At 69.9% G+C, this 55,566-nt stretch carries 56 protein-coding genes and 2 pseudogenes (2 of these 58 cut by a window edge); 27 read left to right on the top strand and 31 right to left on the bottom strand.

Features of this window, described 5'->3' with window-relative positions; genetic code table 11:
* The 5 genes and pseudogenes from FV242_RS03720 to FV242_RS03700 form a co-directional block, all read right to left on the bottom strand.
* Positions 1-35 carry the start of a DUF2147 domain-containing protein gene (locus FV242_RS03720; RefSeq protein ID WP_147937977.1) on the bottom strand. It extends 580 nt beyond the left edge of the window, so the window shows 35 of its 615 coding nt (coding positions 1-35); it begins with the start codon at positions 33-35; its stop codon lies beyond the left edge, outside the window.
* A 212-nt stretch (positions 36-247) separates the two neighbouring features.
* A complete protein-coding gene (locus FV242_RS03715; protein WP_147937976.1) occupies positions 248-778 on the bottom strand; it encodes a GNAT family N-acetyltransferase in 531 nt (176 codons plus the stop codon).
* Between the two features lie 157 nt (positions 779-935).
* Positions 936-1,145 (bottom strand): annotated as a pseudogene (locus FV242_RS35335) (hypothetical protein).
* A gap of 272 nt (positions 1,146-1,417) precedes the next feature.
* Entirely contained in the window at positions 1,418-1,618 is a 201-nt protein-coding gene (locus tag FV242_RS03705) for a hypothetical protein (protein ID WP_147937975.1), read from the bottom strand.
* A gap of 73 nt (positions 1,619-1,691) precedes the next feature.
* Positions 1,692-2,828, bottom strand: coding sequence for a helix-turn-helix transcriptional regulator (locus FV242_RS03700; RefSeq protein WP_246692002.1), 1,137 nt, complete (start codon positions 2,826-2,828; stop codon positions 1,692-1,694).
* A gap of 686 nt (positions 2,829-3,514) precedes the next feature.
* On the opposite strand from FV242_RS03700, the gene FV242_RS03695 reads away from it, so the two are divergent.
* From FV242_RS03695 to FV242_RS03675, 5 genes are read left to right on the top strand one after another with little or no spacing between them, the layout of a single operon-like run.
* Entirely contained in the window at positions 3,515-4,555 is a 1,041-nt protein-coding gene (locus tag FV242_RS03695) for a polysaccharide biosynthesis/export family protein (protein ID WP_246692003.1), read from the top strand.
* Positions 4,552-6,126 carry a Wzz/FepE/Etk N-terminal domain-containing protein gene (locus tag FV242_RS03690; protein WP_246692587.1) on the top strand — a complete coding sequence of 525 codons (1,575 nt, stop codon included), beginning with the start codon at positions 4,552-4,554 and terminating at the stop codon, positions 6,124-6,126. Before FV242_RS03695 ends, FV242_RS03690 begins: the two co-directional genes overlap by 4 nt.
* Positions 6,123-6,761 (top strand): CpsD/CapB family tyrosine-protein kinase, encoded by a 639-nt coding sequence (locus FV242_RS03685; protein WP_147906227.1) that lies wholly within the window; start codon positions 6,123-6,125, stop codon positions 6,759-6,761. Before FV242_RS03690 ends, FV242_RS03685 begins: the two co-directional genes overlap by 4 nt.
* On the top strand, positions 6,758-8,371 hold the full coding sequence (locus tag FV242_RS03680) for an O-antigen ligase (protein WP_246692005.1): 1,614 nt from the start codon (positions 6,758-6,760) through the stop codon (positions 8,369-8,371). Before FV242_RS03685 ends, FV242_RS03680 begins: the two co-directional genes overlap by 4 nt.
* Positions 8,368-9,300, top strand: a complete 933-nt coding sequence (locus FV242_RS03675; protein WP_147906228.1) for a glycosyltransferase family 2 protein — start codon at positions 8,368-8,370, stop codon at positions 9,298-9,300. Before FV242_RS03680 ends, FV242_RS03675 begins: the two co-directional genes overlap by 4 nt.
* Before the next feature lie 13 nt (positions 9,301-9,313).
* Here FV242_RS03675 and FV242_RS03670 read toward each other — a convergent pair whose 3' ends face one another.
* Entirely contained in the window at positions 9,314-10,051 is a 738-nt protein-coding gene (locus FV242_RS03670) for a bifunctional 2-polyprenyl-6-hydroxyphenol methylase/3-demethylubiquinol 3-O-methyltransferase UbiG (RefSeq protein WP_147937973.1), read from the bottom strand.
* 36 nt (positions 10,052-10,087) lie between these two features.
* Between FV242_RS03670 and FV242_RS03665 the strand changes: the two genes are divergently transcribed.
* The gene (locus tag FV242_RS03665) at positions 10,088-11,269 is read left to right on the top strand and encodes a DUF1972 domain-containing protein (protein ID WP_246692586.1); all 1,182 of its coding nucleotides are present in this window, start codon (positions 10,088-10,090) and stop codon (positions 11,267-11,269) included.
* 28 nt (positions 11,270-11,297) lie between these two features.
* On the opposite strand, the gene FV242_RS03660 is transcribed toward FV242_RS03665, so the two are convergent.
* Both FV242_RS03660 and FV242_RS03655 read right to left on the bottom strand, forming a co-directional pair.
* Complete coding sequence (locus FV242_RS03660; RefSeq protein ID WP_147937972.1) at positions 11,298-11,915, bottom strand: serine O-acetyltransferase; 618 nt, start codon at positions 11,913-11,915, stop codon at positions 11,298-11,300.
* On the bottom strand, positions 11,912-12,433 hold the full coding sequence (locus FV242_RS03655) for a serine acetyltransferase (protein ID WP_246692007.1): 522 nt from the start codon (positions 12,431-12,433) through the stop codon (positions 11,912-11,914). Before FV242_RS03655 ends, FV242_RS03660 begins: the two co-directional genes overlap by 4 nt.
* Positions 12,434-12,753: 320 nt before the next feature.
* Here FV242_RS03655 and FV242_RS03650 point away from each other — a divergent pair, with 320 nt between their 5' ends.
* From FV242_RS03650 to FV242_RS03635, 4 genes are read left to right on the top strand one after another with little or no spacing between them, the layout of a single operon-like run.
* Entirely contained in the window at positions 12,754-14,136 is a 1,383-nt protein-coding gene (locus tag FV242_RS03650) for a lipopolysaccharide biosynthesis protein (protein WP_246692585.1), read from the top strand.
* Complete coding sequence (locus FV242_RS03645; protein ID WP_147906233.1) at positions 14,133-15,074, top strand: glycosyltransferase family 2 protein; 942 nt, start codon at positions 14,133-14,135, stop codon at positions 15,072-15,074. The genes FV242_RS03650 and FV242_RS03645 overlap by 4 nt, the downstream gene beginning before the upstream one ends.
* A gap of 11 nt (positions 15,075-15,085) precedes the next feature.
* Positions 15,086-16,453 (top strand): right-handed parallel beta-helix repeat-containing protein, encoded by a 1,368-nt coding sequence (locus tag FV242_RS03640; protein WP_147937970.1) that lies wholly within the window; start codon positions 15,086-15,088, stop codon positions 16,451-16,453.
* A 1-nt stretch (position 16,454) separates the two neighbouring features.
* Entirely contained in the window at positions 16,455-17,582 is a 1,128-nt protein-coding gene (locus FV242_RS03635; protein WP_147937969.1) for a glycosyltransferase family 1 protein, read from the top strand.
* 7 nt (positions 17,583-17,589) lie between these two features.
* Here FV242_RS03635 and FV242_RS03630 read toward each other — a convergent pair whose 3' ends face one another.
* Complete coding sequence (locus FV242_RS03630) at positions 17,590-18,879, bottom strand: MFS transporter (protein WP_246692584.1); 1,290 nt, start codon at positions 18,877-18,879, stop codon at positions 17,590-17,592.
* A 221-nt stretch (positions 18,880-19,100) separates the two neighbouring features.
* On the opposite strand from FV242_RS03630, the gene FV242_RS03625 reads away from it, so the two are divergent.
* Positions 19,101-20,252 carry a dimethylmenaquinone methyltransferase gene (locus FV242_RS03625; protein WP_147937967.1) on the top strand — a complete coding sequence of 384 codons (1,152 nt, stop codon included), beginning with the start codon at positions 19,101-19,103 and terminating at the stop codon, positions 20,250-20,252.
* A 65-nt stretch (positions 20,253-20,317) separates the two neighbouring features.
* On the opposite strand, the gene lptB is transcribed toward FV242_RS03625, so the two are convergent.
* The 9 genes from lptB to FV242_RS03580 form a co-directional block, all read right to left on the bottom strand.
* On the bottom strand, positions 20,318-21,178 hold the full coding sequence (gene lptB, locus FV242_RS03620; RefSeq protein WP_147937966.1) for an LPS export ABC transporter ATP-binding protein: 861 nt from the start codon (positions 21,176-21,178) through the stop codon (positions 20,318-20,320).
* Positions 21,175-21,852, bottom strand: a complete 678-nt coding sequence (locus tag FV242_RS03615) for an LptA/OstA family protein (RefSeq protein WP_147906239.1) — start codon at positions 21,850-21,852, stop codon at positions 21,175-21,177. The genes lptB and FV242_RS03615 overlap by 4 nt, the downstream gene beginning before the upstream one ends.
* Complete coding sequence (gene lptC, locus FV242_RS03610) at positions 21,849-22,568, bottom strand: LPS export ABC transporter periplasmic protein LptC (RefSeq protein ID WP_147906240.1); 720 nt, start codon at positions 22,566-22,568, stop codon at positions 21,849-21,851. Before lptC ends, FV242_RS03615 begins: the two co-directional genes overlap by 4 nt.
* A gap of 260 nt (positions 22,569-22,828) precedes the next feature.
* A complete protein-coding gene (gene htpG / locus FV242_RS03605) occupies positions 22,829-24,667 on the bottom strand; it encodes a molecular chaperone HtpG (RefSeq protein WP_147937965.1) in 1,839 nt (612 codons plus the stop codon).
* Between the two features lie 99 nt (positions 24,668-24,766).
* A complete protein-coding gene (locus FV242_RS03600) occupies positions 24,767-26,647 on the bottom strand; it encodes a potassium transporter Kup (RefSeq protein WP_246692583.1) in 1,881 nt (626 codons plus the stop codon).
* Positions 26,648-26,928: 281 nt separating this feature from the next.
* Positions 26,929-27,801, bottom strand: coding sequence for a carboxylating nicotinate-nucleotide diphosphorylase (gene nadC / locus FV242_RS03595; protein WP_147937963.1), 873 nt, complete (start codon positions 27,799-27,801; stop codon positions 26,929-26,931).
* Complete coding sequence (locus tag FV242_RS03590; protein WP_147937962.1) at positions 27,798-29,321, bottom strand: L-aspartate oxidase; 1,524 nt, start codon at positions 29,319-29,321, stop codon at positions 27,798-27,800. Before FV242_RS03590 ends, nadC begins: the two co-directional genes overlap by 4 nt.
* Positions 29,322-29,323: 2 nt before the next feature.
* The gene (gene nadA / locus FV242_RS03585) at positions 29,324-30,334 is read right to left on the bottom strand and encodes a quinolinate synthase NadA (protein WP_147906245.1); all 1,011 of its coding nucleotides are present in this window, start codon (positions 30,332-30,334) and stop codon (positions 29,324-29,326) included.
* A 139-nt stretch (positions 30,335-30,473) separates the two neighbouring features.
* Positions 30,474-31,304 (bottom strand): aldo/keto reductase, encoded by an 831-nt coding sequence (locus FV242_RS03580; protein ID WP_147906246.1) that lies wholly within the window; start codon positions 31,302-31,304, stop codon positions 30,474-30,476.
* A 204-nt stretch (positions 31,305-31,508) separates the two neighbouring features.
* On the opposite strand from FV242_RS03580, the gene paoA reads away from it, so the two are divergent.
* The 4 genes from paoA (at position 31,509) to FV242_RS03560 (ending at position 37,032) form a co-directional block, all read left to right on the top strand.
* Positions 31,509-32,162 carry an aldehyde dehydrogenase iron-sulfur subunit PaoA gene (gene paoA / locus FV242_RS03575; protein ID WP_147938027.1) on the top strand — a complete coding sequence of 218 codons (654 nt, stop codon included), beginning with the start codon at positions 31,509-31,511 and terminating at the stop codon, positions 32,160-32,162.
* Between the two features lie 10 nt (positions 32,163-32,172).
* A complete protein-coding gene (locus FV242_RS03570; protein WP_147937961.1) occupies positions 32,173-33,147 on the top strand; it encodes a xanthine dehydrogenase family protein subunit M in 975 nt (324 codons plus the stop codon).
* A 23-nt stretch (positions 33,148-33,170) separates the two neighbouring features.
* Positions 33,171-35,393 carry a xanthine dehydrogenase family protein molybdopterin-binding subunit gene (locus FV242_RS03565; RefSeq protein ID WP_147937960.1) on the top strand — a complete coding sequence of 741 codons (2,223 nt, stop codon included), beginning with the start codon at positions 33,171-33,173 and terminating at the stop codon, positions 35,391-35,393.
* Positions 35,394-35,487: 94 nt separating this feature from the next.
* Entirely contained in the window at positions 35,488-37,032 is a 1,545-nt protein-coding gene (locus tag FV242_RS03560; RefSeq protein ID WP_147937959.1) for an acyl-CoA synthetase, read from the top strand.
* A 107-nt stretch (positions 37,033-37,139) separates the two neighbouring features.
* Here the strand turns inward: FV242_RS03560 and mgtE are convergent, their stop codons facing one another.
* Entirely contained in the window at positions 37,140-38,510 is a 1,371-nt protein-coding gene (gene mgtE / locus FV242_RS03555) for a magnesium transporter (protein WP_147906251.1), read from the bottom strand.
* Between the two features lie 433 nt (positions 38,511-38,943).
* Between mgtE and pqqA (FV242_RS03550) the strand changes: the two genes are divergently transcribed.
* Both pqqA (FV242_RS03550) and pqqA (FV242_RS03545) read left to right on the top strand, forming a co-directional pair.
* Positions 38,944-39,033, top strand: a complete 90-nt coding sequence (gene pqqA, locus FV242_RS03550) for a pyrroloquinoline quinone precursor peptide PqqA (protein WP_007559223.1) — start codon at positions 38,944-38,946, stop codon at positions 39,031-39,033.
* A gap of 81 nt (positions 39,034-39,114) precedes the next feature.
* Positions 39,115-39,204, top strand: a complete 90-nt coding sequence (pqqA, locus tag FV242_RS03545) for a pyrroloquinoline quinone precursor peptide PqqA (RefSeq protein WP_007559223.1) — start codon at positions 39,115-39,117, stop codon at positions 39,202-39,204.
* 497 nt (positions 39,205-39,701) lie between these two features.
* Here the strand turns inward: pqqA (FV242_RS03545) and FV242_RS34305 are convergent, their stop codons facing one another.
* From FV242_RS34305 to FV242_RS03530, 4 genes are all read right to left on the bottom strand, one after another.
* Positions 39,702-39,842, bottom strand: a complete 141-nt coding sequence (locus tag FV242_RS34305; RefSeq protein ID WP_187193395.1) for a hypothetical protein — start codon at positions 39,840-39,842, stop codon at positions 39,702-39,704.
* Between the two features lie 88 nt (positions 39,843-39,930).
* A complete protein-coding gene (locus FV242_RS03540) occupies positions 39,931-40,245 on the bottom strand; it encodes a hypothetical protein (protein ID WP_147906298.1) in 315 nt (104 codons plus the stop codon).
* A 170-nt stretch (positions 40,246-40,415) separates the two neighbouring features.
* Positions 40,416-40,925, bottom strand: coding sequence for a metallophosphoesterase (locus tag FV242_RS03535; protein ID WP_147906252.1), 510 nt, complete (start codon positions 40,923-40,925; stop codon positions 40,416-40,418).
* A 133-nt stretch (positions 40,926-41,058) separates the two neighbouring features.
* Entirely contained in the window at positions 41,059-41,637 is a 579-nt protein-coding gene (locus FV242_RS03530) for a type 1 glutamine amidotransferase domain-containing protein (protein WP_147906253.1), read from the bottom strand.
* 144 nt (positions 41,638-41,781) lie between these two features.
* On the opposite strand from FV242_RS03530, the gene FV242_RS03525 reads away from it, so the two are divergent.
* Positions 41,782-41,985 (top strand): hypothetical protein, encoded by a 204-nt coding sequence (locus tag FV242_RS03525; RefSeq protein WP_147937958.1) that lies wholly within the window; start codon positions 41,782-41,784, stop codon positions 41,983-41,985.
* Between the two features lie 15 nt (positions 41,986-42,000).
* Here FV242_RS03525 and FV242_RS03520 read toward each other — a convergent pair whose 3' ends face one another.
* Positions 42,001-42,390 carry a hypothetical protein gene (locus FV242_RS03520; protein ID WP_147854655.1) on the bottom strand — a complete coding sequence of 130 codons (390 nt, stop codon included), beginning with the start codon at positions 42,388-42,390 and terminating at the stop codon, positions 42,001-42,003.
* 316 nt (positions 42,391-42,706) lie between these two features.
* On the opposite strand from FV242_RS03520, the gene FV242_RS03515 reads away from it, so the two are divergent.
* Both FV242_RS03515 and FV242_RS03510 read left to right on the top strand, forming a co-directional pair.
* Positions 42,707-42,916 carry a cold-shock protein gene (locus FV242_RS03515; protein WP_007565868.1) on the top strand — a complete coding sequence of 70 codons (210 nt, stop codon included), beginning with the start codon at positions 42,707-42,709 and terminating at the stop codon, positions 42,914-42,916.
* Between the two features lie 156 nt (positions 42,917-43,072).
* Positions 43,073-43,309 (top strand): AsnC family transcriptional regulator, encoded by a 237-nt coding sequence (locus tag FV242_RS03510; RefSeq protein WP_147906254.1) that lies wholly within the window; start codon positions 43,073-43,075, stop codon positions 43,307-43,309.
* A gap of 231 nt (positions 43,310-43,540) precedes the next feature.
* On the opposite strand, the gene FV242_RS03505 is transcribed toward FV242_RS03510, so the two are convergent.
* Entirely contained in the window at positions 43,541-44,356 is an 816-nt protein-coding gene (locus tag FV242_RS03505) for a 3'(2'),5'-bisphosphate nucleotidase CysQ (protein WP_147937957.1), read from the bottom strand.
* Between the two features lie 422 nt (positions 44,357-44,778).
* Between FV242_RS03505 and FV242_RS03500 the strand changes: the two genes are divergently transcribed.
* Complete coding sequence (locus tag FV242_RS03500) at positions 44,779-45,246, top strand: DUF6101 family protein (RefSeq protein ID WP_147906256.1); 468 nt, start codon at positions 44,779-44,781, stop codon at positions 45,244-45,246.
* A gap of 15 nt (positions 45,247-45,261) precedes the next feature.
* Here FV242_RS03500 and ubiA read toward each other — a convergent pair whose 3' ends face one another.
* Positions 45,262-46,209, bottom strand: coding sequence for a 4-hydroxybenzoate octaprenyltransferase (gene ubiA, locus FV242_RS03495; RefSeq protein WP_147937956.1), 948 nt, complete (start codon positions 46,207-46,209; stop codon positions 45,262-45,264).
* A gap of 81 nt (positions 46,210-46,290) precedes the next feature.
* The gene (locus FV242_RS03490) at positions 46,291-46,761 is read right to left on the bottom strand and encodes a hypothetical protein (RefSeq protein WP_147854650.1); all 471 of its coding nucleotides are present in this window, start codon (positions 46,759-46,761) and stop codon (positions 46,291-46,293) included.
* A gap of 230 nt (positions 46,762-46,991) precedes the next feature.
* On the opposite strand from FV242_RS03490, the gene FV242_RS03485 reads away from it, so the two are divergent.
* The 6 genes and pseudogenes from FV242_RS03485 (at position 46,992) to FV242_RS03460 (ending at position 51,369) form a co-directional block, all read left to right on the top strand.
* Positions 46,992-47,744 (top strand): 16S rRNA (uracil(1498)-N(3))-methyltransferase, encoded by a 753-nt coding sequence (locus tag FV242_RS03485; RefSeq protein ID WP_147937955.1) that lies wholly within the window; start codon positions 46,992-46,994, stop codon positions 47,742-47,744.
* A gap of 304 nt (positions 47,745-48,048) precedes the next feature.
* Positions 48,049-49,416 (top strand): glutamate--cysteine ligase, encoded by a 1,368-nt coding sequence (locus FV242_RS03480; RefSeq protein WP_147906260.1) that lies wholly within the window; start codon positions 48,049-48,051, stop codon positions 49,414-49,416.
* Positions 49,417-49,519: 103 nt separating this feature from the next.
* A pseudogene (locus tag FV242_RS03475) lies at positions 49,520-49,913 on the top strand (hypothetical protein).
* Between the two features lie 214 nt (positions 49,914-50,127).
* On the top strand, positions 50,128-50,460 hold the full coding sequence (locus tag FV242_RS03470) for a hypothetical protein (protein WP_147906262.1): 333 nt from the start codon (positions 50,128-50,130) through the stop codon (positions 50,458-50,460).
* Between the two features lie 46 nt (positions 50,461-50,506).
* On the top strand, positions 50,507-50,764 hold the full coding sequence (locus FV242_RS03465) for a sulfurtransferase TusA family protein (RefSeq protein ID WP_246692582.1): 258 nt from the start codon (positions 50,507-50,509) through the stop codon (positions 50,762-50,764).
* Between the two features lie 38 nt (positions 50,765-50,802).
* Positions 50,803-51,369: an NUDIX domain-containing protein gene (locus FV242_RS03460; RefSeq protein ID WP_147855938.1), complete on the top strand. Its 567-nt coding sequence runs from the start codon at positions 50,803-50,805 to the stop codon at positions 51,367-51,369.
* A gap of 155 nt (positions 51,370-51,524) precedes the next feature.
* On the opposite strand, the gene FV242_RS03455 is transcribed toward FV242_RS03460, so the two are convergent.
* The 4 genes from FV242_RS03455 to FV242_RS03440 form a co-directional block, all read right to left on the bottom strand.
* On the bottom strand, positions 51,525-52,349 hold the full coding sequence (locus FV242_RS03455; RefSeq protein ID WP_147937953.1) for a WecB/TagA/CpsF family glycosyltransferase: 825 nt from the start codon (positions 52,347-52,349) through the stop codon (positions 51,525-51,527).
* Positions 52,342-53,817: a GumC family protein gene (locus FV242_RS03450; RefSeq protein WP_147906265.1), complete on the bottom strand. Its 1,476-nt coding sequence runs from the start codon at positions 53,815-53,817 to the stop codon at positions 52,342-52,344. Before FV242_RS03450 ends, FV242_RS03455 begins: the two co-directional genes overlap by 8 nt.
* A 282-nt stretch (positions 53,818-54,099) precedes the next feature.
* Positions 54,100-55,194: a glycosyltransferase gene (locus tag FV242_RS03445; protein WP_147937952.1), complete on the bottom strand. Its 1,095-nt coding sequence runs from the start codon at positions 55,192-55,194 to the stop codon at positions 54,100-54,102.
* Positions 55,191-55,566 carry the 3' end of a glycosyltransferase gene (locus FV242_RS03440; RefSeq protein ID WP_147937951.1) on the bottom strand. 1,610 nt of this gene lie beyond the right edge of the window, so only the last 376 of its 1,986 coding nucleotides appear in the window; the start codon falls outside the window, past its right edge; the stop codon is at positions 55,191-55,193. Before FV242_RS03440 ends, FV242_RS03445 begins: the two co-directional genes overlap by 4 nt.

Here is a 55,566-nt window from a genome sequence, read left to right as displayed (position 1 = left end):
GGCGCAACCCGCCGACCGATCGAAGACATCATCATACCCGAACTCCCCTGCCTCGCGCGCCCCGAAGGAACAAGACCACCCACTTTGCGGACGGCCCCCGCGCTCGCGTCATCGCGCTCTCGCCGGGCCGAGCACCGGGCGGCTTGCGCGTCCTGCCCGCCGTCTCTCGCGCGAAGTTGTCCGCATCATGACGGTGCAGTCTTGGGCTGAGTCGCGATGACCAGTCTTCGTGCCGATAGCCGGCCGGTCAGGTGCGGGACGGCGGGGCGCTCCGGCCGGGTCCGAGCGGTCGCTGCATCAAGGTCACGTCGAGCCAGCGATCGTGCTTGTAGCCCACGCCCGCGAGGGTGCCGACCGGCGTGAAACCGAAGGCGGCGTGGAGCGCCACGGAGGCGGGAGAGTCGCTCTCGGCGATGACCGCGACCATCGTCCGGCCGCCGATCCGTTCGGCTTCGACGATCAATGCGCCGAGCAAGGCGCGTCCGACGCCGGTACCCCGGGCGGAGCGAGCGACGTAGATCGAATCCTCGAGGGTCGAACGATAGGCCGCGCGCTGGTGATAGGGACCGGCATAGGCGTAGCCGGAGACCGCACCGCCGCTGATAGCCACGAGGTAGGGGAACCCGCCGTCGTTCAGGACGGCGAAACGGCGCCCCATCTCCACGGCGTCCGGCGGCTCCAGCTCGAAGCTCGCCGTGCCGGTCCGGACGGCATCGCCGTAGATGGCCGCAATCGCCGGGATGTCGTCCTGGGTCGCAGGGCGGATCGCGTGGCTCATGGCCCGACCATACGGCTGCCGGAGCCAGAACGGCAATGCGCGACCACCCCGTGGGGCCGGGTGATCGCGCGCGGGTCGTCACGGGTGGATCGCGGTGCAGGACGGCGCGGGGATGGACGCCCACCCGGCCCCGCGATCGCGGGGCCGCGCGCTCCAATTACTCGGCGGCGGACATCTCGGCGGTGAAGTGGCCGCACCAATCCTTGGAGGCCACCACCGGCCACAGGCCCTTGGACTGGGGAGCCGGCTGGCTGACCGGCGGATTGAAGCGGCAGAGGCCCTCGTCGCCCTGAGCCTAGGCGCCGTTGAGCTTGTGGTCGTCGAAGAAGCGGCAGCTCTCGCAAGCGGCGTTCGCGGTACCGGTCATCGTCTCTCTCCGTCGTCGCAATGTCTTGCGGCAGGGACCGGTAGCTGGCCACCCGCCTACAGTTCTTAATTAGAACAACTCCAAACAGTGGTCAAGGGTTCTCCATCGTCGGGTGGCGCCGCGGATCGGGCGCCGGGCCGTCAGGCCCAACCCTGGCATCCGAAACGCGTGAAGCCGGATCCCCGGTTGGGGATCCGGCTTCACAAGGCCGCGCCGCATGTGCAGGTCACCGCCGCCCCCATCGCGGGGCGCCGGTAATCGCGGGGATGCGATCAGCCCTGCTTGTCCTTCTTGTTGGCCCGGTGGTGACCGATCGCGCAGCCGGCGGCGGCGCCCATCTTGCCGTGCCCGGCCATATGGCCGGCGACGCCGCCGACCACCGCCCCCTTGAGACACCCCTTCGCCTCGGCGGGGGCGCCGATCGCGAGAGCTCCGATCGTCAGCGCGGAGGCCAGTGCGATCCGATACGTCATGGTGTTGTCTCCTGTCGTGTTGGTTGAAACGGCCTCGCGAGGCGACCCGTTCCGCAACCCGTCAGACGGCGAACTACCGCGCCAAGCCCATCACGAGCCGGAGCAGATCCGATTGCCGGGTCACGCCGGTCTTGGCGAAGATCGCCTTCAGCTGCGAGCGCGCGGTGGCGGCGGTGATCGCGAAGCGGCTCGCCGCCTCCGCCAGGGGAATCCCATCGGACAAGGCTTGAGCGAGGCGCGCCTCCGCGGGGGTCAACCGGTAGGCGGATTGAAGAACGAAGGCGGCGGGCGCCGTCATGGTCCCGGGAATGCTGGCCATCAGCAGCGTGCTCCCGCCCGCGAACAGGCCGCGGCTCGGACCGACCAGCGGGACCACGTGGAGCACGATCGGCGAAGCGTCCCGGCGGGACACCACGATCGCGGAGATCGGCGCCCGCCCGGACGGCCGCGACAGCGCCTCCAACTGGCGTGCCGCCTCACCTTCCTCGACGGCCAGGCGCCCACCTGCGAGCCTCAGGTCGCGGCCGAGGAGTGCCCCGAACGCCGTGTTCCAGTGCACGGCCCGCCCCTCGGAATCGAGGATCATGGCCGCTCGCTCGATGATGTCGAAGGCCTGCGTCAGGCCGGCCAAACGCGCCTTCTCGACCATCGCGGTGAGGAGGCCCGCGCGCCGGAGCAGCGGCGACAGGGTAGCCAGGCGCGCCTGCTCGTGCGGCTCGTACAGGCCCTGCGCCACCGTCCGCTGCAGGGCCAAACACCAGAGCCGGCCCTTCACCTCGAAGCCGATCCCGGCGAACCAGCGCAGCCCGCTGGAGGCCAGCAGATCCTGATAGAACGGCAGCCGCTGGATCTCTTCGGGGGTGGTGAAGTCCTGATCGACCGCGATGCCGCGGGCGCGGATCATCGGCATGCCGCGGAAGCGGTGATCCTCCCGATGCCAGCCCTCCTCGAAGTAGCGCTTCGAGGATTCGGCGAGCGAGGCCGTGGTGAGCGCATCCAGGGCCGTCCGGTCGGTGCGCAGGAGCAGCGCGCCCTCGCTCCCGGACGCCAGCGACACGCGCTCGATCAGATCGGGCCAGCGCGCCGGATCGACCACCGCCTCCTCCAGGTCCTCCTGAAAGGACGCCTCGAGGTCGTCGCTGAGGCGTGCGAACAGCGCGGGGTTCAGGCCGGGCATGGCGCTCGACTCCGGGCCGGTGAATGCCGGCATTCAGGACCGCGCCGCCCCAGCCTCGTCTTAATATCCAAGGCGATTCGATCAAGTTATTGTTAACCGATCGCTCAAGCTTGGGCAAGAGACTTAGGAGATACACTTTTCGATCGAACCTTTAGATCGATCGACAGTCATCGCGCCGACTGCGTTCGGATCGGACACCGCATCTGATTGGATCCGGCTCAGCGCGCCGTCACCGCATGCCTAAGACGGACCGTTGCACGATCCCGGGCGGCAAGGATCCTGAAATCCGAGCGTGACCGTTCCTTAAGATCCATCTGCAAGCAGGGTCGTTCCGTTGGCCGGCACCGCCACCACGCAAGCGCCGCCTACGACGAGCCGATGCGTCCGGCGCGCAGCTCTCGCGGCCTGTCCTCCTGCGCGGGCTCCGCAGTTTGCCACAGGCCGGCTTTCACAACTTCTGATAGAGTTGAGCGGGGCGAGCTTCAAGCCTCGTTAACCAAACCCGTCGATTGTATCGCTCTGCGCGGTTCGATCACGAGTTGTCATCGGACGGGCGCAGTCGAGCATGGTGCGGCTGAAGGTCGATGGCGTTTTCCCTGTCTGCGTTCCTCGGCGCGACGACCCGGCGCGCCCCCCGGGCATCCCGCGTCGCGGATCATCCGCGATGCCGCGCCGCCGCGCTGGCGGTGCTCGCTTGCGCACCGCTGTTGAGCGGTTGCATGTCCTCCGGCAAACCCCGCTCGGCTGGGCGGTCCGGCCCGGACGTGACCCAGACCGGCTCGATCGCCGATGCCGTGCCGCCCTCTGTCGTCGCCGCCGCCGAGGAGGAGGTCGGGCGCACCATGCGCCTGGGTCTCGCCAATTACCGGTTGAACGTCGGCGACAACCTCGAAGTCTCGTTCCTGATCGACTCCAGCGTAGTCCAGCCGACCTACCGGCTCAACCCGAGCGACGAGTTCGACGTCGATTTCCGTACCCACCCGGAATACAACCGTACGGTGATCGTCCGACCGGATGGCCGGATCTCGTTGCCGGGCAAGAACGGCATCAAGGTCGCCGGTCTGTCGCCCGAGTCCGCCGCCACGCTGATCAAGAGCACCTACGACGACGTACTGATCGACCCGGTCGTCACGATCATGCTGCGCAAATTCAGAACCGTGACCGATGATTTCCGCGATCTCACCCAGCGGGCCGATATGGGCCGCGTGAAGGTCCTGGCGATCGAGCCCGACGGCAAGATCAACCTGCCGATGGTCCCGCCGGTCCAGGCCGCCGGCCGGACCGTGGCCGAGGTCGCCAGCAACCTCACCGCCGCCTATCACCGCCAGCTCGCCACGGTGAGCACGAGCGTGCGGCTGGCGAGCCTGGTGCCGGCCAACACGATGGTGTTCGGCGAGGTCCGGGCCCCCGGGCCGGTCACCCTGCAGGGTGCCCGCACGCTGGCGCAGGTGCTCGGCTCGGCCGGCGGCATCCTGCCGACCGCCGCGGGCGATGCCGTCCGCATCATCCGGTTCGATGGCGGGGCCGCGGGCAGCGTCCGCATCGTCGACATCGGCGAGCCTGGGCTGGCCGACTCGATCATCGTGCCCCCGAACGCCACGGTCTACGTGCCGCCCTCGCTGCTGGCGAAGACCGCCCGCGCCGTCGACCTCGTGGTCCGCCAGATCCTGCTCTTCAACGGCACCGGCTTCGGCGTGAACTACATCACCGGCCCGTCCGCCAACACCTCCACCAGCGCCACCGTGAGGTCCGGGACGTGACGAAGTCCGACATGTCCCGGCCCGACCGGGCCGCCCCCGAGGACGTCGACGGCCCCGCCTTCGATCTCCGCGACGCCCTGGCGGCCCTGTTCCGGCACATCCGGCCGGCCCTGCTGATCCTGGCCGCCGCGATCCTGGGCGCCGGCATCTACCTGCTGCTGACGCCCGCCGAGTACACCGCCGACGCCAAGCTGATCATCCGCCTCGGCCGCGAGAAGGCGGCGGCCCCGGTCCAGGGCGGCGCCAACCAGAACTACATGTTCTCCGAGCGTGCGCAGAACGTGAACAACGAGGTCGAGATCCTGCGGGACCCGAGCATCGTGCGCGACGAGTTCGCGGCGCTGAAGGCGATCACCCCGACGGGCGACCTCGGCCCGCCCCCCGCGGACTGGATGGATTGGCTGGTCTACCAGGGTCGGGTCGCCATGCGCGGCGCCAAGGCGGTCAAGACCTGGGTCGTGGACACGGCCCGCGTCCCGTTCGAGGCGCTGGGCCTGCTGCGCCACCTCAGTCCCGACGAGAAACTCTACGAGGCCTATCTCGCCTCCTTCAAGGTCGTGTTCGTCAAGGAAACGGACGTGATCCTGACCGGCTTCACCTGGACGGACCCGAACTTCGCCGCCCAGGCGCTGAACCGGCTGCTCGATGCCTATAAGCGGCGCCACGTCGAGGTCTACGCCGACGAGACGCCGGCCACGTTCTACCAGGGCAAACTGGAGCGGGCGCGCGCCGACCTCGCCGCCATCGACGCGCAGCTGGCGACCTCCCTGAAGGGCAACAACACCGCCAGCTTCGAGATCGAGCAGCAGAACGACCTCGGCACGCTCTCCGACCTCGCCAGGCAGAAGTCGGCCGCCCAGATCGAGCGCGAAGGCGTCGAGTCCCGGCTCAAGCGCACCCGCGAGACCGGCCCCGACCGCTGGCAGCCGACGCCGCCCGACGCCGACCCGACGGTGGCGGCCTTCGACACGCGCTGGGCCGATCTCAGGACCAAGCGGGCGGAGATCGCCGTCCGGTTCAGGCCGACCGCACCCGAATTCATCAGCCTCGACCGGGACCTCATTGCCCTGACGCGGCAGAAGTACCAGGCGCTGATCGCCGCCGACACGGCGCGGCTCGCGGTGCTCGCGGAGAAGATCCAGACCATCACGGGGATCGAAGCGAGCCGCCGCAAAGCCGCCATCGGCCAGAGCGACGCGGCTCTGGCCTACGGCCGGCTCGCGCAGCAGAAGTCCCTGCTCAGCGACGAGATCACCGACACCCAGAAGCGGATCGACGCGCTGCGCACGGGCACCGGGCTCGACGCGCAATCCGTGACCTCCTCCGCGTTGGTGGCGCGTGCCGTGCCGCCGCGGCTGCCCTCCGGCCCGAACCGGCCGCTGATCCTCGGCCTCGCGGCCGGGCTCGGGCTGCTCGCCGCCCTGGCCTACGTCGCGCTGGCGGAGATCCTCGCCCAGACCTACCGCAGCGCCGCCGAGGTCGCCCGCTCCCTGCGCGTGCCTGTCCTTGCCGCCGTCCCGCTGCGCTCCGGCGCCGAGCGGCGGCCGCGCTTCGGTGGAGCCGCCGCATGATCGCCGCCTACGCCCCGATGATCGACCCCGCCGTGCTCGAGCCGGCCCTGGTCCAGCTCAGCCGTTACGAGACCCGGCTGCGACGGGTCGGGATCACCGCGGTCCAACCCGGCGAGGGGGTGAGCACGCTCGCGCGCGAACTCGCCGGCGCCTATGCCCGCCGCGGCCGCACCGCCGCATTGATCGAGACCAACTGGTCCCGGCCGTCCCTGGCCGCGGCTTACGGGCTCGAGGGCCGGCCAGGCTTCGCCGATATCGTCGCCGGGGACGTGGCGCCGAGCCTCGGGGTCCACCCGGTCGCCGACGGCCTGAGCGTCGTGCCGGCCGGCAGCGCCGGGGCGATCCGGAAGGCGACCCTTGACGACGGCCGCGTCGAGGACTTCCTGGCACTGGTCGACGACCGCTTCGACCTCGCCATCCTGGATTGCGAACCGATCACCGAGATCGGCGACGCGGCGGCGCTCTCGCCCTTCGTGGATGGGTTCGTCGTGGTGATCGGCGCCGAGCGGACGCGCCGGGCCGTGGCCCAGCGGGCGCTTGCCGACCTCAAGGCCGCGGGCGGCGCACCGCTCGGCATCGTCCTCAACGGGACCCGGCGGCCGATCCCGAAATGGCTGTACCGGTGGCTCGGATGAGCGGCGCCCCGGTTCGCGCACTCCGCGCACTGCCGGTGGCCGGCCTCGGCCTCGCGGCGGCGGCCGGTGCCGTGGCGCTGAGCGCTGCACCGCTGAAGTTCGCCGTGGTCGGGTTGGCCGCGGCCTTCGGCGGGGTCGGCGCCCTGATCGCCGGGCAGCGCTACCGCCTGACGCCCCTGCTGCTGGTCGCCCTCGCGGTCGGGCTGACCGTGAAGCTGGATGTCAGCTTCTTCCAGCATTTCGAAGCCGTCGGCCAATACCTGCCGAGCATCGGCGGCGGTGCCGGACTGACCGTGAGCGTGGCGCTCCTGGTGGCGCTGACGCTGATCCTCTCGAAGGTCACAGGCATCGGGGAGCGGGTCTCGGGGCTGCGCCTCGACCGGCCGCTCGTGCTCACGCAGCTCGCCTTCCTGACCGCCGGCCTGCTCTCGCTGGCCAACGCCACCGACACCGCCTACCTGTGGTTCGATGCGTGGCGGTTCCTCGGACTGCTCCTCGTCTCGGTGGCCGTCTCGAACCTGTCCGGCGCCGATATCCGCACCCTCGCGCTGGCGATCTGCGCGTTGTGCCTGGTGCAGACTGCGGTGGCGGGGCTACAATACGTCTCCGGGTCCGAACTCGGCCTTTCCGTGCTCGGCGAGGAGCAGATCGTCGAGGAGAACATCAACTTCTCCGCGCAGCGCCGCGCCGGCGGTCTGAAGGTCCACCCGAATATTCTTGGGTACTATTACGAGTTCGTTTGGCCGCTGGCACTGGCGCTAGCCCTCTCTCGTGGCCCGAAACTCCTGCGCCTCGTCGGCGCCGCCGGGGCCGGTTCGGCCGTCGTCGGCGTGGTGCTGACCCTGTCGCGCGCCTCCTGGCTGACCTATCCGCTCTCGGCGACCCTGGTGATCCTGCTGGTCTACCGGGACCGGCTGTTCACCCGGGCGAGCCTGATCGTGTTCGCCCTTCTGGTCGTCGCGGCCGGGATCGGGGCGATCTATGCCGGGCCGCTGGTCTGGGAACGCCTGACCGCGGATGACGGCGGCTCCGCGGCGCAACGTGGACCGCTCAACGCGGCCGCCCTGGCGCTGTTCGCGCAATTCCCGATCTTCGGCGTCGGGCTGAACAATTTCGGCAACCAGTTCGCGGTGCTCGATCAGACCGGCCTGTCCCGCCTCGCCGGCCTGTTCGACCGCTCGAACCACGTCGTGCACAACCTGCACATCCTGATCCTCACCGAGGTCGGGATCGTCGGCTACACCGCCTTCGCGCTGGTCTTTTCGGTCGGGATTTTCCGCGGGTTCCGGGCGGCGTGGCGCGCACCGGTGGGCGATCCGCTGGCGGCCATCGCGGCCGCCTGCGCGGTCGGCCTCATCGCCCACCTGCTGCACGGGCTCGTCGACCCGGGCTTCCGCCTGAACCTCGGCATCGCCGAACTGCTCTACACCGGCCTCGGGCTGATCGCGGGCGTGCGGGCGGCGCAGCGCCGTGCCGCTGCGGAGATCGGCAGCGCGACGCGCTCCCTCTCGGCGCAGGAGCAAGGAGCCGCGACCGCGTTGGGTATCCGTCCGAGACCGTCCGCTGCCCATAACCGCCCAGCCGTCAGAGCGCGGAGAGATCGACAATGAGCGGCATCGGCCTCAGCGTCCTGATCGTCACCTACAACACTGGCGCCGACATCGAGACCTGCCTGCGCCTGCTGGCGGCCAGCCGGATCGACCGATCCTACGAGGTGATCGTCGTCGACAACGCCTCGTCGGACGGGACGCCGGAGCGGATCGCCGGTACCTTCCCGTGGGTACGGCTCATCGCAGAGCGGACCAATCACGGCTTCGCTGGGGGAAATGCCGTCGCGCTGGCTGCGGCGCGGGGCGACACGATCCTGCTTCTGAACCCCGACGCGTTCCTGCGCGACCCGGAGGCGCTGGCCGGAACGCTTACCCATCTCGACGCGCACCCCGATGTCGGCGCAGTCGGTCCGCGCCTGATCTTCCCGGACGGCCGCCATCAGGTCGGCGATGCCGGCTACGAGCCGCGCCCGCTCTCGACCCTGGTCCATGCCGCCGGTCTGTCCGGGCGCTTCGGCCTGCGCGGCCTCTACCTCGCGAGCCGGCAGGCCCGGGGGCGCGAGGCCCTGGACGTGGACTGGGTCTGCGGCGCGTTCATCCTGATGCGTCGGAAGGCGATCGAGGCGATCGGTGGCCTGGAAAGCGCGCTGTTCCTCTACGGCGAGGACGTCGATTGGGGCTGCCGCCTGCGCGATGCCGGCTGGCGGGTCGCCTACCTGCCGGGGATCGCGGTCGTCCACCTCCAAGGCGGCTCGGCCGGCACGCGCTCGGCCCGCTGGCTCGACGGTCTGGCGGGGATCTACCGCCTGCGCAACGCCGGCCGGCTCCTGTCCTCTCCGGCCTTCTTCGTAGCCCCGCTGCGCCTCGGCTTCACGCTGCGGGCGCTGGCCTACGGCCTCGCCGGCCGCCTGAAACGGCAGCCGGAACTCGCCCGCAAAGCCGAGGACATGCGCAGGTTTTCCAACCACCTGCGCAGTCTTCGAATTTGATCCCGTCAAATGCTCACGGCTTCTTGCGGATGAAAACCATGTGGTAGCCTTTCAACGGACCCGGCGTGAGCCGGAACAGCAGCTCCCAGAACTTGCCCAGGACGATGTTCTCGCCATGATAGAACGGCTGCCCGTCAAAACTGTAGGTGAAGTGCTCGAACCGATCAGTTGGGAAAAGCCGCTTCCGCGCCGCCTCCGTGTTCATCGTGTAGAGCGGCACGAACGAGTCGATCTCGACCCGCCGCGGCTCGACCCAGCGCAGGACCTGTGCGTGCAGGCGCTTCGGGATGAGCCGCGCGCCGACCCCGACATAGCCCCAGCGGTTGGGAGTCCAGGCGCAGAGCCAGCCCCCCGGAGCGAGGACCCGGCCGAGCTCGGCCGCGGTGACATCGGCATGCTCGATATGTTCGAGGACCGAGAACGCCGAGATCAGGTCGAAGCTCCCATCCGGGAATGGAAGGATCCCGTCGTGGCCGATCAGACGGACCTCGTCGGCCGACTTGTTCTCGAGGACCGCCTCGTCCACGTCGCAGGCCATGACGTGGGCGCAGCGCCCGCGGAAGTCGCCGAGGTGCCGGCGCAGTGGAACCGGGTCATCGGTCCACTTGCCGCGCCCGGCCCCGAACTCCATCACCCGCATATCCGGCCGGAGCAGCGCGTTGACGCGCACGATGTACTCCATCCGGTGGTCCTGCCGGGAGTAACCCCCGGCCCCCATCTCCCGGAACAGGCGCTGTTCGACGGTGACCATACTTCAGGCTCCTCTGAGGACGCGACGCGCGCCGGAGTGGTGAATTGGGATGGGCCGGACGGGCGCCCGGCGGTGGCGATCCTCGGCACCCGCGGGGTGCCGGCCGCGCATGGAGGCTTCGAGACTCTGGCCGAGCGTCTGGCGCTGGATCTCGTCGAGCGGGGCTGGCGGGTCGAGGTCTATTGCCAGGTGAGCACGCCGACCCTGCCGAGCGTCTGGCGCGGCGTTGCGCTGATCCCGGTCGCGGTGCGGGGCGACGGCGCCTTCGCCACGATCGTGTTTGACCTCAAATGCACCCTGCGGGCGGCGTTCCGGCCGGCCCTGCCGCTGGTGCTCGGCTACAACACGGCCCTGTTCTCGATCCTGTACCGCCTCACGGGCAAGCGCAGCGTGATGAACATGGACGGGATCGAGTGGAAGCGCGACCGCTGGTCGAAGCCCGCAAAGGCGTGGTTCTGGCTGAACGAGCGCCTCGGCAGCCTGTTCTCCACGCATCTGGTCGCGGACCATCCGGAGATCGCGAAGCACCTCGCCCGCAACACCGCGGCGAAGCGGATCACCACGATCGCGTACGGCGCCGACCCGGTGCTGGAGGCGCCGACGACGCCGCTGTCCGCGTTCGGCGTACGCCCCCGCGACTACGGGCTGCTGATCGCCCGGGTCGTGCCCGAAAACCTGGTGCTCCAGATCGTCCGCGCCTGGAGCGAGATCCGCCCCGGCCTGCCCCTCGTCGTACTCGGCAAGCTGATGGACTCGGATTCCTACCACCGTGCCGTGAAGGCCGCGGGCGGGCCGGACGTGATCTTCGCGGGCGCGATCTACGAGGCCGACCGGGTGTCCGCCCTCCGTTTCCACGCCCGCTTCCACATCCACGGCCACACGGTTGGCGGCACCAACCCGTCCCTGGTCGAGGCCCTCGGCGCCGGCTCGCCGATCCTGGCCCACGACAATCCGTTCAACCGTTGGGTGGCGGGCGACGGCGCCGTGTTCTTCGGCGACGAGACCGAGTTGCGCCGGGGCATCCTGAACCTTGTGCGCGCTGCGCCGAGCCGGCTCGACGCGATGTCGGCGGCCTCTCGCGACCGGCACGCGGACGCGTTCGGCTGGCGCGGCATCGTCGATGCCTACGAGGGTGTGCTCCGCCGTCAGCTCCCGTCCCGGCGCGCCGCCCGGGGAGGCCGGGAAGCCATCCGCCGACACGAGCACGGGCCGGCCTGACCGGCGGGCCGACGTTGGAGGGTGGGCGCTAAACTGCATCGCCGCCCTCCGGAACATCGGAGCGGCTGCGGATCTGCCGCTGCGCCACCATCGTGACGGTGCCGGCGGGGACGTCCCGCAGGCTGCACACGCCGATCCCGATCGTGGCTCCGGCCCCGACCGTGACGGCACCCTGGACGGCCGCGTGGGCCCCGACCACGGCATTGTCCCCGAGGCGCGGCGCGTCCGCGGGGAATGGCGCGCCGGGGAAAACCCAATCCCGCGGCCCTACGAGCGTCCCGGGAAGCAGCACCAGGTCGATCCCCGCGCTGCCGCAGAAAACGATGCGGGCCGGGTGGGGCACGAACAGGCCCGGCCCGATCGGCGATCCGGGATGCAGGCTCGCGCCGGTCAACCGCAGCGACAGGTTCGAGACGGCGGCTGCGCATCGCCGCCAGCCGTGTCCGTGCAGCAGATGCGCCACGCGGTGGAAGATCGCGACCTGCATGGCGGGGAGCGTCAGGTGCATCAGGCGTCGCAGCCGGGAGGTCGGCTTGCCGCCCGTGGTCTGGCGCAGGACGCGGGCGAAGTCGGCCGAGAGCAGCCGGCGCACCTCCGCGTAGCCGGTCGGACCGTGCGGATCGGTGTTCACGACGGCGCCGGTCATGCCGCGGCTCCCCGGCCCGGGAGGGCACGCCAGGGCTGGGGCATCACCGTCTCGCCGGGCTCGACGTCCTTGAGGATGGTGGTGCGGGGGCCGAGCCGGGCCCGATCGCCGATCCGCACCGCACCGAGCACGATCGCGCCGGCCTCCAGCACCACGCCGTCGCCCAGCAGCGGCAGGCCGGGGCCCCCGCCGATATCCTGATCGGGCTCCTTCAACAGGCCGCCGATCGAGGCCTGCACGCCGAAGGCCGCGTCACGCCCGACGGCGCCCGCGATGACCGCGCCGAACGGATACGGGAGGAACAATCCCCCGGCGATCCGGCTCGAGGGGGGGATATCGGAGCCGGTCCACCAGCCGTTGAACAGCCACAGCAGCCAGGCCGCCATGCGCCAGCCGCGCTCGTGGCTGTAGCGCGAGAGCCGATAGAGCCAGACCGCGTGATAGCCTCGGTACAGTCGCGCCGAACCGTGGCCCCGGCGATGCCAGTGGGCACGGTCGGCCGCGAGCGCAATGCGCATCTGTGCCCAGCATTGTCGCCGCCCGTCTGCGAATTTCGATGCGCCCGCGAGGGGGATCCCTCGGGCGGCGTCAGTCTCTGCGCGCTCGGACATACGCAGTCCTCCGGTTTCCTCAGACGCTTTATCTCTGCAACCATAAATTGAAGATACGGTTGCAAGCCATACGCACCCTGCCACGATGCAATCGTAGGTCGCGGTTTTCAGTAAGGCTCCACCGAGAGATGGTCCGCTTGGTAAATCGATTGCGCGGACGTGGCCGCCCGGGCGGCATGCGGTACGGCGCCAATCTGCTTGGACAGGCCGCGGGCCGCGGGGTTTACTTGGCCGCCGGCTTCGCCGCCTTCGTGATGGTCGGGCACGGCGTCGGCCCGGCGGCGCTCGGCCGCTACGGCCTGGCCCTCGCGGTGCTGGCGGTGGCGCTCATCGCGGCCGATTTTGGTACCACGCTGACCTTCGGGTCACGCCTCGGCGCCGGCGCGCCGGAGATGCGGGCGGCGGAATTCGGCCGCATGATATCGGCCCGGCTGCTCCTCGGCGGCGGCACCGGATTGCTGCTGCTCGGCGCCCTGCCGCTGCTGCCCGGGGAGATCCGGCCGGCGCTGGCCCTCGCCGCCGTGCTGATGCCGCTCGCGGCCGCGCGCTTCCAGGATTCCCTGTTCCAGGTCTGCGGGAGGCCGGGCTGGTCGGTCTGGCCGTCCCTGGCCAACGCCGTGGTCCTGGTCGGCGGCACGGCACTCGCGCTCTGGTTGCAGCTCCCCGAGGCGGCCCTGAGCATCGTCGCGGTGGCCTCGGGCATCGTCTACGGCGTGGTCGGGCTGATCCTGGCCGCCAAGCTTCTGCCTCTGCGTCCCGCTTCCCTGTCGCAGGGCTGGGCGACGATCCGGGCCGCGGCCGGCGTCGGGATCTCGAACGCCCTCGGCTCACTCAACGGCCGCATCAGCTTGATCATGCTGGCGGCGCTGGCGGGTGCGGCGGAGCTCGGCCAGTTCACCGCGGGCTTCCGGTTCTTCGAGCTCGGCGCCGCGGTGGCGATCACCCTGTGCGCGCCGCTCGTGCCCGTGTTCGGCCGGGCAGTCGGCGCCATCGATGCCGGCCCGACACGTTCCGGCACCGATCGGCTGCGCGCCAGCGTGCGCCCCGCACTGATCGTGATCCTGGCGGCCGCGGTGGCCGGAACCGTGGCGGCCTGCGCGGTCGCCGATCCTCTGGTGCGTGTGATCTTCGGGCCGGATTTCGCTGCGGCCGCGCCGGTCCTGCGCATCGCAGCCGCGATGAGCGCCCTGCTGATCACCGCCACGGTGCTGTTCGCCGGTCTGGTTCCCCTCGGTCGGACCGGCTTCGCGGTGCGCGGCAGTGCGGCCGCCTGCGCCACGAATCTGGCCGCTTGCGCGGTGCTGATCCCCCTGGATCCGCTGCTCGGCGCGGCCTGGGCCGCCCTCCTGGCCGAGGTCGCGATGCTGGCGGTGGTCGCCCACGCCTTCTGGCGCGAAGCCGGCGCACCACTGGCGCCCGGCGATGCCCCGACTGTGCTGGGCCCCGGCCTCGTCACCGCCCTCGCCTGGGCCGCCGGCCCGGCGACGCTCGCGCCGATCACGGTGCCTTTCGCCGCCGTCCTCTCCGCTGCGGTGGCGGCTTGGCTGTGCCTGCGCGGCCGCTCCACCGCCGCTCCCCTCCCCCTCTCGATCCCGGAAGCTTCGTCATGAGCGACGTCCCCGTGCTCTCGGTCATCATCCCGACCTACAACCGCGCCGACACGCTGCGCCTGTGCCTGCGGGCCTTCGACCGACAGACGACCGACCGGCCGTTCGAGATCGTCGTCTGCGACGACGGCTCCGCCGACGCCACCGGCACGGTGATCAGCCACGCGGTCGCCACCGGCCGCATACCGGTCGTGCACCTGCGCCAGGAGAATGCCGGCGCCAACGCGGCCAGGAACCGGGCGATCGCGTCGGCCCGGGGCGCGCGGCTCCTGATCGTCAACGACGACACGATCCCGGCCCCCAGCCTCGTCGATGCGCATCTCGCCGCCCATGCCAGGCGGGGCGGACGCGAGACCGCGATCCTCGGGCGCATGACCATCGACCCGGCTCTGCCGTTCTCGCCGTTCTCCGCCCTGCACCACGACGCGTCGTACGACGCGCTCGCGGGCCGGGTGGAAGTGGGCTGGGACGCCTTCCTGACCTGCAACGTCAGCGTCGATCGCCGCCTGCTCGAAGAGGCGGGCGGCTTCGATCCGCGCCTGACCTGGCATGAGGACATCGAACTCGGCGAGCGGCTGGCCCGGCGCGGCATGCACCTGTTCTATGAGCCGGAGGCGCTGGCCTATCACCACCACCTCCTGGACGAGACGGCCTACCTGCGCATCGCCGAGCGCGAGGGGGCGGCGCTGGTGCTGTGGTACCGGAAGCGCCCGGACCTCGCGCCCGATCTCACCCGGCTCGGCCTCGTCGGCCCGCCGCCGCTGGCCGCCGCCCCGCGCCACCGCGTCGCCGACCTGGCGATGCCCACGGCGCTGCTGCCCGGCTGGCAGATGGCGGCACGTGTCCTCACTCGGATCAGTCCCGAGGCCGGCCGCACGGTCTGGCGCCGCCTGTTCCAGCGCCAGAAGCGCCTCGCCATCGCCCGGGCGCTGGCGGCGTGAGCGGCTCCCGGATGCACGCTCAGAACCTTTTCGCCGCCCTGCTGCTACCGGCGCTTGCCGCCTGCGGCGCGGCCGATGCGCAATCACAGCAGCGCATCCTGGTCGATCCCGCAGGCGGCGCGATGGAAAACTACCGCACGGTGGCCCGGCTCGCAGACGTCCCGTTCGCGAGCCTCGGGCCCGGATCGAGCGTGCTGATCCGCGGCGGCAGCTACGGCGACGTGGCGGTGATCGGCGCCCGCGGCAGCGCCGAGGCACCGGTCACCGTGGCGGCCGTCGCCGGGACCAGGCCGGTCCTGTCGAACTCGGTGGTGTTCGAGAACGCCGCCTACGTCACGGTGACCGGCCTGACCGTGCAGGGCGCGGTCAATTCCGGCTTCATCATCCGCCGCGGCTCGCACCACGTGACGGTGGCGGACTCCACGGTTTCGAGATCCGGTCTCGGCATCTGGATCGGCGACGGCGCCGGGGCCGGCCACCGCATCACCGGCAACACGCTCTCCGACAACAAGACCCATGGCGTCGCCATCGACGTGATCAACGTGCCGCCGGAGGATCCGAGCTACATCCTGGCCAACACGGTGACCGGCAACGGCATCCACGGGATGGAGATCAACGGCTCCGGCTACGTGGTCGAGGGCAACCGGGTCTCGGGCAACGGCGTCGGCATGTCGGGCACCTCCGGCATCCACGTCTACGCCAAGGATGCAGCCCAGGACGCGGGCGACCGCAATACCATCCGGTACAACATCGTCACCGGCCAGAAGGAAACCACCGGCCAGGACGGCAACGGCATCCAGATCGACCAATGGTGCGACGGCAATACCGTCGCGTTCAACGTCGCGACCGACAACGACGGTGCCGGCATCAACCTGTTCGACGCCGGCTCGAACACGGTGGTGAACAACACCGTCACCGGCAACATGCGCGATTCCGGCGGCAAGCACGTCTACCGCGGCGAGATCGTGCTGGCCTCGGACTACACCAAGTCGGTCGACCGCACCGCGGGCAACCGGGTGCTGAACAACATCGCCTTCGCCACCCGGCCCGGCATCGCAGCCATCGCGGTCGAGGCGACCACCGCCGACAACGGGAACGCCATCGGGCCGAACTTCATCGGCAGCCGCGTCGGCGCGCCGCTCTATCGCTGGGCCGCCACGACCACCAGCGACGGGGCGAGCCTGCCGCTGCACGGCCAAGGCCCCGACCTGACCGGCACCCCCGCCTTCCGCGACCCGGCCGCCCCACTCTCGGGCGGCCTCGCGCTGACCAAGCCCCCCGCCCGCGCCGGCATCCCGCTCGGCGCAACCCGCGACCTCGCCGGTCAAGCCTACGTGGCCGGCGAAGCCCCGACCTTCGGCGCCTACAGGAGCCCGTAACATGCTACGCATCGGTATCGACGCGCACGTGCTCACCGGCAAGCCCCAGGGCAGCCGCACCTGGCTCGTGAACATCATCGGGCGCGCCGCCGCCCGCCATCCGGACGCGACCTACGTGGTCTATTCCGGAGACCCGGAGGCCTGCGCCCGCCTCGTTTCGGGCGCCAATATCGAGCACCAGAAGCTGCCGCGGGTGCCGGCGAGCCTGCGCCTGCTCGCGATCTGGCCGTGGCTGGTCTTCCGCGACCGCCTCGATACCCTGCTGACCACCTACATCGCCCCGCCGCTGGTGCCGGGCGACCGCCAGGTGGTGGTGGTCCACGACATCCTGTTCGAGACCCATCCCGAGTTCTTCACGTGGCGTATGCGCTGGCGGAACCGCATCCTCACGCGGCTCTCGGCCCGGCGCGCCAAGCTGGTCCTGACCATCTCCGATTACAGCCGCGATTCCATCGCGAAGGTCTACGGCATCGACCGCAGCCGGATCGCCGAGGTGCGCTGCGGGTCGACCCCGCCACGGGCTTCGGCCGAGCGGCATCCGCTCGCGGACGGACGCCCGTACCTGCTGATGGTCGGCCGCCTGGAGCCACGCAAGAATCTCGGCCTGGTGCTCGATGCGTTCGCCCGCCTGCCCGAGGGCGCGGCCCGGCTGATCGTGGTCGGCAAGGGCGACGGTGAGCGGCCCGAGACCCTCGACCGGCTGACCCGGACCCCGGACGCGGTGCACATCGCCGGGATCGATGATAACGGCCTGTCCGACCTCTACGGCCGGGCCGCCGCGCTGGTCTTCCCGAGCCGCGGCGAAGGCTGGGGAATCCCGGTGCTCGACAGCCTCGCCCGGGGCACGCCGGTGATCGCCTCGAGCCTCACCGCGATCCCGGAGGCGGGGGGCAGCGCGGCGAGCTACTTCGATCCGGACGCCCCGGACCGGGTCGAGCGGCTGGCCGAGCTGATGGGCGCCGCGATCGACGGGCGGCTGCCGTTCGATGCGGGCGCCGCCCGGGCGCATGCCGCCCGGCACGACTGGGACGGGCCCGCCGCGACCTTCGTCGACCTGATGCGCCGGAATTTCCCGGCCCGGACGCCGGCGCGCGATCTCCACGCACCGGTGCCGCACCTGCGCGGCTGACCGCCGCCTAAGCGGCCGGCTTGAGCCCGGCGACGAAGGTCTCCGCGGGCGCCTCCGCGGCGATCGGGTCCTGGATCAGCGTCCAGTATCCGAGCGCCGCCACGACGGCGATCACCGCGCCGGTGATGAAGGCCATGGAGAAATGACCGGTCCCGCCAACGATGAAGCCGGTGATCATCGGGGCCAGGGCGCCGCCGATGTAGCCGCCGAAATTCTGCATGGCGCCGAGCGAAGCGGTGGCGTTGGCCGGCGCCGCCACGGAGGCCATCGCCCAGGCGGCCGACGAACTCACGTAGACCAGGAACAGTGACGCCGAGATGCACGCGATGGCGAGCGTGTCGCTTGGCGTCAGTGCCGCCACCACGGTGCAGGCCGCGGTCGCCAGAAGGCCCACCACCATCGGGATCTTGCGGCTCCGGATCGGATCGACCCCGCGCCGGATCAGGATGTCGACGATCCGGCCGCCGAGGATGCCGCCCAGCACCCCGAAGGCGAACGGGATCGCCCCGACGATTCCGGTCTTCTGCAGGGTGAAGTGGCGCTCGATCTCGAGGTAGCTCGGCAGCCAGGCCGTGTAGAGCCAGGTCATGTAGATGCAGCCGAAGTAGCCCATGATCATGCCCCAGCTGGTGCGGTAGCGGAACAGCCGCTTCCACGCGTTCCAGGTGACGCGGCGGTCGGTGTTGGGCGCATCGCCCTCCTCCAGGAAGGCGCGCTCGGCCGGGGTCAGGTCTATTTCCGGCGGGTTGCGGAACACCAGGTAGACGATCCCGGCGAGCGCCAGCCCGGCCACACCCATGATGATGAACATGGCCCGCCAGCCGAAGGCGACCATCAGGAAGGTAAGCAGCGGCAGGGCCAGGAAGGTGCCGAGGGAGGATGCGCAGTTCCAGATCCCCGTGGCGGTGCCGCGCTGGCGGATGTTGAACCAGTCCCGCGAGACCCGGGCGCAGGTCGGGAAATGCGGCGCCTCGCCGAGGCCGAGCACGATACGCGCGCCTACGAACTGCCAGAACGAGGTCACGGCTCCACCGAGCATCTGGCCGAGCGACCAGCAGCTCAGCCCGATGGTCAGCGTCAGCCGCGGACCCAGCCGGTCGGCCAGGGCGCCGGCCGGGAGCTGCGCGAAGGCATAGGCCCACAGGAATGCCGAGAGCAGCAATCCCATGTCGGGGATCGACAGGCCGAGATCCTGCCGGATCAGCGGGTTGGCCACCGCCAGCGTGGCGCGGTCGACGTAATTGACCACTCCGGCCGTCACCAGAAGGGCGAGCGAGATCGTCTGGATGCGCTTCACGCGCGGCGTTGCGACTGGAGCCACTGCTTCCCCCCCTTGGCTGACGCGCACTCTTCAGGGTGCTTCGGGACCGATCGCGCGTCCGCGACTCACGGCGTCCGAGCGATATTCTGCACCGAATGCCGGCGAGGGGAAGGTGCCGGCTGACAGTCGGGGGCCTCGCGTCGCAGCGCCGGGCGTCGTAGACCGCTCGCACCCGTCACCGACCGAGACCGTCCCGCGTGCGCCTGATCCAGATCACCCACCACGACCTCGACGGCTACGGCGCCGCCACGGTCGCCGCAGCCTGCACGGCGGTCGAGCGCGTCGTCCACGTACCCCGCTACAGCGATGTCGGCCCCGTCTTCGAGGACGAGACCAAACGCCTGGCCCGGGCGGGCGAGGGCGAGATCCTGCTCATGACCGACCTCGGCCTGGAGGAGCAGACCATCGCGGGCCTGAAGAAGTTCGCGGCCATGAACCGCCGCCGCGAGGACGGAAGGAAGCATAAGCTCGTGGTCCTCGACCACCACGCCTCCTCGCTGGACCAGTTGCGCCGCCAGGGACTGGAGCCCGTGGCCGATCCCGAACGTCCGGGCTTGAGCCGGATCGATCTCGGCGATCCGGATTGCGTCGTGCTGATCGACGAAAACGTCTGCGCCACCCGGATGACCTTCGATCACCGGGCCCTGTTCGCCACCCACGAGCCCGAGACCGACCTCTCCGCCCTGGTGGCGGCGATCGATGCGGTGGACCTCTGGCGCAAGGACAGCCCAGCCTTCCCGGGGGGCCTGGCACTGGACGAGCTGTTCTGGGAGAGCGTGTCGAGCTTCGTGCCCGTCGGCCATCCCTGGCATGAGGCCTTCATGTCCGGGCTGCTGCGTGCGGCCGCCGTTTCCCTGCGCGAGGGCGCCACCCCGGCCGACCTGGAGCGGCGTGCCCTGGCGATCCGCTCCGAGGTGGTCGGGACCCTCCTGCGCGACGCGCCGGACGACGACCGGGCGCTCACAACGCGCATGCGTCTCGCCCGGGCGCTCGCCCGCTCGGACGCGCTGTTCCGCCCGCTCAAGGACGGCACGCTCCTGTCCTTCGCCCTCGATTCGGGCACGTTCCAGCGGGTCTCGGACCTGATCATGGATGCCGGCCGGGCCAAGCGCGTCGTCAACGTACAGCGGATGGGCACCATGTCGTTCCGCTCGAACGACGGCACGGCCCTTGACGGCGCCCGCCTGTTCCGCGGCGGCGGCCATCGCGACGCCGCCGGCGGCCGGCTCCAGAGCGGATCCGTCTTCTCGATGGCGGACGCCATCGCGCAGGTCGAGCCGGTGCTGAACCCGGACAAGCCCCCGGAGGCCGATAGCCCGTTCGCGGCGCTGAAGAACTGGAAGGGGTGATTGGCTTCGGAGCGGAGCAGGACCGTCGCGGATCTGCTCCGCGTCCGAGCATCAGGTCCAGGCTGTCAGAGCCTGAAATCCTCGCCGAGATACAGCCGCCGGGCGTCGGGGTTCGCCACGATCTCCTCCGGGGTCCCCTCAGTGAGGATGCGGCCGGAATGGGCGATGTAGGCGCGGTCGATCAGGCCCAGGGTCTCGCGGACGTTGTGGTCGGTGATCAGCACGCCGATACCGCGCTGCTTGAGGTGCTTCACCAGATCCTGGATGTCGCCCACCGCGATCGGGTCGATGCCGGCGAAGGGCTCATCGAGCAGCATGAAGGTCGGCGACGAGGCCAGCGCCCGGGCGATCTCGCAGCGCCGCCGCTCACCGCCCGACAGGGCGATCGAGGGCGACTTGCGCAGCCGCGCGATGTCGAACTCCTCGAGCAGGGAATCGAGCTTGCGGGCCCGCACCTTGCGGTCGGGCTCGGCCACTTCGAGCACCGCGCGGATGTTGTCCTCGACGGTCAGCCCGCGGAAGATCGAGGCTTCCTGCGGCAGGTAGCCGATGCCGAGGCGCGCCCGCTGATACATCGGTAGATGGGTGATCGGCAGGCCATCCAGGGTGATGTGGCCGCGATCGGCCACCACCAGACCGGTGATCATGTAGAAGATCGTGGTCTTGCCGGCGCCGTTGGGCCCGAGCAGCCCGACCGCCTCGCCGGTGCGGACCGTGAGCCCGGCCTCGTGCACGACGGTGCGGGCGCCGTAGCTCTTGCGCAGGCCGCGCACGCTGAGGATCCCGGGTCCGCCCTCTTCCGCGGCGGCGACTTCGTCGGCATCCGCGACAGGCGGGCTCGCGCGACGGCCGAACAGGCGACCGAGCAGTGTCGGGCGGCCCGCCGCGTCCTGCGGCTCCGCCCGGAACGCAACCGCGCCGCTCAATTGACCTGCGCCCGCGGCTTGACCGGCGGCTGAGCGCAGCCCTTCCCCTTGCCATCCTTGGCGTCGGCCTTCTCGCCGGGCACGAACAGCGCCGAGACGCGGCCGCCAGCCACCGGATCCATGTTCGCGCGCCCGGTGCCCATGTCGTAGACCAGCCGCTGGCCGCGGGTGACGTTCTGGCATTGGCTCAGCACGACGTTGCCGGTGAGCACGATGCGCTTGGCGTCCTGATCGAACACCGCGTGATCGCCGGTGGCGACCTGGTCCTTCTGGACCACCGTGACCGGACCGGCGCAATCGACCTTCTGAATGCCGTTCTCGGCCGGATTCTTCGGCGCCGGCGCCTCGTCGGCGGTGTCCGCAGCCTTGCCGTCCGCATCCTTGCTCGCGGAGGCCTTGCCGGCGCCGTCCTTGCCGCGCTTGTAGTAGACCGTCATGGTCGAGCAGCGGATCGTGCTCTCCCCCTGCACGGCCACGACGTTGCCGACGAACACCGCCCGGTTCTCCCGGTCGAACACGTCGAGGCGGTCGGCGTCGATCTTGATCGGATCCTTGCCGCCGCCGCCGATATTGCCGAAGGGCGAGTCCTTCTTGGCCGGCTTCTCGGCCAGCGCGGGGCCGGCGAGTGCCAGGCAACCGGCCAGGGCCACGCAGAGGGTTGCGCGCGCGCTCATCGGCCGGTTTCCGCGGGCTCGGCGTTCGAGGTCAGGATGCGCGGGGGCGCCTTGTCGGCCGGGTCGTCGTTCGCGATCACGACATGCACGTTCCCGACGAAGGAGATCCGCTTGCCGTTCTCGACCACGTCGAGGGCGTTGGCGTTCACGGTGGCGCGCGGGGTCGAGACGGTGACCGGCTCCTGGGAGCTCACCGAGCCGGTCTTGAACACCACGGCGGCCGAGCGCAGGCGCGCTTCCTCGCCCTTGTCGGTCCAAATGCGGATGTCGTCTTTGAGGTCGAGCGCCTCGCGGGCGGTGTCGAACAGACCAGAGGCCGCCGAGAGTCGGGCGACGCCACCCTGATCGTCGGTGGCGAGGTGGCCGCGCATCCGCTCCAGCTCGATCAGGCTCGGCTTGCGCACATCCTGCAGGGCAGCATCGGCCGTCACCTCGTACCCGCGGTTGCCCTGGCGGAAGCCCGCGAGCCGGGGGTTCTCCATGCGGACCTTGGAGCCGGCCACCGTCACGGGGCCGACCGAGACTCCCGGCAGGCTCGTCCCGAACGGATTGAACAGGTACGCGAGCAGCAGCGCCACCGCGCCGCCCGCAGCGACCGGGATGAGTCGGCGCATCGTGCGCACGCGGCCGCTGTGGCGGTACGCCCGGGCGTGAGCCCGCGTGCGTGCCGCCAAGACCGCCTGTCCGTTGCCGGCTTGAGCCTCGACCGGGTTCATGCAGCGTCCGTGAGGCGCGCAGGCCGCGCGCGAGTGAGGAATCGGCTCAGACGCCTGCGGCCCCCACCGCGCCCGCGCCTCCGGTCGGGAAATGGTCCCGACCAGTGGCGAAGTTATGGCTCGCCCGTTTCGGAATGATCAACCGAACTTAGAAACTTTCGACGCCGATGTGCGTGAGCACACACGCACATCGTGAAGCATCGTGGGCGCGAAGAGCCCGGCGCCGCGGCTCGGGCGGATGCCGGGCCGCGACCGGACCGTCAGCGCGAAGTGCTTCGGGCTGCGGCCAGCGCCGCCGCGATGGTCCGGGCGAAGGCCGCCGGATCGCGGGGGCTGTCGCCGTCCTGGATCCGGGCGAGATCAAGCAGCGTGCCCGCTTCCTGGGGGATCTCCGATTCGGCAGAGGCCGCAAGCGCCCGGATCAACGGATGACGCGGGTTGATCTCCAGCACCGGCTGCCCGGCACCGCCGCGGCCGGCCCGGCGCATCAGCCGCTGCATCTGCAGGTCGGGTCCAGCAGTACCGGCCGAGAGCACCACGGCCGAGTCCACCAGCCGGTCGGTGGTGCGCACGTCCGAGACCTCACCGGCCAGCGCCACCTTCACAGCCGCCACGAAGGCGTCGATGCCTTCCGGCGCCTCCGGCTGCTCACCCTCAGGTGCGAATTTCGACAGGTCGAGGCCGCCCTTGGTGATCGACTTGAGCGGCTTCTCCTCGAAGTTGCCGAGCTGGTCGGGCCAGAAGGCATCGACGTGGTCGGAGAGCAGCAGCACCTCCAGGCCCCGGGCCCTGAAGCCTTCGAGCTGCGGCGACGATTTCAGCGCCTCGGCATCGTCGGCCACGAGGTAGTAGATCGCCTCCTGGCCGTCCTTCATGCGGGCCACGTAGTCCGGCAGGGAGGTCCAGCCGTCCTCGGCCGAGGAGCGGAAGCGCAGAAGGGGCGCGATCTCGCCGCGGCGCTCGAAATCCTCGTAGATGCCCTCCTTGAGCACCGCGCCGAAATTCTCCCAGAAGTTCTGGTAGCTCTCGGCATCCTTGGCGCGGGTGGTCAGCTCGGACACGACGCGGCCCGTGACGGCGCGTCGGATCCGGGCGAGCGCCGGCGTCGATTGCAGCATCTCACGGGAGACGTTGAGCGGCAGGTCCTCGGTGTCGACGACGCCCTGGACGAAGCGCAGCCACGGCGGCAGCAACTCGGCCTCGTCGGTGATGAACATCCGGCGGACGTGGAGGCGGACCTTGCTCTGCCGGTCGTTCTCCAGCGCCTGGAACGGCTTAGCGCCGGGCACGAACAACAGCGCAGAGAATTCCAGCTGGCCCTCGGCGCGCCAGTGCAGGGTCGCCCACGGCTTGTCGAAGTTCATCCCGAGGGCGTGGTAGAACGCCTCGTACTGTTCCTCGGTCACCTCGGATTTCGGCTTGCGCCAGAGCGCGGTGCCCTGGTTGGCCGATTCGTCCTTGCCATCCCGCGCAATGGCGATCGGCACGGTGATGAAGTCGGCCCATTTCCGCACGAGGTGATCGAGGCGGTAGGGTTCGAGGTACTCGTCGGCGTCCGCCTTGAGGTGCAGTACGATGTCGGTGCCGGGCTCAGGCCGGGTCGCGGGCTCCAGGGTGTAGCTGCCCTGGCCCTCGGACGCCCAGGTCCAGGCCTCGTCGCTGCCGGCCCGGCGCGACGTGACCGTGACCCGGTCGGCGACCATGAAGGCCGAGTAGAAGCCGACGCCGAACTGGCCGATCAGGCTCGGACGATCCTCGGCCTTGGCCGCATCCAGCGTCTGCGAGAAGGCCCGCGTCCCGGAGCGGGCGATGGTGCCGAGGTTGGACGCCAGATCCTCCTTGGTCATGCCGATGCCGGCATCCGAGACGGTCAGGGTGCGCGCCTCCTTGTCGGGCACGATCCGGACCTTGGCGTCCGGCGGCAGGGCGCTCACCGCCGAGGTCAGCGCCTCGAACCGGCGCCGGTCCATGGCGTCGGCGGCGTTGGCGACGAGTTCGCGCAGGAAGATCTCGCGGTCGGAATAGAGCGCGTGCACGACGAGGTCGAGGAGTCGACCCACCTCCGCCCCGAATTCGTGCCGCTCAATCGTCTCGCTCACGGGCAATGCCTCCGCGTAGGGGAAAATGCGGTGGCGATATGCCCGCCCGGCCGGCCGTTTTCAATGAGGCGGCGACGGGTTCGGCGGGACGCGCGCGGCTCAGATCTCGATTTCTGTTCCCACTTCCACGATCTGCCGGGTCGGCAGGCAGAAATGGGCGCCGGTGCGCTCGGCGTTGCGCTTCAGGAAGGCGAACAGCCCCTGGCGCCACAGCGCCATGCCGGGCTTGGCCGACGGGATGACCACCTCGTGGCCGACGAAGAAGGTCAGGTCCTCCAGGTATTCCGGCGGGAGCAGGCCGCTCCTCACGGCGCATTGCAGGCCTTCGGGGATCGAGGCGGTCTGCATGAAGCCGTAGCGCAACACGACGCGCTCCATCCCGGGGGTGTATTGCGAGATCGCCTTACGGATGCCTTGCGCGACCAGGGTCACCTGTGCCCGCTGCTCGGCGGGGATCATCGGCGCCTCCTCGTAGATCACGGTGATCAGCAGGATGCGCTCGTGCAGGCATCGGCTGCGTTCGACCAGCCGGCCCAGGGCCATGGGGATGCCCTCGGTGGCTGCGGTGAGGAAGGCCGCGGTTCCCGGCAGCGTGACCGGAGGGTGCGACGCGAGGCGGGCCAAGAACGTCGCCTCAGGCTGGCGCATGGTCTCGCGCACCGCCTCGAGAACGTGGTTGCCCTTCATCCAGGTCAGCATCAGGAACGCGACCGCCGCGGCCAGTACCAGGGGAAACCAGCCACCCTCGAACAGCTTCACGCTGTTGGCCGCGAAGAACAGGGCGTCGATGGCCAGGAAGAAGCCGTTGACCGCCACGACCAGGATCGGGTTGTAACCCCAACGCAGGGCGATCAGGGCGGCCAGCAGGGTGGTGATGCCCATCAGCGCCGAGACCGCGATGCCGTAGGCGCCGGCCAGCGCATCGGAGGAGCCGAACACCACCACGGCCGTGAGGGTGCCGATGGCGAGCAGCCAGTTCACCGCCGGCACGTAGATCTGGCCGCGCTCGTCCTGATCGGTGTGGACCACCCGCATCATCGGCATGAAGCCGAGCTGGATCGATTGCTGGGTCAGCGAGTAGACGCCCGAGATCACCGCCTGCGAGGCGATGACGGTGGCCATCGTGGCCAGCGCCACCAGCGGGTAATGCGCCCAGTCGGGGGCCAGCAGGTAGAACGGGTTCTCGATCGCGCCCGGGTCGGCGAGCAGCAGGGCGCCCTGCCCGCAATAGTGGATCAGCAGGGCCGGCAGCACCAGGCCGAACCAGGCCGCGCGAATCGCCGGGGCGCCGAAATGGCCGAGATCGGCGTACATCGCCTCGCCGCCGGTAACCGCCAGGAAGGCCGCGCCCAGCATCATGAAACTCACGTGCCAGCCGGCATGGGCCAGGAAGTCCACGGCCCGCCACGGATTGACCGCCCCCAGGATCTCCGGCGCCCGCAGGATGCTAGGGATCGCCAGCAGGACCAGCACCGTGAACCAGACGAGCATCACCGGACCGAACACCCGGCCGATCGCCGCCACGCCCTTGTGCTGCACGGCGAACAGCGCGACCAGGATCACCAAGGTGATCGGCACCACGAACGGTGTCAGCACCGGCGCATCGATCTTCAGCCCCTCGATCGCCGAGAGCACCGAGATCGCCGGGGTGATCGCGCCGTCGCCGTAGAGCAAAGCCGCGCCGACGAGGCCGACCACCAGGAGCACGGCCTTCCACGTGCCGGGCTGCGCCTGCCGGGCGCCCAGCAGCGCCAGCATGGCGACGATGCCGCCCTCGCCCCGGTTGTCCGCGCGCAGGATCAGCACCGCGTATTTCAGCGACACGATGAGGATCAGCGACCACAGGATCAGCGACACGGCCCCGAGCGCCGCAGCCGGCACCGCGGCGCCTCCGGCGGTGGCCGCCTTCACGGCCTCCTTGAAGGCGTAGAGCGGGCTGGTGCCGATATCCCCGTAGACGACGCCGAGCGCCCCTATCATCAGCGCGGGCCCGGGCCCGTGCCGAACGGCGCCCGGCTTTCGCGCCACCGGCGCAGCAGGCAGAACGACCGCAGGACCAGCCGCGGGACTGAAGACTTGGCGCACGGGCGTATCCAGTCGAGGGCGGCACTGACGTGCGCGACCTTAGCAAGCCGGATGCGGTGCGAAAGACTTGATCCGTCGCCGCCACCAACACGGTGAAGACTTGTCACCCAAACGTGATGACGGCCGCATGAAGCGCGCGGCCCCCTCCCCCGCACATCGGGAGAGGGTTCTGTCGATCAGGCGGCGTCCAGCCCCAGGTCGATGATCGCCGCCGAGTGGGTGATCCAGCCGCAGGAGATCAGGTCCACGCCCGAGGCCGCGACCGCGCCCACGGTCTCGCGGGTGATGCGGCCGGAGGCTTCCGAGAGGGCGCGGCCGTCGATCATCGCCACGGCGCGGGTCAGCAGGTCGGGGCCCATATTGTCGAGGAGGACCGCATCCACGCCGACCGAGAGGGCTTCCTCGAGCTGCTCCAGGCTATCGACCTCGCACTCGATTTTCACGAGGTGGCCGGCCCGTGCGCGGGCCCGCTGGATCGCCGGCACGATGCCGCCAGCCACCGCAACGTGGTTGTCCTTGATCAACACCGCATCGTCGAGGCCGAAGCGGTGGTTCGAACCGCCCCCGGCCCGCACGGCGTGCTTCTCCAGCGCGCGCAGGCCCGGCGTCGTCTTGCGGGTGCAGACGATCGAGGCCTTGCCGTGCGGGCGAGCCGCCTCCACGAGGCCGTTCGTCGCCGTCGCGACACCCGACATCCGGCAGAGCAGGTTCAGGGCGACGCGCTCGGCGGTCAGGATCGCCCGGGCCGGGCCGTCGAGGCGCAACACCACGTCGCCGGGCGCGACCCGGGCCCCGTCGCCGCGCTCGACCGTCACGGTCACGGCCGGGTCGATGAGCGCGAACGCGATCGCGGCGGCGTCAATGCCGGAGATCACCCCGTCCTGGCGGGACGCGATGACGCCGCGCATCCGCTCGCCGGGCGGCACGATCGCGTCGGTGGTGATGTCGCCGGCCCGGCCGAGATCCTCGATCAGGGCGGCACGCACCACCGGCTCCACCAGGAGCCGCGGCAAGGGCAGGATCTCTTCGGTCAGGACCGATTGCGTCATGATGCCAACTCCGTCCCGGCGGTCGTGGTCTCGCGGTACGCGGCGTTCAGCGTGGCGAGCGTCGTGTCCGTGTGGGCTGCCGGGGCGACATGCGGAAAGTCGCTGCGCCAGTGGGCGCCGCGGCTCTCCCGGCGGGTGAGCGCTCCGCGGGCGATCATCAGCGCCACCAGGGCGGCGTCGCAGGTCTCGCTGTGAGCTTCGAGCGTGGCGACCGCCTGCTCGAGGCCGGCGGCATCGCGGACCACGCCGACCTGGGCCTCCATGAGTCTGCGGATCGACGACAGATCCGCGACCGAACGGGGAGCCATCGTCTCGGGTGCGACCGCGCCTGGAAGCGGCGCGTCGAGGGCGTCGGCGATGAAGCCGGCATAGGCGAGCCCTTCCAGCAGGGAATTGCTAGCAAGCCGGTTCGCACCGTGGAGGCCCGTGGAGGAGACCTCGCCGCAGGCATAGAGGCCCGGCACCGACGTGGCTCCGTGCGCATCCACCTTCACGCCGCCCATGTGGTAGTGCGCCGCCGGGCGGACCGGGATCGGCTGAACGGCAGGATCGATGCCGGCGGCGGCACACAGGCCGGCCACCGTCGGGAACCGCTTCGGCATCGCGGCCCCGAGGGCGCCGCGGGCATCGAGATAGACCGTGCGGCCGCGTTGGAGCGCCTGGAAGATGCCCCGGGCAACCACGTCGCGCGGGGCGAGGTCGCCGCCGGTGATTCCGGCCATGACCGCTTCGCCGGCCTCGTCGATCAGCCGGGCGCCCTCCCCGCGCAACGCCTCGGTGGCCAGCGGCATCGGGTCGGCCCCGGCCGCGATCGCGGTGGGGTGGAACTGCACGAACTCCATGTCGCGCATCACCGCCCCGGTCCGCGCGGCCAGCGCGAGCCCCCCGCCGACGGCGCCGGGCGGGTTCGTGGTCGCCGCGTAGAGGGCGCCGACGCCGCCGGTGGCCAGCACCACGGCGCGCGCCAAGATGCGGAACCGGGCGCCGTCGCGCTCGGCCACGATGCCGGCGACCGCGCCGCGCGTGTCCCGCAGCAGGTCGCAGGCACGGGCTTCGACCACCTCCACAGACGGCGTGGCCAGGACCGCGCGCACCAATCCTTCGAGGACGCGGGCCCCGGTGGCATCACCGCCCGAGCGGACGATGCGGCGGCGGCCATGCGCCGCCTCCAGGCCGAGCGCCAGGGCGCCATCCTCGGTGCGATCGAACGGGACGCCGATCCGCACCAGCCAGTCGATCAGCCCCGGGCCCGCCTGGGCGACCCGGAGCGCCACGTCGGGCTCGGTCAGCCCGGCGCCCGCGGCTACGGTATCGGCGGCGTGGAGAGACGCCGCGTCGTCGGCGCCGACCGAGGCGGCGATGCCGCCCTGGGCCCAGCCGGTAGCGGTGCCGAGGCCCAGGGCCGAAGCGGTGATCAGCGTCACGGGGCGCGGCGCGAGCCGCAACGCGACGCTGAGGCCGGCGACGCCGCCGCCGACCACGACGATGCGGTCGGCCATGTTGGGAGTGACGGCGTTCATCGTCAGCGCACCAGCAGCATGCGCTCGACCGCCGCCCGGGCGCGGTCGGCCAAGGCGGGATCGACGGTAACCTCGTGGGTCAACGTCTCCAGGGCCCTGCGGATGTTGCTCAGGCTCATCCGCTTCATGTGCGGGCACATGTTGCAGGGCTTGATGAACTCGATGTCCGGGTTTGCCGCCGCGATGTTGTCGGCCATGGAGCACTCGGTCACCAGGACGACCTGGCTCGGGCGCTTCTGCAGCACGAAATCCATCATCATCGCGGTGGAACCGGAGAAGTCCGATTCGGCCACGACGTCGGGCGGGCATTCCGGGTGCGCGATCACCGTGACGCCGGGATAGCTGTCCCGCACGTCGCGGATGTCGGCGGGCGTGAAGCGCTCGTGCACCTCGCAATGGCCAGCCCAGGTCAGGATTTCGACCTCGGGAACCTCGGCCTGAACGTTCTGGGCCAGGAACTCGTCCGGGATCATCAGGACCCGGGGCGCGTTCAGCGACCGCACGACGGCCACGGCGTTGCCGCTCGTACAGCACAGGTCCGATTCGGCCTTCACGGCGGCCGACGTGTTCACGTAGGTCACGATCGGCACGCCCGGGTATTTGGCCCGCAGGCCGCGCACGTCGGCGGCCGTGATCGAATCGGCCAGCGAGCAGCCCGCGCCCATGTCGGGAATCAGTACGGTCTTGCTCGGGTTCAGGAGCTTGGCGGTCTCGGCCATGAAGTGGACGCCGGCCAACACGATCACGTCGGCATCGACATTCACCGCCTCGCGCGCCAGCGCCAAGCTGTCGCCGACGATGTCGGCCACCGTGTGGAAGATCTCCGGCGCCTGGTAATTGTGCGCCAGGATCACCGCGTTGCGCTCGCGCTTCAGCCGCAGGATCGCCTCGATATCGGGGGCGAGCGCCGGCCATTCGATTGCTGGAACGTGACGGCTGACACGGGCGTAGAGTTCCGGCAGCGGCAGGCCTGGAACCAACGTACGGGAGACGGGTGACACGGTCGCCGTCATGGCGTCCTCCATTATGCTCAGTTTGAGCATTGTGCCGTCTAACTTATGGGCGCCGCACCCGTCTGTCTAGATATGCTAGCCTTGAGCATAAATCTTTTGCGGCGCAGTGTTATGCTGCGGCGCAAAAGGGCTCGTGCGCTCAGCAGAAGGTCGCAGGATCGGGCCCGATCCGCCCGTCGGGCCGGTCGAGGGCGGCGATCTGGGTCATCTCCTGATCGCTGAGCGCAAAGTCGAACACCGAGACGTTCTCGACGATGCGCTCGGGTCGGGCGGTCTTCGGGATCGCGACGCAGCCGATCTGCACCTGCCAGCGCAGCACCACCTGGGCCGGGCTCCTGCCGTGCGCCTGGGCGATGGCGACGATGACCGGGTCGTTCAGCTCCTTGCCCTGGCCGAGCGGGCTCCACGACTCGGTGACGATTGTGTGCCGGGCATCATCGGCGCGGGGCTCCTTCCGCTGGAAATGCGGGTGGAGTTCGATCTGGTTGACGGCTGGCGCGACGCCGGTCTCGCCGATCAACGTGACGATGTGCTCCGGGGTGAAGTTCGAAACCCCGATCGACTTCGCGCGGCCTTCGTCGCGCAGCTGGATCATGGTCCGCCAGCTCTCCACGAACAGGCGCCGCTGCGGACAGGGCCAATGGATCAGGTAGAGGTCGACATAATCCTGGCCGAGACGCTTGAGGCTCTCGTCGAAGGCCTGCCGCGTCGCATCCCGGCCCTGGCGGTCGTTCCACAGTTTGGTGGTGAGAAACACGTCTTCGCGCGGGACCGACGATGCGCGGATACCACGGCCGACGCCTTCCTCGTTGCCGTAGGCGGCGGCGGTGTCGATCAGGCGATACCCGGCCCTGAGCGCGTGGCCGACGAGATCGGGCGCCTGTGACTCCGATAATTGCCAGCATCCGAAGCCGATCTGCGGGATGCGACGCCCGTCGTTGAGCGGCAAGGTCGGGATTGTGACGGCCATACTGAGCACTCCGGACGAGGTGTTGCGCCCGCGTCACCTGGATCGAGCCGAGGGATCGACCAGGGTTGAAATCTGACGCCCCGGGGAATGGCCGCGGTGAAGGGGCGCAGTCTGGACCGGATCTAATTTACGGACGCTGACGTTGGGACACTGAATTCCAGGCTGCGCTTCGCCGTGAGCGTCGCGCATGGGCGGGATAGCAGCATGACAGACGACACTCCGACGAAGCCGTTCGCTCTCACGCGGCGTGCTGTCGTGGAAGGCTGCGCCGCAGCCGGGGCATTCGGCGCCCTCGGCTTCCGGGCGGCGGCCGCCGCGACCGCGGCCCCCGGCGATCTGGCCGCGCAGACGATGCCTGTGCGCCTCACGATCAACGGCGAGGCGCGCGATTTGGTCCTGGACACGCGCACGACCCTGCTCGACGCCCTGCGCGAGCACCTGGCCCTCACCGGCACCAAGAAGGGCTGTGACCATGGTCAGTGTGGTGCCTGCACGGTGCTGGTGGATGGCCGGAGGATCAATTCCTGCCTGACGCTCGCAGCGATGCACGACGGTGACGCGGTCACGACGATCGAGGGACTGGCGACCGGGGACACGCTCCATCCGATGCAGGCCGCCTTCATCGCGCATGATGGCTTCCAGTGCGGCTATTGCACGCCCGGTCAGATCTGCTCCTCGGTGGGCATGCTGAGCGAGGCGAAGGCCGGATGGCCCAGCCACGTCACCGAAGACGTCGCGTCCACCCCGAGCCTCAGCGACGACGAGATCCGGGAGCGGATGAGCGGCAACATCTGCCGCTGCAGTGCCTATCCGAACATCGTCGCGGCGATCCGCGATACCGCCGCCAGAAACCTCTGAGGGGGCGGACATGAAGGCTTTCACGTACGAGCGTCCGGCCACCGTGCAGGACGCAGCCAAGCTTGCGGCCGAGCGGCCGAACGCGAAGTTCATTGCGGGCGGCACCAATCTGCTCGACCTGATGAAGCTTCAGATCGAGACCCCGGCGACGCTGATCGACGTCAACCGGCTGCCCCTCGACAAAGTCGAAGCGACGCCGGAGGGCGGCCTGCGCATCGGCGCACTGGTGCGCAACGCCGACCTCGCCGCGGACGTGCGCGTGCGCAAGGATTACGCGGTTCTGGCGAAGGCCCTGCTGGCCGGCGCCTCGGGCCAGCTGCGCAACAAGGCGACCACCGCCGGCAACCTGCTGCAGCGTACGCGCTGCTATTATTTCTACGACACCGCGATGCCCTGCAACAAGCGCGAGCCCGGCTCCGGCTGCTCCGCGATCGGCGGGTTCAACCGGATCATGGCCGTGCTGGGCGCCAGCGAGGCCTGCATCGCCACCAACCCGTCCGACATGAATGTCGCGATGCGGGCGCTGGATGCCTCCATCGAGACCATGGATCCGGCCGGGCAGGCGCGGACCATCCCGATCGCCGACTTCCACCGGCTGCCGGGCGACACGCCGCAGATTGAGAACGACCTGCGCAAGGGCGAGATCATCACCGCGGTGACGCTGCCGAAGCCGGTGGCCGGTCAGCACATCTACCGCAAGGTCCGCGACCGGGCGTCCTACGCCTTCGCGACCGTGTCGGTGGCCGCGATCATCACGGGTGCCGAGGGCGGTAAGCCGACGGCGGCGCGACTCGCTTTCGGTGGCCTGGCGCACAAGCCCTGGCGCGTGGCCGAGGCCGAGGAGGCGCTGGTACGGACCGGCTCCGCCGATGCCGCCGCCGACGCGGTGCTGAAGGGCGCCCGCGGCTACGGCGCCAACGACTTCAAGATCCCGCTGACGCGGCGGACCCTGCGCGCCGTCATGGCGCAGGCGACCCGCGCGTAGAGAACCCGGCAAGGACAAGTCCCATGGAGATGAACCAGCCGATCGGCCGGACGCCCCTCGACGACCGTCCCGACTGCCTCGTCGGTAAACCGCTGGACCGGGTCGACGGACCGCTGAAGGTCACTGGGCACGCGCCCTACGCCTACGAGACCAGGGCGCTCAAGAACCCCGCCTACGGTTACATCGTCCCGGCGACCATCGCGGCCGGCACGATCCGGGCGATCGACGCCGAGGCCGCGCGCCGAGCCCCGGGGACGATCCTTGTCCTGACCCACGAGAACGTGCCGGAGCAGGGTGAGAAGAAGGAGCAGGTCTGGCCGCAGCTCCAGGGCACCGACATCAAGTTCTACGGGCAGCCCGTGGCGTTCGTGGTCGCTGAGACCTTCGAGCAGGCCCGGGCCGCCGCCATGCTGGTCAAGGTCCGCTACGATGCGGCCAAGCCCAAGGCGCTGCTGAAGGACAACATGGCGGCGGCCTACGAGCCGAAGCCGGTCAACTCGCCCCCGGACTCGAAGCTCGGCGATTTCGATGCCGCCTTCGCGGCGGCACCCGTGAAGCTCGACGTGGAATACACCACGCCGCCGCAGATCCACGCCCAGATGGAGCCGCACGCCACGATCGCCTCCTGGGAGGATGACGGCGTGGTGCTGCACACCGCCAACCAGATGCCGAACCGCGGCCAGAAGGCCCTCGGCTCGGTGCTCAAGCTGCCGCCCGAGAAGGTGCGGATCGTCAGCCCGTATATCGGCGGCGGCTTCGGTGCCAAGCTGCAGGTGCAGCCCGAGGCGACCCTGGCGATCCTGGCCTCCAAGGTGATCCGTCGGCCCGTGAAGGTCGCGATGACCCGGCAGCAGGAATTCCACGTCGCGACCCACCGCACGGACACGATCCAGCGGATTCGCCTGGGAGCCGACAAGGACGGACGTCTCTCGGCGATCGGGCACGAATCCTGGTCCGACACCGCAGAGGGCGACGGCTTCTTCGAAACGTCCGCCAACGTCACCCGCTCGCTCTACGCGGCGCAGAACCGGGTGACGCGCCATCGGCTCGTCAACCTGAACATGCCGATCGCCTCGGCCATGCGCGCGCCGGGTGAGGCCGTGGGGCAGCTCGCCTTCGAATGCGCCATGGACGAGTTGGCCGAGCACCTGAAGATCGACCCCGTCGAGCTGCGGGTGCGCAACGAGCCCGCCGAGGACCCCGAGAAGAAGGTGCCGTTCTCGACCCGCCAGCTCGTGCCCTGCATGCGCGAGGGCGCCCGCCTGTTCGGCTGGGAGAAGCGGCAGGCGGCGGGCAGCCGGCGCGAGGGCAACTGGCTCGTCGGCATGGGCATGTCGGCCGCCGCCCGGCTCAATCCGCTGATGCCGTCCTCGGCCAAGGTGCGGCTTGGGCCCGACGGGGTGCTGGTCGTGCGCATGGCCATGACCGATCCCGGCACCGGCACCTACACGATCCTGACCCAGATCGCCGGCGAGATGCTGGGGCTTCCGGTCGAGCGTGTCCGGGTCGAGATGGGCGATACCGACTTCCCGTTCGCGTCCGGCTCGGGAGGCTCGTTCGGGGCCGGATCGGCTGGATCCGCGCTCTACGTCGCCTGCGACAACCTCCGGCAGGCGCTGCTGAAGGCGGGCGACCTGAACCCGGAGGGCGCGACCTTCCGGGACGGCGCCGTGACCTCGGGCAACCGCACGGAATCGCTGAAAGACCTCGCGGGCACCGGCCTGGAGGCCTCCGGCGAGATCAAGCCGGGGGAGATGAAGCAGAAATTCTCGCAGTACTCCTACGGCGCACACTTCGCGGAAGTCGGCGTCGATGCCGATACCGGGGAGATCAGGCTTCGCAGGATGCTGGGCGTCTTCACCGGCGGGCGCATCCTCAATGCGAAGACGGCGCGAAGTCAGGCGATCGGCGGCATGACCTTCGGCGTTGGCGCGGCGTTGATGGAGGATGCGGTGGTGGATTCCCGCTACAGCTTCTTCGTCAACCACGACTTGGCCGAGTACCACGTACCCGTCCACGCCGATGTGCCGGTGATCGACGCGGTGTTCCTGCCCGAACTGGACGACAAGACGAACCCGCTGAAGAGCAAGGGTCTCGGCGAGCTCGGTATCTGCGGCGCCGGGGCGGCCCTCGCCAACGCGATCCACAATGCCACCGGCATCCGGATCCGCGCGTATCCCATGACCCTCGACAAGGTGCTCAAGGGGTTCGAGGAGCAGGAGGGTCAGGCCCAACGCCGGACCTGACGCGCTCCGCATCGGCGCTGGCCTCACCCGAGGTTGACGGGCGGCGCGCCGATGCGGGACACCCGGGCAAAACCCAAGATGCGGGGAACGCCCTTTGTCCGACGCCCTCCGGCTCCATGATCATCGCCATCCCCCGGCCCGCTTCAACGCGGCCCGGTACTGCCTGGCGGAGAATGCGCGGCTGCGCCCAGACAAGACCGCGCTGGTGCTGGTCGGCGACGGCACCGCGAGCCGGCTCAGCTTCGGCGATGTCGACCGCGCGGTGCGCAGCATCGCGGCGGGGCTGCTCGGGCTCGGGCTGACGCCCGGCGACCGGGTGATGATCCGGATGGGCAACGAGGCCGATTACGTCCTGATCTACTTCGGCGCCCTAGCGGCCGGCCTGGTGGCCCTGCCGTCCTCGCCCCAGCTGACCGAGGGCGAAGCCGAATTCCTGATGGAGAATTCCGGCGCCCGGGCGATCGTGGTCGGCGGCGGCTGCGCGGTGCCGCCCGCGGCCCTGGGCAGCCGCATCCTGCTCGACGCCGCCGCGATCACCGCCCTGAAGGGCACCGCCCCGCTTCCGGACTACGCCGACACCGCCGCAGACGACCCGGCGATGCTGATCTACACCTCCGGCACGACCAGCCGGCCCAAGGGGGTGCTCCATGCCCACAGGGCCGCCCATGGCCGCTGGCCCATGGTCGAGCACTGGATCGGGCTCGGCGAGTCCGACGTGATGCTGCATGCCGGCACCATGAACTGGACCTACACGCTGGGCGTCGGCCTGAGCGATCCGTGGTCGGTGGGCGCCACCGCGGTGCTCTACAACGGCCCCCGCGACCCGTCGGTCTGGCCGCGCCTGATCGCGGAATACCGCGCCACCCTGTTCGCGGCGGTCCCGACCCTCTACCGCCAGATCCTGAAGTACGGCGCCCTCGAAAGCCACGACCTGTCGAGCCTGCGCCACGGCTGCACCGCCGGCGAGCCGCTGTCGATCGAGCTGCTCGAGGCCTGGACCCGCGCCACCGGCAAGCCCCTCTACGAGGCGCTCGGGATGAGCGAGATCTCGACCTACATCTCCAGCGGGCCCACCATCCCGGTGCGCTCCGGCTCCCCGGGCCGGCCGCAGCCCGGCCGGCGCGTCGCGATCCTCCCGGTGGAGGGGGAGCCCGTGCCGCTGCCCGCCGGCGAGACCGGCCTCCTGGCGGTCCACCGCTCGGAGCCCGCGCTGATGCTCGGCTATTGGAACCGCCCCGACGAGGAAGCCGAGGTGATGCGCGGCGACTGGTTCGTCGGCGGTGACCTCGCCCGGCTCGATGCCGACGGCTACGTCTGGTTCGAGGGCCGCAACAACGACCTGATGAAGGCGATGGGCTATCGGGTCTCGCCGAACGAGGTCGAGGTCGTGCTCTCGGCCCACCCGTCCGTGGCGGAAGTCGGGGTGGCCGAGCTGCCGGTGCGCGCCGATGTCTCGGTGATCTGCGGCTTCGTGGTGCTTCAGCCCGGCGCCGACCCCGACGCCGAGGCCCTGCTCGCGTGGTGCGAGGCGCGCCTGGCCGCCTACAAGCGCCCGCGAGAGATCCGGTTCCTGGACGCGCTGCCCCGAACGGCCAACGGCAAGGTGCAGCGCAAGCGGCTGGCCGAGGCCGCGGGGTGAAGCGGCCTCTTCAAGCTCCTCTGCAGAAGGAGCACTCGTAGGCATACATCCGGAGCGCTCCGGACATCGGCCCTGTCATTCCGGGCCGGAAGCAACCGCAAACGCCCCTACAACAGCGTCCCCCGCAGGATCAGCAGCGCCACGGAGAAATAGATCACCAGCCCGGTCACATCGACCAGCGTGGCCACGAACGGGGCCGAGGCTGTGGCGGGGTCGAAGCCGATCCGTTGCAGGATGAACGGCAGCATCGAGCCGGCGAGCGAGCCGAACATCACAATCCCGATCAGGGCCGAACCCACCGTGGCGGCCACCAGCGGCCAATGCTCGCCGTAGTCGTAGAGGCCGAGCTTCTGCCAGGCCACGATCCGGATCACCGCGATGACCCCCAGGATGCTGCCCAGCACGATGCCGGTGGGCAGCTCGCGTAGCGCCACCCGCCACCAGTCGCCGAGGCGGATCTGGTGCAGGGCGAGCGCCCGGATCAGCAGAGAGGTCGCCTGCGAGCCGGAATTGCCGCCCGAGCTCATGATCAGCGGGATGAACAGGGTCAGGACGATCGCCTTCTCCAGTTCGCCCTCAAAACCCTGCATCGCCGAGGCGGTGAGCATTTCGGAGAGGAACAGCGCGCATAGCCAGCCGGCGCGCTTCCGGATCATCGTGAAGAAGCCGATATCCATATAGGGCTCGGGCAGCGCCTCCATGCCGCCGAAGCGCTGCACGTCCTGGGTCTGCTTCTCGACCATGGCGTCGATCATGTCGTCCACCGTGACAATGCCGATCAGGTGCCCGACCGCGTCGACCACGGGCAGCGCCAGCAGGTCGTATTTCGAGATCAGCCGGGCGGCCTCCTCGCGGCTCGCCGTGGGCGACACCGCCAGCGGCCGCCGCCCCGGGGCGACGCTGAGCACGTTGTCGCTCGGGTCGCCCGAGATCAGGCGGCGCAGGGGTACCGCCTTGGTCAGCGCCCGGGTGCGCGGATCGAGCACGAAGATCGCGTAGATGGTCTCGCGGGTCTTCTCGACGTGGCGGATGTGCTCCAGCGTCTGGCCCACCGTCCAGGTGCCCGGCACCGTGACGAACTCGGTGGTCATCAGCGAGCCGACCGTCTCCTCGCCGTAGGCCGACAGCCGGTCGACGGCGCCGCGGGTCTCGGCGTCGAGGCGGGCGCGCAGGTCGGAACGGCCGGGTTCCTCGATCTCCCGGAACACGTCCGTGACCCGGTCGGCCGACATGCCCGAGAGGTAGGCCGCCACCCGGTCGCGCGGCAGCATCTCGATGATGTCGGCGGCCATATCGAGTTCGGGCTGGTCCAGCACCTCGATCGCCCGATCCATCGGCAGGCCGAGGATGATCGCGGCGGCGACCTCGGGAGCCTCGTCGTTCAGGGCCTCGACGATGTCGGGGGCGCGCTCGTCCGAGAGGCGTGCGGCCAGCACGGAGGGGTCGACGCGCGCGTCGATGGGGGCGATCTCGTTCATGGCCTCGCCTCGCGGATGACGAGACGGCGCGCCGCCGGTCTTGCTGGTTGAGGGCCGCGACCGGCGGCCCACGCCGCTCACCCCGCGGCCGGGCCTCTCAGCGGCTCAGGCGGGATGACGGCGCGTCGCCGGGCACGGCAGGCACGATCGGTCTGGCACGTCGCTTCGCTGTCGATGCTGAAAGGGAGCGCGGGCCACCCGCATGGAGGCCCGACGCGGCTGCCTCGTGCCCCTACGGGAATAGTCCGTCAAGCCGAAACCACTGCGTGTTCCCAGTTCGCTTTCACGATCGCGCCGGGGCGTGGCCGAGAAGCCGCGACGGCACCCGCGCCCTACGCCCCAGCTCCCTATGAGAAATATAAGTGTTGTGCTCGCTTGTATTGCGCCCAAGATATTGCCTATATGGATCTCAGCAACAACGAGGAGAAACGCCATGGCTTGGTCCGCCCCCATCGTGTCTGAGATCTGCGTCGGCATGGAAGTCACCAGCTACGAGTCGGCCGAGATCGACACCTTCAACTGAGCAGGCCCTACCCTGGGTTGGCTCTGCGACCCGGGGAGTTAGGCCTTCTTCGTCCCATCATTTCCATTTTGGAGTCATATCATGGCTTGGTCCGCCCCCATCGTGTCCGAAATCTGCGTCGGCATGGAAGTCACCAGCTACGAGTCGGCTGAGATCGACACCTTCAACTAAGACGTCTATCGTTCGACAGAACGAAGGAAGGCGCCGCTTCAATCGAAGCGGCGCCTTTTTCATGCGCAACACACGGTCAGGATGCCGGATACCGGTCTGTCGGACATCAGGCCGCCTGATCTTCAGCTTGCGCGGCAGCTTTAAAGACCGGCTCCACCCGCCAAAGCGGCAGCGGATCCTGTACTGCTCCGATGAAGCTGGCGCGCGATAAACCGGAACGGCAACGCCAGTGGTGGTTCGAATCCATTACGCGCGGTGCAGCACAACAGTCGCACAAGTAGCGCCCATGCCCGCTCAAGGGCGCATGACCGTCTGTACTGACGCCCGACTAGGCAGATATTACGTGTGACAACAGAGATATGAGGGTTTCACAGAACCAACCCCAAATCTGTTCGTCCCGTCGATCAAGTGCAGCGTGATGCGGCTGCCACCGCACTCAGCCCTTGTGTCGACGCACTCGCGCACGCCGAACCAGTACCCACTTCCGCGGCGAGCGCTCAGAGCGTGCCGATCAGGACCAGCAGCATCGTCGTAGCGACGGTCGTGCTGATGAAGCCGCAGAGGGCAGCTGCGAAGGATGGTCCGGTGCGGTTGGCGGTGGGCGCCTGGAGGTCGGACGACAGCAGGGCGGTGGTCATCGGCGCATAACCTTGTCGGCGACGTGCGTCGCTCGTGTCGGGATGATGCTGCAGGGCCTGAACGTATGCGGTGCGTGAACGCACCCGATCAGTCGCAGCGGTTAATCTTCTTGGCGATGCGGAGACCGCGCAGCTCGCTGCGCAGGTCAATGGCCACCACGCCCTCGCCGCAGCGCTCGAAGGCGTCACGGGCGTCGTCGTAGCGGTCGCCGACCTCGTCCAGCGTATCGCAGACGCGGTCATGGTTCCCCAGCCGCGCCTCCTGACGCGCCTGGAAGCGGAGGGCGCTGGCCTCGTCCACCTTGCGCTGAGCGTCGAGGCATGCCGGCAGGGCCAGCACCGCGTTGCTCAGAGCGAGGAGAGACAGACCCCCGACCAACGCCGACTTGGCGAGGCCGGACAGGGTGGAGAAGCCGGTCTTGGGAGAGGCCGAACGGATACGCACGGGATCACTCACGGAACGGTCAATTCGGTAGCCCCGCAGGCGGGGCGCCGGGTTTCTCTGGAGCGGATCAAGTCCGCCCCCTCTCTGTCCGCTGAAACGGTGAAGCTGGCGTGAAGGTTCCGACCGGATTACGCCTTCCGACGGAGCCGTGAGGTGAGGATTGCGGAGAGTCCCACCGGGGCCGGCCCCATCGGGTCGACGCCGACATCGTACTGCTTCGGCATCGGCTTGAGCTTGCCGTGGCTGTGGCCGTGCAGGTTGAGGGCACCCCGGCCCATCCCGTTCCAGGTCCGGAACGCGTAGTGGCACAGCACCACCATCCGGTCGTCGACCACGCGTTCGGCGTAATGGCGCACCGAGGCCCAACCGGGTGCTGCGAGGGTGTCGGGGCCGTCGTTGTTGCCCACGATCAGGTGCTTTTCGCCGTTGAGCCCGTCGAGGATCTCGCGGATCCGCGCACCGCTCGGGCCGAGGGCGAAGTCCCCGAGGTGCCAGACTGTGTCGCCGGGCGCGACCGCGGCGTTCCAGGCGGCGATCAGGCCGGCATCGTGGGCGTCCAGATCCGGGTAGGGCCTGTGGTCGAACCGCAGGGCGCGCAGGTCGCCGAAATGGGTATCGCCCGTGAAGAAGGTGGCCACCTGTGCGATCCCTCAGCGTTCGTCCCGATGTCCATACGACCGACCATGGCGATGGCCATCGGAAACCACATCGGGTGCGGCCGACCCCGCGTTCACGCCGCGGGATCGGCAGGACCTGCGCCGTGCGAAATCCTCAGGCCGCCAGCTGCCGGGTGCCGTGGCCGCCTTCCTGGATCTCCTCGACGATCTTCGCGCAGAAGGCATCGAGGTCGCCTGGGTTGCGGCTGGTGACGACGCCTTGGTCGGTCACGACCTCCCGGTCGTGCCAGCGGCCGCCGGCGTTGATCACGTCGGTTCGGATGGACGCGAACGAGGTCATGTCGCGGCCCTTGGCCGCGCCGGCCTCGATCAGTAGCCACGGCGCGTGACAGATGGCGGCGACCACCTTGCCGGAGGTGAAAAAGCTCCGGATCACCTCAAGCGCCTTGGGCTCGAGCCTCAGCTTGTCGGGATTAATCTGGCCGCCCGGAAGCACCAGGGCGTCGTAGTCGGCAGGATCGACGCGCTCGAGATCGATGTCGACCGCGACCTCCTTGCCCCAGTCGGTCTTGTCCCAGCCGCGGATCGTGCCCTTGCTCTCGCGCGATTGCGGTGCGGACACCGCGACCGAGGCGCCAGCGTCGGCCAGCTTGGCTTGCGGAACGGTCAGTTCGCTCTCCTCGAAGCCGTCCGTTGCGAGGATCAGGATCTTGGCCTGGCGGATATCGGGCATGGCGAGCCTCCTTCTGGGGGTTTGCCCGGACAACCGAGGTCGATTGGCCGTGTTCCGATGGCGGCGGATCGCGAGGCCGTCGCCTGGAACCGCCGGAGAATCGGCCCGTTGGTCCGGCATCCCGAAAACCAACAGGAGACCGCCATGACCAATCCAGGCCTCCCCGAGCCTACGCCCGGCGATCTGCCGCCTCCGCCGCCTACGCCCGATGAGGAGCCGGATATCGGTCCGACCGGGCCGCGCTCGCCCTATCCCGTGAACGATCCCGGCATCGGCGAGCCGGGCGGGCCGGGCTCGGAGCCCGATGTCTTCCCGGGTGCGCCCACCGACCCTGGAACCCGGATGTAATCGACCCGGATGTGATCAATGGCCGCCGTGTGAGGTGCGTACGTCGCGCGGCGCGCTGAGGATCTCGGAGAGGCTCGTCACCACGTGGCGGGCCTCTTCGTCCGTCAGGCGCAGCTGGAACGGCGGCAACGCGCCCGCCTGGAGCGCAACGACAGCCTGGCCCTCCTCGTCGGTGCCGATCTCGATCGCCGAGGACGTCACGTCCAGCATGGCGATCTCCTCGTCGCCCAGGCCATCGCCCAGGTCCGGCTCGTCCGTGTCGTCGATGGCCGTGAGAAGCTGGCCGACGGCGCGCACCAGCGCGCGCGCGGCGCGGGCATCCATCACCACCGCCGTCGCCTGATCGTCCTTCTGAAAGGACAGCTGGATGTTCGCACCGTCCAGCGAGACCGAAATGCCTGCCATGTATCGCCCGGGAGCCTCGCGCCTTAACTGCCTGTCCGCGTTCCGTATATGCATCGGGCCCGGCGGAAATCCCAGGGGGCGTCACGCCGCCGCGCCGGCCCAGTCGCGGCCTGCGACGCAGAAGTTGTGCCCGAAACGCCTTGTTGCCGCCGCAGCCAACGCCTAAATAGAGCCTCGGGGGGCTTACCCACCGAGACCGGTGCTTTTTAACGCCCAGCGTCTCGCGCCCTGCCACACTGGCCAACCCAGCAAGACCGTGGTGCATCGCGCGGCTTTTTCGCCGTGCGCATGGCCTATGGACGACGAGGTATCCTACGTGAACACCGGCACTGTGAAGTGGTATAACGAGACCAAGGGCTACGGCTTCATCCAGCCCGATGACGGCGGCAAGGACGTTTTCGTTCACATCTCCGCTGTAGAGCGGGCTGGGATGCGCAACTTGGTCGAGGGCCAGCGGCTCTCGTACGAGATCCTGACGGACAAGCGCAGCGGCAAGGACGCCGCCGGCAACCTTCAGGCGGCCTGAACCCCAGCGGGTTCTTACCGGCCGCGCGGCGGCTCCCCCTTCCGACGCTTCCATCCGGGCGAGACCGCTCGGTCGAGGGGCGTCGGAGGCAACCAGCAGAAACGACGCCGGGCGCACACAGACGTTCGGTCCAGAAAAGAAAAGACACACGCGATAATGATGTTCGAATACACGCGGCGCCGCGGCGTCCGCTCTCCCGTCACCGATGCATCGACTTTCCGGGTCGGTCGGCTGGCACGGGCCAATTCCGCGAATGAGGCTAAGACCGATCTGAGCAACTTGATCGATCGGTCCTACAATTATCACTCCCCCCGCGAACTGCGCTGGCATCTGGCCGAGCGTCTGGGGCTGGCCCCCAACGCTGTGGTCATCCGCGAGGCGGCGGCGGCCTGAGGGCCGACGTTCCTTAGCGGATCTGCCAGGCACGCCTGACGTACAGGGCCGTGTTCGATCTCGGATCGAACGCGGCTTCTTACGTTCGATAGGTCGTGCAGCGGCGCTGCTCCTCTCGCGCCGTCGCTTTCCCCGTCGCATGCAGCGCTTTGCCTGCCGGTTCGGATCACCGTCCACGAACGTGCCGGGTGTCCGGGAAAGGGGTCGCGCCCGGTGCGGGTCGGTTCGACCTTATCGGTCCCAGGCCGCCAGGACCGGGTCGCGCAGCACGACCGGCGTGGCCAGCAATTCGCCGTGGACGGGGTCCGGCCGATTATAGGTGGTCGCCTCGCCCTTGAGGTCGCAGACCGTTCCGCCCGCCTCGCGCAGGATCAGGTCGGCCGCGGCGATGTCCCAGTCGCGGGCATTGCCGGAGATCAGCCCGACATCGACCGACCCTTCCGCGACCCGGGCGAGCCGCAGGGCGAGTGATGGGATGCGGTCGATCCGCTCGAAATCGACGCAGGCGCCAGCCCCGCGCGACAGCCGGTCGAGCATCGGCTTGGGGCCGGTGATGCGCGCGCCCTGAAGCGTCTCCTTGGGATCGACCCGGATCGGCTCGCCGTTGCGGGTCGCGCCGCGTCCGAGAACGGCCTCGTAATCGGCGTTCCCCACCGGGGCGTGGACGAAGCCGATCCGCGGCTGGCCGCCGGCCAGCAGGGCGACCGCGATCGACCAGTCGGGATGCCCGGACAGGAACGCCCGGGTGCCGTCGATCGGATCGACGATCCACACGAGGTCGTGGCCGAGGCGCGCCGGATCGTCCGCGGTCTCCTCGGACAACCACGCGGCCGCGGGCACCAGGGCGCTCAAGCGAATCTTCAGGAAGGTGTCGACCGCGACATCCGCCTCCGTCACCGGAGACCCGCCCGCCTTCGACCAGATCCGCGCGGAGGTCTGTCCGCCCAGCTTGAAGTACGGGCGAGCGATGTCGGCGGCCTCGCGCATGACCGCGCGCAGGTCCGGCATCAGGGCGGAGACGGCCGCGTCGGTGATGGGCTCGGGCATCGCGCTCCGCGGGGCATGCGTCAGGCCCGGGATCGGGCCACATCGGGGACTCCGCCCGGCAGGTCGGATGAAGTGAGCCGGCTCGGCAGGCGGTGTTGGGTACCGGAAGGCCATGCCGCCCGGTAGCGTCCGTTGTAGGGCGCAGCCGGCACGGCCACAAGGATCCGCACTCTGCCCCCTGGATCGATCAAGACCGATCGATCTTCGCAAGGAAGTGTTGAGCATTCAAGGAAGCATTGAGCATTCCTCAAATGACATCCCCGTCCAGAATCGCTTAACGACGGTGATTAAGCTGTGCGGAGGAGTTCGGGTGCGATTTTGCTTGGCATAACGGACGGCCCCGAGCGGGTCGCCACTTGCTCCAGGGACGCGCACAGATGAACACTTCCTCGTTCACGGACGAACGCCGCGAAGGACCTTCGATGGATGCCCGTGGGGCCGCTGCTCTGGCCGATTTCGCCATCGTCGCATCGCCGCTTCCGGTGATCGGCCGCATCTCCGGCGCCCGCAAAGCCGCTGGAATCGCCCTGGCCTACGCCACCGAGGATGCCGAGATCTGCGGCGCCGACCGGTTCAGCCTGATCCTGGTCGATGCCGAGGGCGAGGAGCTGGATCGCCTCGGCTGCTTCGACGAGGACGACGTGGTCGCCGTCTGGCGCGACATCGCCGCCCGGGCCGGGCTGGTCCGCATGATCGTCCGGGAGGACGGTGTCCTGGTGCCGGTCTCCGAGCAGATCGGCCGGCTGATCCTTGGGCGCGTGCGCATCCGCCGCCGGCATGCCGGACTCGGTGCCCGTCGGCCGCGCTTCCTCGCCCGCCGCAAGACCGGCCGTCTGCCGGCCAGGCCGCAGATCTTTCGCGGTGAGAACGAGATCATCGCCCGCACCTGAGACCCCGGCCGGAACTCAGGACAGGCTGCGCACCACAGCGTCCGCGGCGAGGCCCACGAACAGGATCAGGCCGGCGTCCCGGTTCGAGCGGAACAGCGTGAGCGCCCCGCGCCCGTCACGTTCCCGGAACGACAGGACCTGCCAGGCCAGGTGCCCGGCGAAGGCCGCGACCCCGATCGATCCGACCAGTCCAGCCCCCGCATCCCGGGCCGCCAGCGCCACGAAGGCCGCCGCGAGCGCGTAGCACAGGCCGACGGCCCCCCTCACGTGCCGGCCGAACAGCCGGGCCGAGGAGTGGATCCCGGCCATCTCGTCGTCCACGATGTCTTGGACCGCGTAGATCGTATCGTAGCCCACCACCCAGCAGATCGTGCCCGCGTAGAGCAGCAGCGCCGGGGCATCGAGCCGGGCGAACAGGGCCGCCCAGCCCATCAGCGCGCCCCACGCGAAGGCCAGCCCCAGCACCGCCTGTGGCATCGGCATCACCCGCTTCATGAACGGATAGATCGCCACCGGGAGAAGGGAGCAGAGCCCGACGATCACGGCCTGCTCGTTGAACTGCAGCAGTACCGCCAGCCCGACCAGCGCCTGAGCCAGCAGGAACAGGGCCGCGTGGCGCGGCCGGATCTGTCCGGAGGGAAGTGGGCGTTGGCGCGTGCGCTCGACCTGCGCGTCGAGGTCGCGGTCGGCGATATCGTTGTAGGTCGAACCCGCCCCGCGCATCGCCACCGCACCCACCAGGAACAGCAGGCAGTGCCAGGGATCGGGAAAGGACAGGTCCGCCTTGATCGCCGCCAGCGCGGAGGACCACCAGCACGGCAGGAGGAGGAGCCACCAGCCGATCGGCCGGTCGATCCGCGCCAGGCGCAGATAGGGCCGCCAGGACCGTGGCGCCGCGCGCTCGACCCAATGTCCGGTGACCGCGTCGGCCGGACGCCCGTCCCCCGCTGCCGTCCCGCTCATCGGTCGGATCTCCGGTCGTCCCACGTACGCATCCCCCCGCCTCGGAGGGGGTCGCGCCGCCCGCAATCCTCCCGGACGGCTCTACAGCGCGCCTTGCGGCAGCTTGAAGCTGCCGGTCAAGCCCGGTCCACCGAGCAGGCCGCTGCTGGCGCCGTTCTGCGCCTGGGCGCGGGCCTGCGCCTCCATCTTGGTGGCCTGAGCGGCGACGCTGCAGATCTTGGTGCGGATGCCGCTGACCTTCAGGTGGTCGGCCTTGAAGCCTTCGGCGAAGGAATCCGGGATCGAGCACCATTCCTTGTTGGCGGTGATCCACTTGATGCCTTCTGCGCCGTTGGACTGCAGCTTGCCAAACAGCGCGCAGGCCTCCTGCGGGGTCATCTTCTTCTTGCTGTTCGACGCCGCGTTTGCGCGGGAGACCAGCGCCTTGCGCTCGGCCAGGGTCTTCTGGATCGTGCCGCATTCCGGCGCGGCACCCTGCGCGAAGGCCGCCGTTCCGAACAGCAGACCGCCGACGAGCGCCGCCGCCCCCAGACTCAAGCTCCCGTGTGCCATCCTGCGACTCCCTCGACGCCTGCCGGAACCCGCGTGACGCCGGCTCCACTCCGTTCCGTTGGGTTCGCCATAGGAATGTGGCGTCAATCGAGCGGCAAACCGGCGAGGCGTTGCGCGTGTGGGAGAAGCGCCAAAAAGTCGCCCTCGTAACCTTTCGGCAACATGTCGTTGGACGCAGGTCGACGGCGCGGTGCGTTGACAGCCCGGCCGGGCCGCGCGACCACCCGGCCATGCCGGCCTACGACTTCACCGCCCCGCGCCTCCACGTCGAACCGGACCTCGCCGCCGGAACCGTGCTGCCGCTCGACCGCGCCCAGGCGAATTACCTGCTCAACGTCCTGCGTCGGGGACCCGACGATCCCGTGCTGGTGTTCAACGGACGGGACGGCGAGTGGCGCGCGCATTTGGTCCAGACCGGCCGGAAGGGCGCGGACCTCCACGTCGCCGAGCGTACCCGCGCGCAGACGCCACGCGCCGACCTGCACTACCTGTTCGCGCCCTTGAAGAGTGCGCGCCTGGATTACCTGGCCCAGAAGGCCGTGGAGATGGGCGCCGGGACGATTCATCCGGTGATCACGCGCTACACCCAGGGCGAGCGGATCAACATGGACCGCCTGCGTGCCAATGCCGTCGAGGCGGCCGAGCAATGCGGCATCCTGGCGATCCCCGAGTGTTGCGATCCGGATAAGCTCGGCCCCGCGCTTGCGGGCCTGGCGCCCGAGCGGCTGGTGGTGTTCTGCGACGAGGACGCCCCGGTGAGCGACCCGGTGCGGGCGCTCCGGGAGGCCGCCGACCCCGCCGCACCGCCGCCGCTGGCCGTTCTGGTCGGGCCGGAGGGCGGTTTCTCCGAGGAGGAGCGGGCGGCGATCCGGGCCCGGCCCAACACCGTGGCCCTGTCGCTGGGTCCGCGCATCCTGCGTGCCGACACGGCCGCGGTCGTGGTGCTGACCCTGGTCCAGGCGGTGCTCGGCGACGCGCGCTGATGTCGGCACCGACCGAGCGCATGTGTGCCGGCGCACATCGGAGCGGTGCGGCGCGGGATTGTTCCGTCGAACCGGGTCGAACGGGCGTCCGGGTCCACGGCGCCGCGTTGTCGGTTCCGAGCGCCTCGATTATGTCCCGGAACGGATGTTCACCCGCGCCGCTCTCCCCAGAGGGCCGGTGCGGGTGTCCGTCCGGACTCCGCCCGCTGGATGGGGCGGGACGAGGTCGAACCGGACGGACACGCTGGAGCAGTCCGGTGCGCTCCCATCCCAGGCATAGTTCACAGGCACGGGCAGGCAGCGCATGGCGCGCGACAGCAACGACAACACGCCGCTCACCACGCGCGCTGAACTGATCGACTGGTTCGCCGCCGGCGAGAAGCCGCGCGCGCGATTCGCCATCGGCACGGAGCACGAGAAGATCCCGTTCTACCGGGAGACCCGTGAGCCCGTGCCGTATGACGGCGAGCGCGGCATCCGCGCCCTGCTGGAGGGGCTCGCCCGCGAGACCGGCTGGGAGCCGATCCTCGACCTCGGCAAGATCATCGGCCTGTCGGCCGAGGAAGGCGGGGCGATCTCGATCGAGCCGGGTGGACAGTTCGAGCTGTCCGGCGCGGCTCTGCCGGACGTGCACGGCACCGCGGCCGAACTCGCCACCCATCTCGCGGCCACGAAGCGTGCGGCCGATCCCCTCGATATCGGCTTCCTCACGTTGGGCATGAGCCCGCGCTGGCGCCGGGACGAGACCCCGGTCATGCCCAAGAGCCGCTACAAGATCATGGCCGGCTACATGCCGAAGGTCGGATCGCTTGGCCTCGACATGATGCTGCGCACCGCCACCGTACAGGTGAATCTCGACTTCGCCTCCGAGGCCGACATGGTGCGCAAGATGCGCGCCTCCCTGGCGCTGCAGCCGGTGGCCACCGCCTTGTTCGCCAACTCGCCGTTCACCGACGGGCGGCCCAACGGCTTCCTGTCCCGCCGCTCGGAGATCTGGCGCGACACCGATCCCAATCGCACCGGCATGCTGCCCTTCGCGTTCGAATCCGGCTTCGGCTACGAGGCCTATGTCGACTGGCTGCTCGACATGCCGATGTACTTCGTCAAGCGCGGCGACATCTATCACGACGTGTCGGGCGCCTCCTTCCGCGACCTGATGGCCGGCAAGCTGGCGCAGCTCCCGGGCGAGTACGCTACGGTCGCAGACTGGGCCAACCACGCCTCCACGGCGTTCCCGGAAGTCCGGCTCAAGCGCTTCCTGGAGATGCGCGGCGCCGATGTCGGCGATCCCGGGATGATCGCCGCCCAGGCCGCGTTCTGGGCCGGGCTGCTCTACGACGAATCGGCCCTCGACGCGGCCCTCGACCTGGTGAAGGGCTGGAGCCCGGCCAACCGCGAGGCCGCCCGGGCGACGGCGCCGCGTCTGGGGCTCGCCACGCCGGTCGCCAACACCACGCTGGGCGCGGTCGCCGCCGAGGCGCTGGCCATCGCCCGCGCGGGTCTGCGCGCCCGGGCCCGCCGCGATGCCGAGGGCCGCGACGAGACCGTCTACCTCCAGCCCCTGGAGGCGATCGTCACGGCGGGGCGCACCCGGGCCGACGACCTGCTGGCCGATTACGAGGGCCGCTGGGGTGCCTGCGTGCGCCCGGCCTTCTCGGAATGCGTGTTCTGAACCGGCAACTCCCGGGACCGTGCGGCCGCACACCGTGGCGCGGAACGAAGTGCGATATCTGACGGTCCTCACGCCGTTGGTTCAGCGCGTGGAGGAAGTGTCCATGTCTCGCATCACCACATCGCTCGTCGCCGGCGCCTCGGCCCTGGCCATGATCGCCGGTTCATTCACCGCCGGCTGAGGCGGCTCCCCTTCCGGCGCAGAATTCCGTGCAGGTCGGCGGCCCGAGCACCCAGATCGACACCGTCGGCTGGCGCCGGGGCTATGACGGTGGCGGCTACGGATACCGTCGCGGCTACGGCGGCCGTGTCGCCGGCGCCGTCGCGGCCGGTGCCGCCCTCGGCATCATCGGCGGTGCGCTGGCCGCCAGTGCGGCTCCCCGCTACGGCTATGACAGCGGCTACGGGTATCCGGCCTACGGCTACGCCCCGGTCCGCAGCTACGGCTATCCCGCTTATGGCTACCCAGCTTACGGCTACGACGATTACGGCTGGTAAGCCCGAATTCGAGCCTGCCCCACACTCCCGGTCCCATCGCGGCCGGGAGTTTTTTGCCGCCTGTCGGACGCGGTCGCCCGAGGCCTGGCCCGCTCTCCGAATCACCTTAAACGGGAGGCGCAAGCTTCGGCCAAGGCCCGCGATGCTAGTCTGTCGCCGGCCATGTGATCGGATCCCCCCGAGGCCGAATCGTCCTCGTCAGGAGACCGACGCCATGACTCGCCACACCGTCGCTCTCGCGGCCGGCGTATTATCCGCCGTGACGGCCGGCGGCGTTTGCTGCGCCGCGGATCTGGGCCCGTATCGTGCCCAACGCGCCGTCCCGGTGGCACGCCCGCACGTGGGCGGCAGGTTCGTCGCCGCGGTCCCGGTCCGTCCGGAATACAGCTATTACGGCGAGTACGGCTATCCGGCGCCGTTCGGTTACGGATACGGCTACGCGCCGACCCCTGGCCGCAGCATGGAATACGGCTATTACGGCCCGACCTACTATGTGTTCGCGCCGGACACGTATCGCGGTCCGGTCTTCGGCTATCACGAGTGGTAGTCAGTCGTCGCGAGCCAGGGTCTCGGTGCGGGATGAGGCCGACCCCGTGCAGGACGACGAACCGGATCGTGTCGAACTCGACCTGACCGGGCTGAAATGCCCGCTCCCGGTCCTGCGCACCCGCAAGGCCCTGCGCGCGCTGGGCACCGGGCGGGTCCTGGTGGTCGTCTGCACGGATCCGATGGCGATGATCGACATCCCGAACCTCGTGCGTGAGGAGGGTGCCCGGCTGGATTCGGCCGAGCGCTGCGGAGATCGCCTGTGTTTCCGCATGACCGCCTCCGCGAAGCCGCCGCATTCCTGAGCGATCCGTCCGGTTCTCAGGGATAGGGCGGAGACGGCATGGCACCACGGATCGGGGGCGTGCGCCTCGTGCACGAGGGTTGGGCCCGCTACCTCGTGGCCGAGGTGATGCAGGACGATGGCACGCGCATCACGCGCGAGATGGAGGATCACGGCCGCGCCGTCGCGGTGCTGCCGTACGATCCGGTCCGGCGCGTGGCGACGCTGGTCTCGCAGTTCCGGGCGCCGGTGCTCTATTCCGGCGGTCCGCCGAGCCATGTCGAGGTGCCGGCAGGGCTGCTCGACGACGGCGCGCCGGAGGACGAGGTTCGGCGCGAGGCCGCCGAGGAGACCGGACTGCGCCTCGGCGCCCTCGACCTCGTGGCCAGCGCCTGGACGATGCCGGGCATCTCGACGGAGCGGATGGACCTGTTCCTGGCCGCCTACGGCGAATCCGACCGTACCGGCGCCGGCGGCGGCCTGGCCGCGGAGGGCGAGGCGGTGGCCGTGCACGAGATCCCGCTGCCGGAACTCTTGGCCATGACCCGCCGCGGCGCCCTCACCGACATGAAGTCGCTGCTGCTGCTCTTCGCGCTTCAACTGCGACGGCCGGAGCTGTTTGCGTAGCCGACTGAAGCTCGCCCGCGACACGTTGGAATGACAGACCACGCTTCTCGCCGTCATTGCGAGCGCAGCGAACCCGGACGAACCTCCATCCAATCACGCCGACGATCTGGGCGTCGATGGGATCGGGCTTGCGCACCCGGCGCCGGCCCGCCCCCTCAATCCCGCCGGCCCGAAACCCGGTCGCGCATGGCGATGCCGATGAAGCGCCAGGATTCGATGAAGTAGCGCCGGAAGAGCCGGCGCGGGGCACACAGGAAGCGGAACACCCACTCGAGGCCGAGCCGCTGCATAAGCCACGGGGCGCGGGGGAGGCAGCCGGCCGCGACCGACAGAGCGTCGCCGACGCAGAACACCACCGGGTTGCCGAGCGCCCGGCCCTGGCGATCGACCCACACTTCCGATTTCGGTGCGCCGACGCCCATCACCAGCAGGGTGGTGCCGTGGGCGCGGATCCGCTCGGCCAGGGCGCTGCCGTAAGACGCGTCGTCCTCGAAGCCGAAGGGCGGCACCGCACTCGCCACCGCGCCGTCCGGCAGACCGGCGGCCTGCAGGCGCGTGGTCAGCGTGTCGGCGACGTCCTGGCGTGCAGCGACGAAGAACACCCGGCGGGCGTAGGGCGGCGGGTCGGCCAGGACGCAGGCCAGGAGGTCGTGGCCGGTGATCCGTTCCGCCGGCCGGCCGCTCGCGACACGGGCGAGCCAGACCAGAGGCATGCCGTCGAGGGTCCGGGCGGCGGCGCGCGCGTAGGCGCCCCGGAAATCCGCGTCCTCGGCGAGTTGGACGACGTGGTCGACGTTGGCGGTGACGATCGTCCGGGGACCGTCCGAGCGCCGTGCCGCCACCGCGGTCACGATCGCGGACGCGGTGCCGACGTGGAAGCCGTAGCCGAACAGCGTGGCAGTCGTGGACGGCTCCGGCGCAGCCCGGTCCCGCAACGCCGCCTCCGGGTCTGCCAGGCTCGGAGCCTCGACATCACGCATCGGCGGCCCGGAAGCTGGTCCCGGGGCGGGCGACGGCGCGGCGGAACCGCCGACGGTCGCTGTCGGCGCCGAGCGCCAACGCGATGGCTCCGCCGAGCAGCAGGCCGAGCACGAGGGCCACCGGCAGCACGATCTTCGGCGAGGGCGGGAAGGTCCGCTGGCGGGCGGGCGTGGCCACCGAGATGATCCGGACGTTGGTGGTGTTGAGGCGCTCCTGCTCGTTCGCCTCGCGGGCGCGCTTCAAATAGGCCTCGTAGACCCCCCGGCGGGCCTCCAGCGTCCGCTCCAGCTCGCGCAGGCCGACATAGGCGCGGTCGCTGCTCACGGTCTCGGTCTTCACCCGGTCGAGATTGGTGCGGATCGCCGCCTCGCTGGCGGCGGCCCGGTCGTAATCCTTCTGGGTCGTATCGATGATCCGCTCTTTCTCGCGCTGGATCAGGCGCTGGAGGTCGCGCTGCTGGGCGTATTGCTCGGCCATGGCCGGGTGGCGCTCGCCGAGCCGGGTGGCGAGCTCGGCGGTGTTGCGCGAGAGCGTGGCGTATTGCTGCCGCAGCGCCTGCATCTCCAGGGATTGCAGCATCTCCGGGAGGGCGGTGCTCGGGTCCGAGGTGCGCATCTTGCGGGCCTGGTCCAGCCGCGACTTCGCCTCAGCGGTCTTGATCGACGCAGTGACGAGCTGCTGGTTCAGGTCGCCGAGCTGCTGGTCGGTCAGCAGGCGGCCACTCGAGGCCACGAGCTTGTGGGCCTCGCGGTAGCGCACCACCTCGCCCTCCGCCTGCTCGACGTCGCGCTTCAGGCTGCCCAGCCGTCCGGTCAGCGCGTCGTAGGCGCGTCGGGCCGTGTCGGTCCGGGCGGCGGCTTCCTCGGCGAAGTAGGCGTCGCCGATGGCGTTGGCGATCCGGGCGGCCTTCTCGGGATCGCGCGACTGCACCGAAGCGTCGATCACGAAGGTCCGCTCGGCCCGGCGGACGCTGAGCTTGGTCTGGAGTGTATCCAGGGCGATGTTGACTGGGTCGCGGCTCGCGGCTGGCGGCATCATGCCGAGCGCCCCCTTGATCCAGGCGATCGTCGGATTGTTGCCGTCGGGCAGCACGAACTCGTCGTCCTGGTCGAGATGCAGCTTGGCGATCACCCGACGCAGGACGTTGTCGGACTGGATCACCCGCACCTGGCTCTCGGCGATGGAGACGCCGCTATCGGCCTGGGGCTGGCGGGCGTTCACGTCGTTCTCGACGACCCGCAGGTCGCTGGGATCCACCAGGACCTGGATGGACGAGGTGTAGCGCGGCGGGATGAGGCCGAGCAGCGCCACCGCGGCCGCCACCATGAACAGGGCGCCCAGCACGATGAAGCCGCTACCCCGCCAGAGGCGGCGCAGGATCACGCGCGGCTCCGGCCGAGACTCCACCTGGGGCAGCACCATGCGGACGGGCTGCTCACCGCTCATGCGTGTCGAGAAGTCGAACATGCGCCTCGCTCCTGACCTGTCGGACGACGACCGGTGCCGTCTTCCACCGCCATCCTGCTCCCGTCCCCATCCCGGTCACCACCGTGCCGATCCGGGACAGAACCTCCACCGAGGCGGTGTCTTCCTCGACACTCCAGCAACCAGCATACCGAACCAGTACTCTCGCCTTGATGCACACCCTGCAGCAGCAACCGTATAGATATCGTCGCTAGAACGAGAACGCTCTGTCACGATTTTGTGGCCCGATCAGGCCTCTAAATGTTGGGGACTACGTAAACGGACTCATCCGATTCGCGTGGTGTCCGGTTCCGCGTACGCGCCCGGATCCCCTCCCAGGAAGCGGCGGAAGCGCTCCTTGTCCTCCGACGCCGCCGCGTTCCACCGCGCCACGTTCCCGCGGCTTGCCGCCGCCGACCGGACGAGGCCGCCTTGGCCGACCCAGACGGCGAGCGCCGCCGCCGCGGCCTCCGGATCCTCGGGGGAGACCAGCAGGGCGGAGGCGCCCAGCACCTCGCGGAACACCTGCGCGTCCGGCGCCACCACCGGCAAGCCGCCATGCTGGACCTCCAGCAGGGGCAGGCCGAGCCCCTCGGCTTTCGATGTCGAGAGCAGCAGGTGGCAGGAGGCGGCCAGCGCCCGCAACGCCGCGTCGGCGAGGTACCCGTACCGGTGGAGGTAAGGCGGCGGGTCGTCCAGGAAGGCGTGGCGGCCCCAGCCGACCCGCCCGACTAGGTGCAGTTCCGCCGGCATGCCGGCCCGGTTGAGCGCGGCGACCAGTTCCAGGGAGGCCGCATAATCCTTGCGCGGCTCGATCGTGCCGATCGCCAGCAGGCGCAGCGGCATGCCCGCACCATAGGATGCCGGCCCCGGCAGGTCGGCGAGCCCGAAGGCGTCCCGCACGGACGGCCTCAGCAGGGCGACCCGTGCGTGCGGCGGGCAGACGGCCCGGACGGCGTGTCCGGTGGTGCGGCTGTTCACGAACAGGTTCGGGCACCAGCGCAGCGCCCGGGCGAAGCTCGGGCTCATGTAGAGCCGGCTCTTCAGGCTCAGATCCTCCGGCCGGTCGAGCAGGAAGGTGTCGTGGACGTAGAACAGGCAGCGTTCGGCCGCGACGGCACAGAGCGGACCCGGCGGGAAACCGGGGAACAGGAAGAGCGCGTCACGGTCGGCCAGAGCGCGCAGCGGCAGGCCGAACTGCTGTTGCGCGATCATTCCGGGCAGCGAGCCGCTGGTGACCGGCCGGACATCGTGCGGCGCGAGCCGGTCCGGGGCGAACAGATCGAGGGTGATCCGCTCGATCCCGGTGACGTGGCCGCGCAGATGGGTCTGGTCGAGATAGATCCGCCGGACGCCCTGTGGTTCTGGGCTCGGCCTCACGGAACGCTCCGCCGCAGGGTGCCGGCGAGGTACAGGCAGCGGCGCACGAACAACGGCATGCGCCGTCCGAGCAGCATCTGCTTGGCTCGGCGCAGCCGGCGCACGAGGGGCCGGGAGGGCGCCGGCACCGTGCCGGACGCACCCGGCTGCCGCTGCGCCGCGAACGGGAAATGGCCGAGCATCGCGGGCGTGAAGGTAGGCCGCCCGGAGCCGGCCAGCAGCCCGCGCGCCCGGACGATGCGGTCGAGCGACAGGACGGCGGCCGCCGGGCTATGGCGGCTCTCCAGGGCGATGCGCGCGAAGGCCCCGAGCCGCGCCCGCACCCTGGAATCCTCCACCAGCTCGGCCAGGGCCTGGGACAGGGCGCCGGGC

The sequence above is a fragment of the Methylobacterium sp. WL64 genome (assembly GCF_008039945.1).
Lineage (GTDB): Bacteria > Pseudomonadota > Alphaproteobacteria > Rhizobiales > Beijerinckiaceae > Methylobacterium.
Note: the sequence above shows the minus strand (reverse complement) of the source record. Positions and strands in the feature narration are given on the sequence as shown.

Coding starts and splice junctions, on each gene's coding strand:
- pqqA (WP_007559223.1), top strand. CDS start 38,944: ATGGCTTGGTCCGCCCCCATCGTGTCTGAGATCTGCGTCGGCATGGAA.
- paoA (WP_147938027.1), top strand. CDS start 31,509: ATGACAGACGACACTCCGACGAAGCCGTTCGCTCTCACGCGGCGTGCT.
- FV242_RS03670 (WP_147937973.1), bottom strand. CDS start 10,051: ATGGTCACCGTCGAACAGCGCCTGTTCCGGGAGATGGGGGCCGGGGGT.
- FV242_RS03685 (WP_147906227.1), top strand. CDS start 6,123: ATGATCGCCGCCTACGCCCCGATGATCGACCCCGCCGTGCTCGAGCCG.
- FV242_RS03460 (WP_147855938.1), top strand. CDS start 50,803: ATGGCACCACGGATCGGGGGCGTGCGCCTCGTGCACGAGGGTTGGGCC.
- FV242_RS03500 (WP_147906256.1), top strand. CDS start 44,779: ATGGATGCCCGTGGGGCCGCTGCTCTGGCCGATTTCGCCATCGTCGCA.
- FV242_RS03680 (WP_246692005.1), top strand. CDS start 6,758: ATGAGCGGCGCCCCGGTTCGCGCACTCCGCGCACTGCCGGTGGCCGGC.
- FV242_RS03530 (WP_147906253.1), bottom strand. CDS start 41,637: ATGCCCGATATCCGCCAGGCCAAGATCCTGATCCTCGCAACGGACGGC.
- FV242_RS03485 (WP_147937955.1), top strand. CDS start 46,992: ATGCCGGCCTACGACTTCACCGCCCCGCGCCTCCACGTCGAACCGGAC.
- FV242_RS03635 (WP_147937969.1), top strand. CDS start 16,455: ATGCTACGCATCGGTATCGACGCGCACGTGCTCACCGGCAAGCCCCAG.
- pqqA (WP_007559223.1), top strand. CDS start 39,115: ATGGCTTGGTCCGCCCCCATCGTGTCCGAAATCTGCGTCGGCATGGAA.
- FV242_RS03715 (WP_147937976.1), bottom strand. CDS start 778: ATGAGCCACGCGATCCGCCCTGCGACCCAGGACGACATCCCGGCGATT.
- nadA (WP_147906245.1), bottom strand. CDS start 30,334: ATGACGGCGACCGTGTCACCCGTCTCCCGTACGTTGGTTCCAGGCCTG.
- ubiA (WP_147937956.1), bottom strand. CDS start 46,209: ATGAGCGGGACGGCAGCGGGGGACGGGCGTCCGGCCGACGCGGTCACC.
- FV242_RS03615 (WP_147906239.1), bottom strand. CDS start 21,852: ATGAGCGCGCGCGCAACCCTCTGCGTGGCCCTGGCCGGTTGCCTGGCA.
- FV242_RS03695 (WP_246692003.1), top strand. CDS start 3,515: ATGTCCTCCGGCAAACCCCGCTCGGCTGGGCGGTCCGGCCCGGACGTG.
- FV242_RS03675 (WP_147906228.1), top strand. CDS start 8,368: ATGAGCGGCATCGGCCTCAGCGTCCTGATCGTCACCTACAACACTGGC.
- FV242_RS03450 (WP_147906265.1), bottom strand. CDS start 53,817: ATGTTCGACTTCTCGACACGCATGAGCGGTGAGCAGCCCGTCCGCATG.
- FV242_RS03640 (WP_147937970.1), top strand. CDS start 15,086: ATGCACGCTCAGAACCTTTTCGCCGCCCTGCTGCTACCGGCGCTTGCC.
- lptC (WP_147906240.1), bottom strand. CDS start 22,568: ATGAACCCGGTCGAGGCTCAAGCCGGCAACGGACAGGCGGTCTTGGCG.
- FV242_RS03470 (WP_147906262.1), top strand. CDS start 50,128: ATGACTCGCCACACCGTCGCTCTCGCGGCCGGCGTATTATCCGCCGTG.
- FV242_RS03510 (WP_147906254.1), top strand. CDS start 43,073: ATGATGTTCGAATACACGCGGCGCCGCGGCGTCCGCTCTCCCGTCACC.
- mgtE (WP_147906251.1), bottom strand. CDS start 38,510: ATGAACGAGATCGCCCCCATCGACGCGCGCGTCGACCCCTCCGTGCTG.
- FV242_RS03645 (WP_147906233.1), top strand. CDS start 14,133: ATGAGCGACGTCCCCGTGCTCTCGGTCATCATCCCGACCTACAACCGC.
- nadC (WP_147937963.1), bottom strand. CDS start 27,801: ATGACGCAATCGGTCCTGACCGAAGAGATCCTGCCCTTGCCGCGGCTC.
- FV242_RS03660 (WP_147937972.1), bottom strand. CDS start 11,915: ATGACCGGCGCCGTCGTGAACACCGATCCGCACGGTCCGACCGGCTAC.
- FV242_RS03565 (WP_147937960.1), top strand. CDS start 33,171: ATGGAGATGAACCAGCCGATCGGCCGGACGCCCCTCGACGACCGTCCC.
- FV242_RS03600 (WP_246692583.1), bottom strand. CDS start 26,647: ATGATAGGGGCGCTCGGCGTCGTCTACGGGGATATCGGCACCAGCCCG.
- FV242_RS03455 (WP_147937953.1), bottom strand. CDS start 52,349: ATGCGTGATGTCGAGGCTCCGAGCCTGGCAGACCCGGAGGCGGCGTTG.
- FV242_RS03490 (WP_147854650.1), bottom strand. CDS start 46,761: ATGGCACACGGGAGCTTGAGTCTGGGGGCGGCGGCGCTCGTCGGCGGT.
- FV242_RS03580 (WP_147906246.1), bottom strand. CDS start 31,304: ATGGCCGTCACAATCCCGACCTTGCCGCTCAACGACGGGCGTCGCATC.
- FV242_RS03520 (WP_147854655.1), bottom strand. CDS start 42,390: ATGGCAGGCATTTCGGTCTCGCTGGACGGTGCGAACATCCAGCTGTCC.
- FV242_RS03700 (WP_246692002.1), bottom strand. CDS start 2,828: ATGCCGGCATTCACCGGCCCGGAGTCGAGCGCCATGCCCGGCCTGAAC.
- FV242_RS34305 (WP_187193395.1), bottom strand. CDS start 39,842: ATGACCACCGCCCTGCTGTCGTCCGACCTCCAGGCGCCCACCGCCAAC.
- FV242_RS03505 (WP_147937957.1), bottom strand. CDS start 44,356: ATGCCCGAGCCCATCACCGACGCGGCCGTCTCCGCCCTGATGCCGGAC.
- FV242_RS03705 (WP_147937975.1), bottom strand. CDS start 1,618: ATGACGTATCGGATCGCACTGGCCTCCGCGCTGACGATCGGAGCTCTC.
- FV242_RS03590 (WP_147937962.1), bottom strand. CDS start 29,321: ATGAACGCCGTCACTCCCAACATGGCCGACCGCATCGTCGTGGTCGGC.
- FV242_RS03525 (WP_147937958.1), top strand. CDS start 41,782: ATGACCAATCCAGGCCTCCCCGAGCCTACGCCCGGCGATCTGCCGCCT.
- FV242_RS03655 (WP_246692007.1), bottom strand. CDS start 12,433: ATGCGCATTGCGCTCGCGGCCGACCGTGCCCACTGGCATCGCCGGGGC.
- FV242_RS03480 (WP_147906260.1), top strand. CDS start 48,049: ATGGCGCGCGACAGCAACGACAACACGCCGCTCACCACGCGCGCTGAA.
- FV242_RS03570 (WP_147937961.1), top strand. CDS start 32,173: ATGAAGGCTTTCACGTACGAGCGTCCGGCCACCGTGCAGGACGCAGCC.